The sequence below is a fragment of the Paenibacillus sp. LBL genome (genome assembly GCF_029893715.1).
GTDB classification, from domain to species: Bacteria; Bacillota; Bacilli; order Paenibacillales; family Paenibacillaceae; genus Paenibacillus_AQ; species Paenibacillus_AQ glucanolyticus.
This window is the reverse complement of sequence record NZ_JARXYU010000018.1, coordinates 57,672-115,342: the sequence shown is the minus strand read 5'-3', so window position 1 is coordinate 115,342 and position 57,671 is coordinate 57,672. Positions and strand designations below refer to the sequence as shown.

Genomic DNA, 57,671 nt, shown 5'->3' with positions numbered 1-57,671 from the left:
ACCAAACATCCAAGCGCTTCAATCTCTCCCATTGCTGCGACCAACAGAACGGAATCGGTAGAAGCCATGACATCGATATAAAAATAGTAATTACCAAGCTTTTTCTTCGTAGGGCGGGACTCGATGCGGGACAAATTCAAACGCCGCCATGCAAAAGCAGAAAGCACCTGATGCAGCGCACCCGGAACGTCTTCCGGCAGCGTAACCAGGATACTGGTTTTGATATGCTCCGGCGAACGGTTAATTGAAATCGGATCACGACCGATCAATACGAATCGGGTGTAATTGTTATCATGATCGGTAATACGCTCGGCAAGCACGTTTAATCCGTGTGTTGCCGCACCCAGTGATGTTCCGATCGCGGCCCACCCCTGGCCTGGATTATCCTTTACGATTTTAACCCCTTCCGAGGTGCTGCCTACCTGCTCCAGCTCCGCTTGAGGTGCTGCTTTTGCAAGAAACTGACGGCACTGCGCAGTCGCAACTTGATGGGACCAGATCTTTTTGATTTGACTGTAATCCATCGTTCCGTCACTCGTAAGGAATTCCGAAGCATTTCCGATTAAATTTTGGATGGAAGGATATACCCACTCAACCTGCATCGGCAGGTCCACCTCATTCACCAGCCAATCCATGTGAAGGCTTACCGATCCTTCAATGGTGTTCTCAATCGGGATAACGCTATAATCGCTCTTGCCTTCTACTGTAGACATAAATACATCAGAGATCAGTTTATAGTGCACAAACTCCACCGGCTCACCATTAAGGAGATAGCGTATCGCTTCATGAGATACCGATCCTGAGGGCAACAAGGCTATTTTTTTCATGAAGTAACTTCCCCTCTAATCATATCCAAAAAGGATTTGTTGTTTATATCATCCATCAGCTGAACACCTTCGGCAACTGGATTCAGCTGGTAACAAGCAGCCGAAATTCCTTCCGACTTCATCGTCTCCATCAGATACGTGCTCAGTTGTCCTTCTACTCGCGGATCTTTGCGGTCCACGAAAGCAATCATAGTCGGACCCGCCCCGCTAAGCGCGATACCGAGTGCTCCCTGGTCAGGTGCTTCCGTCAAAATCCTGGACATCCCCGGTACGAGCGGTGCCCGGTAGGGCTGGTGGATACGGTCTTGCATTGCAGCACGAATCAAATCCAGTCTGCCTGCGCAAAGAGCTGCTGTCATTAAGGAGGACCGACTAATATTATATACAGCGTCGGCTAAACTGACCTGGGCAGGCAATGCTTCCCTTGCCTTGGATGTCGCCAACTCAAAATCGGGAATGACTACGAGCGTTCCGAGGTCCGCCGGAGGTTCAATGCGCATATAATCCGCATGAGCTCCATCCCATACCGCCGTAATAATTCCTCCAAATAAAGAAGCCCCCACATTATCTGGATGCTTCTCAAGATTCGTCGCCATATCAAAAAGCTTGGAATCCGGCAATGGTGAGCCGATCAGAGCGTTGGCAGCTGCTAATGCACCTACAATGGCTGAAGCGCTGCTGCCAAGACCCCGGGTGAGCGGTATTTCAGAGTACATGGAAATTTCGAGTTCCGGGACAGATTGTCCCGCTTCCTCAAAAACCATCTGAGCCACCTTATAAATCAGGTTGCTCTTATCTGTCGGCAGACCGCCCATCTGATCACCATGAAGATGGAATCCGGTATGCTCCGACGCTTTGATCTCGATCCATGAATAAAGAGACAATGCCATGCCGAGTGTATCGAATCCGGGTCCCAAATTCGCCGTACTGGCCGGAACCTTCACCAGGACTCCTTGGGACAAACTCATACCTGCGCAGCTCCTTCAAGCTGAGCAATAGCATCCATTACGGCAGATTCTGTATCCGACACAACGAGCGGTTCGGATTTCACTGTGGAGATCGCGATGTTGGGATCCTTCAGACCATGTCCTGTCAGAACACAGACAACGGACTCCCCGCCTTTAAAATATCCTTCACGCTTCATTTTATAGACACCTGCAATGGAAGCAGCAGATCCAGGCTCGGCAAAAATCCCTTCCCGCGATGCGATTTTACGATAAGCTTCCAAAATCTCCTCGTCCGTAACATAGTTAATCTGTCCGCCGGACTCCTCTGCAGCAGCAACCGCCGTTTTCCAGCTGGCTGGATTCCCGATGCGGATGGCAGTGGCCACTGTCTCCGGATTCGCGATAGGCTCCCCTTTGACGATAGCCATCGCGCCTTCCGCTTCAAACCCAAGCATTTTTGGAAGTGAGGACGATTTGCCTGCGGTGTGATACTCTTTAAATCCTTTCCAGTATGCGGAGATGTTCCCCGCATTGCCGACTGGAATCGCCAGTACATCCGGCGCTTTGCCCAGTTGGTCTACGACCTCGAATGCCGCAGTCTTCTGGCCTTCGATACGATACGGATTCACCGAGTTCACAAGCGTGATCGGATGCTTCGCAGTAATCTCGCGAACGATTTCCAGCGCACGGTCAAAGTTGCCATCAATGGCAATGACCTTCGCTCCGTAAATCATCGCCTGAGCAAGCTTACCCAAAGCAATATTATTGTTAGGAATAATGACGATGCAATTCAACCCTCCGCGGGCAGCATAAGCAGCCGCTGCTGCGGAAGTATTACCGGTAGAAGCGCACATAATTGTACGGCTTCCCTCTTCCATCGCTTTTGCTACGGCCATCACCATTCCACGGTCTTTAAAAGATCCCGTAGGATTAAGTCCTTCAAATTTGAAATGCAAATCAATCCCGAGCTCTTCCGATAAGTTAACGGCTTTGATCAGTGGCGTATTCCCTTCCTTGAGTGTAAGAAGCGGAGTACGCTCATTCACCGGCAAATATTCTCTGTAGGTTTGAAGCAATCCTTCATACGGCATCTCTCTTGTTCTCCTTTTCTTGTGAAAAAATTATATAGGGTTCATGCTTTGAATCGCTTATCCTTCAACACGATAAACACTTTTAATTCGGCGGATGACATCCAAGCCTTCGAAATGATTCAGTACCTTATCCATGTTGGCTTTGCTTGCGTTATGGGTGACGATGATAATCTCAGCATCCGGGTTATGCTCATTCGGCTGCTGGACAACGGACTCCAAGCTGACATCATGCTGGGCAAACACCTGCGTAATTTGGGCAAGCACGCCCGCTTTATCATCCACATGAAGCAGAATGAAATTTTTGTACACGATCTGCTCATCGGTTTTGAGTTTCTTCAGTTTATAAGGGACGATGGCTTTCAAGCCGTTAACGCCCAGCTTCAGATTCTTAATGATGGCTACCAGGTCTGCCACTACGGATGTTGCCGTTGGCATCTCGCCGGCACCGGCTCCATAAAACATCGTTTCACCGACAGCTTCCCCGTATACGTAAACGGCGTTAAATACGCCGTTTACTGCTGCGATGGGATGTCCTTTGCGAACCATCGTCGGCTGAACGCTGATGCTGAACTCATCGTCCTGCCGCTCTGCAATTCCCAGAAGTTTCATCTCGTAACCCAAGCGCTTGGCATACGCAATATCGTCCTTTGTCACTTGCGAGATTCCCTTGACAGATACATCCTGCAGCTCCACATTCGTACGGAAGCCGAGGGTACCGAGTATCGCCATCTTGCGTGCCGCGTCCAAGCCTTCCACATCGGAAGTCGGATCAGCCTCTGCATATCCAAGCTGCTGGGCCTCCACCAAAACATCCTCGTAAGAGGCGCCCTCCTGGCTCATTTTGGTCAGAATAAAGTTGGTTGTGCCGTTCACAATCCCCATAATTTTCATGATACGGTCGGATGAGAATCCTTCAATCAGCGTCCGGATAATCGGAATGCCGCCAGCTACACTGGCTTCGTAGAACACATCACACTGCTTCTCTTGAGCTTTTGCCAAAATTTCGGCACCGTGCAAGGCCATCAGATCCTTGTTAGCTGTTACGATATGTTTACCCCGATCAAGCGCTTCGAGGATATAAGACTTCGTCTGCTCGATTCCGCCCATCACTTCCACAATGACATCGATCTCGGGATCGCGGATGACTTCCCATGGATCTTCGGTTAGCTTAGTCTGATCCACGCTGACGCTGCGGTATTTCTCCAGATGTTTTACTGCAATACGCTCTATCGTAATCGGCGAACCGACCTGACTGCTCAAATCCTCCTGATGCCCCTCTACGATGCGGACTACCCCTGTCCCTACGGTTCCTAATCCCAAAAGCCCTACTCTGACCGGTTTCATTAATACACTACCTCCTGTATCCCATCACATAGATATCTATTTATTTGTCATATCTTACCCTTGCCCAATCATCTGGACCCTTCTTACCCCGGCTATTCGCCTCAAACCGTCGAGCAGATCATCCAGCTCCTCATTAAGCCGGGAAACCTCAACGGAAATCACAACATTTGCGATCCCTTGCAGCGGAATGCTCTGATGAATGGTAAGCACATTCCCGCCTTCACCCGCAACCAGCCCAAGCACCTCGGACAGCATCCCGGAGCGATGTTCCATATCGATAGAAATCGTTACGATTTCATCACGTTCCAGTTGATTGATTGGATGAATGCCATCTTTGTACTTATAAAAAGCACTCCGGCTAAGCCCAACCTGCTCAACGGCTTCATGAACCGTCCTAACGTCTCCCGACGCCAGCAATTTTTTCACTTGCATTGTTTTAACTACAGCTTCGGGAAGGATGTCTTCCCGGACCAGATAGTAGCGTTCCTTCACAAACGTCCTCTCCTCAAAGACTACTGTATTCGTATAGTGGACATTATACTGGATATACCAAGTAAGGGCAATACATAAGTGGCCATTTTTTAGAGATTACGATATTATTATGTCAACTCTATAGCCTATACTATATCGCAATTCCTATTGGAACTCATCGTAATTAACGTCAAAATTGTAAATGTAGCGTAAGAAAAAGCAGCCTCCGATACTCGAAGACTGCCGATTTCTCTACCAGCTATGTATAGGTCAGGGGCAAACCACAATATTCACATGGAAGAGATTCCAGTGGATTTAACATAACTTTATTTCCGCAGCCGATGCACTCATGACTTTTTGGACCCGGTGGGACCGTTGTTTCAAGTGGTGTTTCATCTGTATTATGGACCAGATTATGAGTACTTTCCATGCCGGGTTTATCCGAATGCTGGTTATAGGCGTTCAACCGCACCCTCCCCTCTTTGATAATGCCGTTAGGAAAGAGTTTGTGATTGAGTAAATACTGCAAATCTTTCAGTACTGCGGACAGAGGTTGATGAACATGCAATGCAATGTCTTCAATACTGTGGAGGCCGTTTGATACCAAAGATTCATACTCTTTCGCGAGTGTATAAAATCTCTTGTTTGCTCTTAATCTTAGTCCATATAGGACAGCAACGATTAATATACCAATAATACCTACCGCTAAAGCCAATCCCATAGCTTTATTAGCCCGTTGTGAAGGCTCGAACTCACTGTATGGAACAAAAAAGTAATACATTACAGTAAAGATGTAACCACCGATAAGACAATTGGTTAATTGATAGTAGCTATAACCCTTCCTATAGTTAAGATGAGTTGAGCTGATAAATTTCCATAGTACCGGCAATAAAATGACCGGAAACAATATAAAACTCCCTAATAAGATTAAAGCATCCCAACCGGTTGGTTGGGGTTCGTACTGTTGATTTTCACTCACTTTCAATCCTCACTCCTCCAAAGTGTTTGAGGTAGCATCCTTAATGAAGTACGATTCCGCAGTAATCGCATTCCTTGGTATCCATCTTGTTAAGTATGACTTTGGATCCACAGCCAGAACATTCCACGGTTTTAGGCTGCGGAGGATTTGCTTGCATGTCAACAAGTGTGTTTGTGGTGCGAATACTCCGTTGGGGACTCACTGAATCCTTAATCGAAGTGAACTGACCCTGTTTATCCAAGAAATTCCCAACCTCATCATTCCTTTTAAAAATCAACTCTCCATCCACAATAGCACCTCGTGGAAAATGGCCTTTATCCATTAAATATTCTAAATCCTTCTCTACACTGATTGGCTTCTGCCTCATCTGTTCTGCAATCTCTTCTATATGATTAATTTTATGAATAAATATAACCTGTTTATATTGCTCAACCATATTAGAGTACCGCTCATTTCGGTTTAGCTGAAACCCGGCAACTACAACCAGCAAAACAAAATTAATGAAAAATACTCCTACAATATAAGCAAAAATAGAGTTAAAGAAAAAACCATAAATAAGATACGAAACAAAACTGAACAGTAATTGAAATGAAATTAATTTATAGGTGAATCCTTTTCGATAATTGAGATGTTGATTAGAGACAGCTCTCCAGATGGTTAGCGGAATCAATATATAAGGCAAAAGCAAACTGCCAGTTATCAAAACATGATCCAATGCCTCTGGTCGTGGCTCATACTTGTCATGTTTTTGATCCTTTGTTTGTATAGCCAATGCTAAACCTCCCTCCGTGGATTACACGTAATTCAACCAACTGCCACAATACTCACACTCTTTAGACTCCTCTGGTTGCAAAATCACTTTTGAACCACACCCCACACATTGTGTTGACTTAGGCAGTTTGCTAGGAATGCTTCGAATTAATGAGCTTTCTGCAGCAGCCTCTTGCTCTGCCTTTTGAGAGGAATCTGTCTCAACTTCTAACGTATCATCATTGTTACTTTCATCATCTTCTTGTTCTTGTTCTTGTTCTTCCTCTTCCTCTTCGTCTTCTCCATCCCAGTAGATAATCCCATCTTCAATAGTCCCCGAAGGAAGTGTGTTCTCTTGCATTAAAAACATGATGTCCTGAGTCGCTTGCTCAGGTTTACGATTAACCCGCCTCGCAATCTCCGCAATTTCATCGTGATCCTGATTTAGGAGCAATTCTTTGTAGCTTGTTTCAAGTCCCTTAAAATACGTGTTAGCTCGCATACTCATCACTTGAAAAGCAACAATAAGAGGCAGACAAAACATGGCGACTATTAGCATAAGGGATTGGGTTTCCTTTGTCCTTATGGATGATTCCAATCCAGCGAACGACACAAAATAAGCGTAGATGAATATCCATAAAAAAGTCATGACTAATAGAGTGGATAAAAGACTGTAATTAGAACCCTTCCGATATGAAAATCGATGAGAAGCAACCACTTGAAGTAAACCCACAGCTAAAAACACTGGTGGAAACACAGCGGTCCCAAATATTATAAAAAAATCAACTTTAGTGAATGTAGGTCGGTAAACACTTGTTTGATTATTCATTCCTTGTTCTCCTTGACTATCATGTGGCTATTATTCTTATTAGATTAACTCCTTAAGCAACAATCATCGTACCGCAATACTCGCATTCTTTTTTCTCAAGCTGCGTCACGACCGTCCTTGCCCCGCAGCCAGGACATTCCACCGACTTTGGTACGCTACCCACCTGAGTTACGGTTCGTTCGGAATTTACAGATTCCGCTGCATCATTGCCCAGTGTATACTGCACTCTCTGCCCGCTGCGTGAAACAAACTCCCCCTGGGTAGGGGATTCGGACTTGTTGAGCAATGAAGGAATGCTCACCATCCCATTATCAATCTTCCCATAGGGAAGCATACGCTCTTCAAACATAAACGTTATATCCCGGGCAGCATGTGCTGGCGTCACCCTGGCGTCCTGAGCGATCTGCCCAATATGAACCAGCCTTTTCCGTATGATGGCATTCGAATAAACTTGCAGGAGGCTGCTGAATTTCTTATCTTCTCGGTTAGCGATCACAAACATGATAATGGCTGGAATTAGTATGACAATGCCAAGCACGATCGTGGAAGAGATGAGCCCGTCAACATCGTTATCATCCATCGTGCCTATCATTATAAGGAATTCCATGACTCCAAATGTGAGAACCAGCACCCACCCAAAGAGTCTGTTGTTCCTTCCTTTACAGCTGTTATGACGCTGGGTGACGAGCACCCGAATGGCCGCGAGCACAATAGCTAACGGAAAAAATATAGCCGCCAGCACGATAATGAAATAATCTATTTTCGTGAGTCTGGATTTAAAAAGCTTCTGCTTCAATGAACCCCCCATACGCTCTCCCCTCAGTCATCTGCTTTATGTTGATCCCGCTTTTGCTTTCAGAAGTGCCGTGTTCCGGTCCTGTACTGTTCTGAGAATATCCCGGATGATATGAACGGCCTGCTCTGTCAGTTCATGATGTTGTTCCTTCTGGGATCCACCGATCAGCGCAACTTGATCCTCCAGCATCGCAATTTTCTGCTGGATTAGATGCTCCACTTCAACTAAAGAGGAGTGTGTGATGGGATCGCTGTAGCGAAGCGTTTCCTCGAGCTCGGCTACCTGGCGGTCTAATGCTTGAATATTCTCAACTGGCATCTGGCTAAGCTTCCTGCGAATAGAGCCAATCCAATCCACAATCTCTCGCTTCCCCGTGAGATGATCGGTTTCCCTCTGTTCATGAGTACCTGCATATTTCCCAACCAGGGCTACCAGCCCCAGAACAACAAAGAACACCAATAAAGTGATGAGATGAATCATCATGTACGAAGATACAGGCAGCTTAAATAAATATCCCAGCAAAATAACCTCCAACAAAACGGAGACGGCATAAATGCCAATAATAGCTCCTGAAGCAATAAAAAAAGGAACTGCTGCGGAAGCCGCGTTACGTCGATGGATAAGGAATCCAATAAATATGAAAATGGCCGCTTCGGCGCATCCAAGGGCTATACCCGATATCCAGGAATTCAACTGAACCATCCCACCGGTAAATCCGAACAGGAGGATGGTTACAATCGGAAGCACAACGGCAGCCAGCCATAACTGGTTTCGACTCGTGGTTCTTGTACTCACTCTCTTCCCTCGCTTTCATTCCACGTCAATTTATGGCCGCACTCCATGCAGAACTTTTGTTCCGGTTTAATCTCATGATTACAGCCTGGGCATGCAAGCACTTGGCTTGACCCGCAGCTAGGACAAAATTTTGCTTCCGCATCCACTAATTCACCGCATTCTCTGCAAGGCATAGGGAGGGGTGCACCGCAATCCGGACATTTTACAGCACCTGCCGGGTGGTCATGACCGCACTTAGGGCAAGCGTGATACGGATCTCCACAGTGAAGACAGAACTTGGCATTCGGAGGCAGAGGCTGACCGCAGTCACTGCACGGGATGGTTTTTACCGTTTGTTCCTCCGGCTTCGTGAGAATGGAGTGACCGCATCCCGAACAGAATCGAGATTCTTCCCCATTCAATGTTCCACACTTGGCACATGCCTTCTGTATCACTTGTATATCTTTTTTCTCCCGAACTCTTGAACTTTCAAACATTTGGCCCACGGTCTCATACATCGGGCCAACCATGCCAAGCCCCATACCCAGTCCAGTCCCCATAACAGCTGCCGGGCTGCCGGGATTCTTTGCCGCACCCTCCAGCGTATTAAAAGTCCTTTCCTGATGGTAGGTATATCCGATGATGTCCATTTCCGCTTTTTTTGCCAACGCTTCCTTGATTCGAATCGCAGCGGGGTCATTCTCGGGGATATTGATGGAATCCACATAGAAATTAAGCAGGGTGATTCCCATTTCTTCAAATGAAACAGCAATTGCTTCCATGATGTGCTTCGATATTTCCGCTATGTAAGCATTGATTTCTACGACGCTAATTTTTTTATGAACAATATATGAGGATATGATCTCTGTAATATTGGACATCAGTACGCCACGATAGTATTTGACAAGTGTGCTCTGATCAAAGGTTGGAAGGGTGCCGACCATCGTTGCCAGAAACTTTCGCGGATCGCTGATCTGAACACCGAATTGGCCAAAAGCTCGAAGCGATACAATAATGTTATACTTCGGATCCTGCAGCTGGATTGGCGAACTGGTCCCCCATTTCACATCCAGTGAGCGAAGTTTATTAACAAACCAGACTTCCGCCGTAAACGGAGACTTTCCGCCGAATGGAAGGTTGATAATATTAGATAGTATCGGTATATTCGCTGTACTCAGCGTATGTCGTCCAGCAGAAAAGGAGTCCAATGCCTGACCGCCCTTATACAGAATAGCCTCCTGCGTCTCATGAACGATAAGCTGGGTCCACGTGCCTAACTCCTGGTTCGGATAACGCCAAGCAAACACATCGGGGGGTCCTTCGTATTTTACAACTTCAATGATTGCCATAGTTCTACTCTCCTTTTTGCACGGTTCGTTCCATCTGATGATCTATGGAAATAGGTACTAATGTACTACTATTGTATACGATTTATCCGATAAATGGATGCAAAATTTGGAAAGTCGAAAAAAAGACAAGCTATGAGCCTCTAACAATACGATGAACAGCGTTTGGCATACTTTGGAGATAACGATGTAGACGGATGTGATTCCATTCATGAAAAAACGGCCAAGTCTGCTGTTCAACAGACTTGGCCGCTTCCTTGAATATATGTTTATGGGGTGCTGATCAATAGTAGCTGCTTCCTTCAACAAATTCGAATTCGAAATCGCCGATTCTTACAATGGTCCCTTCAGTCGCACCACGCTTACGAAGCTCTTCATCGATACCCATATGACGCATCGTCCTGGCGAGTTTCAGGATCGCATCATGCGAATTCATCTGCATCCGCTTCAGCATCCGTTCAATGCGCTCACTATGGACCACATACATTTCATTATCCCTGGTAACCGTAAAGGAATTGTCGTTTTGCGCTTTGAATTTATAAACCTTACGTTCGGAAACCTCGGTTACCTCTTCGACCGTCGGCTCATCCGGAATGCTCTCAAGCACATCGATCGTGCGATACAGAAGTTCCTGGATGCCCTGACGCGTTAGGGAGGAGATCGGCATAATCTCGATGTCAGGACGGATTTCCTTAATCTTCTCCTTAAAGGCAGCTAGATACTCCTCTGCCTCAGGCATGTCCATTTTATTGGCAGCCACGATTTGCGGGCGCTCAATCAGGAGCGGATTGTACAGTCTGATCTCATCATTGATTTTTTCCCAATCTTCAAACGGATCTCTACCCTCTGTGCCTGCCATATCCACAACATGGATAATGACACGAGTTCTCTCCACATGACGAAGGAATTCATGCCCCAATCCTACGCCTTCATGTGCACCCTCAATCAGACCAGGCAGATCAGCCATGACAAAATTGCGCCCGTCTCCAACGTCAACCATACCCAAATTCGGAGTTATCGTCGTAAAATGGTAAGCGCCAATCTTCGGCTGTGCCGCAGACACAACGGATAACAGGGTTGATTTGCCTACGCTTGGAAATCCAACGAGACCTACATCTGCCATAACCTTAAGTTCCATGGTTACAAAGCGTTCTTCGCCTTCCTCACCGTTCTCTGCAAGTTCAGGGGCCGGATTGTTCGGTGTGGCAAAACGAATGTTCCCGCGGCCACCACGGCCTCCTCTGGCAACAACCACCTGCTGACCATGCCTGGTCAGATCGCCAATCACTTCGCCGGTATCGTCATCTGTTAAGATGGTACCTGGCGGAATACGAACAATCGTGCTGTCCGCGTTGGCACCATGCTGACTTTTATTCCGACCCTTTTCTCCGCGCTTGGCCTTGAAATGCTTCTGGTAACGGAAATCCATCAGCGTGCGAAGTCCTTCATCCACCCGGAAAATCACGTCGCCGCCCTTGCCGCCGTCGCCGCCGGCAGGTCCGCCTTCAGGAACGTATTTCTCACGACGGAATGCGATGAGCCCATCGCCGCCGTCTCCACCTTTTACATATACTTTTGCCTTATCTACAAACATGAAATCACCTTCCTCAAGTCACAAACGGCAGATACAAGCGATACGAGGTTTCCCCCGGCTCCATCTGTTCCACCCGAATGCCTTCGCCTTTTACGGATTGTTCAATCTGAAGCTTCAAGCTGTCCGGTTCTCCGAAGAATCCCTCTCCCTGAGCCCACACAATCAGCTCTTGCTCCTGCTGCATAAATGTTAATGTTAACTGCCGGGCTTCTCCCCATGACGCTTTGCCGCTCAATTGGAAGGCTCTCACCGTTTGAATGATCGCGTGGGTAAAAGACTCTGCCGTTTGTGGCGATACTTTGTCTTCCAGCTGCACCTGGTCCACAACTTCAACGTCCAATTGCAGATTGTTGCTGTACGTACGGTATGAATGTAAGTAAAAAACCAGTGAAGGAATGCCCAGCTTAGAGATTCGACTCTCTGTAGCCATCCGTTCCTTTATTCTTTCCACAGAACGCACTGATTTATCATGCTTCCCCAGTTGAATGTAGCCGTACAAAATTTGAAGCTCATTCATCCAATCATGACGATGGTGATTCAGCATCTGAATCGCCGTTTGCTCTACATTCTGAATGATGGCCTGCTGTCTGCGTTCCTCTGATTTACGAACAAGCCATGCCCCGCAGACTGCAGCAGCCACAGCCCAAGCCGTCAATACTGCTCCTGCCGCCCATGTGGGTTTCCATACCATCCATGCTACCGGTATTACTGAGGTTAACCCCGCCCCAGCCGCTATCCATTTCCAGGATTTCATCGCTTCTCCTCGTCTTTCAACAGCAATTGGTTACATTCACCAAATCCCAGTATATCATAGTCTTTCAGGGCGGTTCATCCCCGGATTATCATTCTTATAGAATTTACAAAAAAAGAAGCCCCGGCAACGATGCCGAAAGGCTTCTTCTGTATGCATAAGAAACAATTAAGCTTCTACTGCAGCCGCTACTGGAGCGACATCAACCGGGTAGACGCTCACTTTCTTGCGATCACGACCCCAACGTTCAAATTTCACAACGCCATCGACTTTCGCAAACAAAGTGTCATCTTTACCGATACCCACATTCGTGCCTGGATGAATTTTGGTTCCGCGTTGGCGAACCAAGATGCTTCCGCCAGATACTGCCTGACCGTCTGCACGTTTCACGCCAAGACGTTTCGATTGGCTATCACGACCGTTCTTTGTGGAACCTACACCTTTTTTCGATGCGAATAACTGAAGATCCAATTTCAACATGTTGTCTACCTCCTTCTTCAAGTAGTCAGTTCTTGTATTCTTATATATTTGCCGTATGAATCGGCAATTCCCTGTAACATAACAACCATGGATTCGAGAAGCAATTGAACTTGACCAGAGACAGCATCGTCTTCCGCTGACGGAAGATTTGCGCTAAGAAAGCCGCCCTTCATCTTGGTCTCCATAACCGTTCCGGTTAACGCTTCAATCGAATTGACCGTTCCCACTGTAATGCTGGAAACTCCAGCACATACAATATCTTCTCCAGGATCGGAATATCCGGCATGCCCCGTTACCTTGAAGCTATGGATGCGTTCATCTTCCCCGCGTATTACTTGTACAGTAATCAATTACCGCACCTTCTTACGCCTGGATTTTCTCGATGGTTACTTTAGTGTAAGGTTGACGATGACCTTGCTTCTTGTGGTAGTTTTTCTTCGGCTTGTATTTGTATACAACGACCTTGCGGCCTTTACCGTGCTTCTCCACTTTCGCAGTTACAGTCGCACCGGAAACAACCGGCGTACCTGCTACCAAACCGTCCTCTTTGGAAACGGCCAGTACACGGTCGAAAGTCACGCTCTCTCCGTCACCTGCAGTCAGCTTCTCAATGAACAATACGTCGCCCTCTTGAACTTTGTATTGTTTTCCACCTGTTTCGATAATAGCGTACATTTGCTTGCACCTCCCTATGTCTCAGACTCGCCTAGTAAAGGTGTCCGTTCCACAATGAAACGTCCTTGCTAACCCAACCGGAGCGGTTACAGCATGTGCAGCAATTCATCACTAAACACATACCCAATGATAATATCATATTCCCCATTCACCGTCAACATCATTACTCGACAACAATGCCTTTGCCTCCGCAATTAACGCAAGGCTTGGCAAATGGGAGCGAAGAGTTTTCCCTGGCTTTTTTACGGGTCATTTCCAGCAGACCCAGCTTGGTCCACCCTACCACAAAACTCTTCGTGCGGTCTTTGCGCATTACGGCCTCCATGACGGATACCACCTGCTGCCGATGCTCCTCGCGATCCATATCAATGAAATCAACGATAATGATGCCCCCGATATCCCACAAACGCAAAGTTCTTGCAATTTGCTGTGCGGCCATAAGATTTGTCTTAAGCACCGTTTCCTCGAAATTATCGCCACCGATATATTTGGCTGTATTTACATCCATTATGGTCATGGCTTCCGTCTGGTCTACAACGATTGTCACACCTTCCGGAAGCGTGATTTTTCTTGCGAAGCCGGCTTTCATCTGCTCGTCCAACCCATAAGCCTGAAAAATCGGCCCCCCTCCCGTGTGGTATGTAACCTTAGGCTCCATACCGGGAACCGTCTCTTTCAGATAGCTTTTGGTTTCCTCGCCTTTCAGCAAACTATCGATCACAAGTTCGTCATGAAGCGGATCGAAGGAATCCCGAATAAAGCGCTGCAGCAAACCCAAATCCCGATGTAGCAGTGCCGGAGCTGACGATGATTCTGCCTTCTCCAGAATCCGAGTCCATTCTTTTCTCAGGTATTCCAGATCGCCGCTAAGAAATTCCAAGGGCTCGTCCTCGGATACAGTTCGGATAATAATTCCCTCTTCATCTGTGCGAAGCTGCTCACCAATGCTCTTCAGACGGGCACGCTCGGCTTCACGCCCAATTTTTTTGGAGACGGCCACATAATCCGCTGTAGGCATATAAACCATACACCTGCCGGGAAGCGAGAAATGGGTCGTTACTCTTGCTCCCTTGCCCCCTCTTGGTTCCTTCATAACCTGTACCGTCAGTTCTTGTCCGACCGTCAGCAGCTGCGAGATCGATGGCTTCTGCTTCGGCTGCTTCTCTAAATGAGGATGGAGCACATCATCAATATATAAAAATGCATTCTTTTTCAGCCCGATATCTACAAAAGCCGCCTGCATCCCCGGCAATACGTTAACAACCCTGCCCTTGTAAAAACTTCCGACTACACTCTCCTCACGACTTCGCTCAACTGCGAACTCGGCTAACCTCCCATCTTCGATGAGGGCCATCTGTATGGTCTCATGTTCACAATGAACTATCATTTGCCTCATGGCATCACCCCTCAAAAAATGGAAGACAATATTCTATTTTTATCCTAACACAATCTCTCGTGATATAAATGGATAAAGAATGATGGTCCACCCTGCGTCTTCCTCATGATGTTTACGATTTACGCATACCAGGGCGGACCATTTGATGCAAAATAGGAAGAAATCACATGCTGTTCCGGCACGACGGCAAGCAAGCTGCCCGGTCCGCTCATGACATAGATCAAATGATACTTCTCTCGTTTAAATAGACGCATAATATCGTCCAAAGGTTTCGAAGAATCTGCAACGATTGGCTGGGCAGGACCAAGTCCCTCCAGATTTCGTTCGTAAATCTCGCTCCGATTCACGAGAAATCTCAAGAAACGGTAATGCACGTTCCGGTAGTCTTCAAAATTGGAATATGCCAGAAACAAGCCGATCATCAGAACGTTTAAACGGATGCCGCCACCCGAGAATAAAGGCTGCAGACCATATCCGATCATCATCAGACTGCACAATATACCGGCTCGGGAAGCCCATAACAAGGTTGCATGATAGGGTGCGAGCAGACTGATGACGGCCTGCAGCACTTTACCACCGTCCAGCGGGAGAATCGGAAGGAGGTTAAACAGGGCGATGACCAGATTCCCCTGAATGATATACGACAACAACTGCTCATCTCCCCACCCGGCCCATCTGCAGGTCAGGGTAATCCCGATCATGATCACATTTTGCAGCGGTCCAGCCAGAGCGATCACGATTTCCTTCATAGCCGTCATCCTGCCGTCATCTTCAATGACAGCAACGCCGCCGAACGGCAGCATTTGAATGGCTCGTACCTTGAACCCCATCGCTGCCGCTGCGGCGGCATGTCCTAATTCATGAATAAATACAATAATAAAAAGGGTCAGCAATTCCAAAAAGCGACCGGTGAACACTGACGCCAGCATGACAATAACAAAGAGAGGATGCAGCGACAATACAGTTCCCTTAAACTTAATCAAACGGAATCACTTCCGCCGGATCGACATCACGATCCCCCTCTTTGAGTTCGAAATAAAGGGAGGGCGCGCTCCCTGTGCCCGAAGTTCCCAGCGTACCGATAATATCTCCGCCCTGAACCCAATCATTCACCTTGAGCCCCGTTTCTGCCAGCCTGCTGTACAGTGCCGTTCTCGCACCCGTATGCTGTATGAGAACGGTAATCCCGTTCTGCGGGTGTTCATTTACCTCAAGCACACGTCCGGTCTCTATACTCTTAACCGCTCGGTCCGCTACAGAACCCCCTTCAGCTTCCAAAACGATACCTTTCAGATCGACAGCGAAGGATTGGACCAGGCGTCCCGCAAGAGGAGGAACCAAGGAAGTTCGGGCATTAACCTTCGTAGAGTTTTCATCGGTTTGTCCAAAAATAGGGATGAAGGAGGGCGCGCTGCCAAAGTGCTCCTCATACCATACCTGGGCTGCCTGAAAATCCATTTCATGGCTCAAGCCTTCGATAATAACAGCCTGGGTTCGAAGCGCCCATGGCTGCTGAAACGAAAACACACCCCAGACTAACCCAAACACTAATACACTTACGGTAATACGGCGAACCAGTCCGGGGACAAACGAAGCCTTTCTCGGTGGCTCTCCAGGATCTCCAGGGTTCGGGGTATCATACCAGCCCCGATGCCCTTGCTTCCAAAGCCGCTCAGGGTCCGGTTCATTCTCCACATAACGATCGGAAGGTTTCGCAGGATCGTCCTGTACGAAGCCAGTCTTTTTGACATTGGAATTTACAGATGTTCTCTCAGGAATGGCAGGCCACGGCTTATCGGCTTGCATAGGTGTCTGCTGACTTTCCAACAGCTCGCGAATGCGGGCTTCCCGTCGGTTCTTGACTGAAGTTTTAATGTCCATAGTTCTTTCCCCCTTGGGGCTTGTTTTTTTACTCTATCCTATGAGGATATGAAAGATATTTAGAACAAGCCCCGTTGAAGAGGTGGACAGAACAGCTGAACCTTAACAAGGGTCCTTGCGAAAGAAACCAAAAAACCGATGCCTTGCGGCACCGGTCCCTTCTAAACGCTTTAACCCATTCCAAAAAACTTTTTGAATTTTGTGAACATCCCTTTTTTCTGATGAATTTGCATCAGGGGAACCGTATCGCCAAGGATACGCCGGGCGATGTTTCTATAGGCAATGGCAGCTTGGGAATCCGGGTTCATAACGGTCGGCTCCCCCATGTTTGCCGCTTTAATGACCATCTCATCGTCAGGCACAATACCGATCAGATCAATATTCAATACCTGAAGCACATCTTCTATCTCCAGCATATCGCCCGATTTCACCATGTTCGGACGAATCCGGTTGACTACAAGTTTTGGTGACTCGACGTGAGAGCTCTCAAGCAGTCCGATAATCCGATCCGCATCCCGGACTGCCGCGTTCTCAGGCGTTGTCACTACAATCGCTTTATCTGCACCGGCAATGGCATTCTTGAAACCCTGCTCGATTCCAGCCGGACAATCAATAATGACGTATTCGAATTCCTTTTTCAATTCAAGCACAATATCTTTCACTTGATCCGGAGAAACGGCATTCTTGTCTTTCGTCTGGGCTGCAGGAAGCATATACAACTCATCGAAGCGCTTGTCCTTGATCAACGCTTGATTAAGCCGGCATCGCCCTTCTGCAACGTCGCACAAATCGTATATAATCCGGTTTTCCAGGCCCATCACGACATCCAAATTACGAAGACCGATATCTGTATCAACCAGGCACACTTTTTTTCCCAATAGTGCCAAAGCCGTGCCGATGTTCGCTGATGTCGTCGTTTTACCGACTCCGCCTTTACCTGAAGTTACGACGATTGCCTCTCCCATGTTCTACACCCCTTTAAACACATTAAAATCCCGACCCAAACGTGAGATGTTGCTGATCTTGTCGATCTCCATGCTTCCATCCTTCAAATACGCAAACTCCATGACCGTCTCCCGCGTCTCCCATTCATCCGGCGGTCTGCTGATCATCTGGGAAATACGGAGCTGGGTAGGGGCAAAATACGATGCTGCTATAATGGCTTCTTCGTTGCCGTCAACACCGGCGTGCGCAGTGCCACGCAGGGCGCCCAATATGTAAATATCACCGGTACACGAAATCGTTCCGCCGGGATTCACATCACCAAGGAACAAGAGATCGCCTTCATGATGCAGTACCTGCCCGGAGCGAACCATCCCCGTCTTAAGCGTAAGCTTCTCCACTAGCGACAGCTCAGACTCAAGTGGCGGCGACTCTACATTACGTATCAGCAGGTTGCCCTTTTGCTTCAATATGTCAAGAATCGTCTGTTTCTCTTCTTCGGAAATTTGCCTGGAACCGAGTTTCACATCCACATGAATAATCGGTCCGGTCAAAATATTCTGATGACTGTGCTCCAGCTTGTAGCGCAGCTCACCAAGCAATTCTTCCAGCTCGCACTGGTCGTCAAGCAGGAATACCAGGCCATCTTTGATGCCCTTAATCGTTACATGATTGGATTTTACAGCCATAAGCCTGTCCCTCCCATCCCTATACATTTCGCGCTCAAACCTTCAAGTTCCTGCTAGTCTAGTAAAATGTCATAATGGAGGGTTCAGGATGCCTTCCTTCTCTGATTCTTTGTAATCAGCTCAATCTGCTTGCGAAGGGGAACGTAAATCGCCAGAGCAAAGGCAAAGTGAACAAGGAGATTGGGAAGCATATGATGGAGCAGCGACCAATTATAAGAGGTCGGATTGAGTCGAAATATCTTATATATGCCAAAGAGCGTGCTGTCAAACAGCAAACTTCCCAGAATGACCACCGTCATCATCATAGGCAAAGGCGCCCGGGGGGATTTAAACACCAGTCCCACCAGATACGCGGATATGCCCATTGCAAACGAATACGTGCCAATCATCTCACCGTAATACACGATATCGTGTAGAATGCCAAACACCAGGCCGAGCACGAGCCCGGTATGGCGATGGTAATAGATTGATACAAAAAATAAACAAACCAATACGAAATTCGGATAAATCTGAAGCTGCAGCGAGCTTGGCGTTAACCAGAAAACCACCGTTCCCTGCAGAATGAACAACACGAACAGCAACAGGAGTAAAATCTGCTTGCGCGCCATCTTATTCAGGCTCCTCAGGCGTAAACACAACGGTCAGGTATTTCCAGTCGTCAAACTTGGCCGCCGGTTCGATGGTAGCCGTTCTGCTCTGACCGTATTGGCTAACCTGAACACTCTTTACCTTACCAATAATCAATCCTTGCGGAATCACGCCTCCGGCACCGGATGAAATGATTTTATCTTCAGGCTTAATCGGATCATCTTCTGTAATACGCGTCATGAGAAGCGTGTTGGTCTTCTCGTCGTAGCTCTCAACCATGCCAAACGTTTTGTCTTCTTTACCCAATGCGGTTACCGAAATTGGCTGCGGATTCGGATCCTGTGCATCCATCGTTGTCAACAGCTTCACCGTGGAGGTGAAGTTGCTTACGCTGCTGATGATGCCAACCATGCCATCCACTGTGGTGACCGACATGTTTACTCTAACTCCGTCGCGTTCACCGAGATCGATGACAAGCGTTCTGTTGTTAGGGTCCGAATTCACGCTAAGCACTTGAGCGGTTCGATATTCGTATTTATCTCTATTTTTCTGGTTTTGGGTAAAACGAAGTTCTTCCTTCAGCGCCTCGTTATTCGCTTTTATGCTGTTATAACTCGCACTCTCACGTGAATACTGAGCAACCGCCCGGCGCAGCTCTTCATTCTCTTCATAAATTTCCTTCATGTTCCGCACGTCTTCAAAGAAACCCGCTATATAGGCAGCGGGCTTATAAAACACACTTTGCACAAAACCTACCGTATCTTTGACGAATTTTTCGGGCCAAGATAAAGAAGCTCTCGGGCCGAGCGTAAATCCCATAATCGCGATAAACGCTACCAGCCCGATGAGCATAATAAACAAACGCTTATTGCCCAGCAGCTTAAACAGTTGCAACACCCTCTAACTTACTGTTTTTCTCTCCCAACATTAGGGGTTTACACTTATCTTCAGATGTCTACCTTCTAGAACGGACGGCAGAGCTGCTCCGGGATTTAAACAGATGAATGTTCTCGAGCGCTTTGCCTGTACCGATTGCTACACAATCCAGCGGATTCTCGGCAACAATCACCGGCATGCCCGTCTCTTCGGCAAGCAGTTTGTCCAGGTTACGAAGCAACGCGCCTCCTCCTGTAAGTACAATTCCACGATCCATAATGTCCGCAGCAAGCTCGGGAGGACATTTCTCCAGGGTTACCTTAACCGCTTCAACGATAGCATTAATGGTATCTGCCAGTGCTTCACTAATCTCATCTGAAGTAATCGTAATGGTCTTCGGCAGGCCCGTAACCAAATCGCGGCCGCGGATTTCCATCGTTTCCACCGTCTCCAGCGGCATAGCAGAACCTACTTCCATCTTGAGCTGTTCGGAAGTACGTTCACCAATCATCAAGTTATATTGACGTTTGATATACGAAATAATAGACTCATCCATCTCATCGCCCGCAACACGTACGGAACGGCTGGTTACAATACCACCGAGCGAGATGACAGCCACTTCGGTTGTGCCTCCGCCGATATCAACAACCATGCTGCCTGTCGGCTCCCATACAGGCAAGTCCGCACCGATTGCAGCCGCGAATGGCTCTTCAATGGTGTAAGCTTCGCGTGCGCCCGCTTGCTTGGTAGCATCTTCAACCGCACGCTGCTCAACCGCTGTAATACCGGAAGGAACACATACCATCACATTCGGATGACGCGGGAATATGGAACGCTGCTTCTGCGCCTGACGAATAAAGTATTTAATCATTGTAGCCGTAGTATCAAAATCGGCGATGACGCCGTCTTTCATCGGGCGGATCGCACGAATGTTGCCCGGTGTGCGTCCAATCATCTTCTTAGCCGATTCTCCTACTGCTTCAATGCTCTTTGTATCTGTACGCAGAGCAACCACGGAAGGCTCTCTAACGACAATTCCTTTCCCACGAACATAAACCAGCGTATTTGCCGTCCCCAAATCGATTCCCAAATCTTTCGTAAAACCACCTAACATGATGTATCTCCCTTTCTTCGTCAATCTGAACTATTATATTACATCAGGCCCCGTTCCTTCAAACTTACAAACGATCCATCCCCTATGATCAGATGATCCAGCACTTCGATCCCGACAATTTGTCCTGCCTCCACTAAGCGTGTAGTCAGCGATATGTCTTCCGGGCTGGGCGTCGGATCTCCGCTAGGATGGTTATGCGCACACACCAGGGATGCACTGCTGCATTTGATGGCTGCTCTGAACACCTCGCGGGGATGAACGATGGAAGCGTTAAGGCTCCCCATCGATAACGTTTCCTGGGCAATGACATGATTTTTCGTATTTAAAAATACACAGACAAAATGCTCTTTCTGTAAATAGCGCATCTGTTCACTGAGCAGTTCTGCCGCGTCATGCGGACTGCGAATAATAACTGGCTCTACATGTCTCGATGCGGCCAAGCGCCGTCCAAGCTCAATGCCAGCCTTCAGCTGAACAGCCTTAGCGGTTCCAATTCCTTTAATTTGCGTAATTTCCTCAATGCTAAGATCCACGAGCTGCCGAATACCGCCTGCTTCCCCCAGCAGCCGCTGGGCTATATGTACGGCAGATTCCTGGCGGGTCCCGGTCCGAAGCAATATCGCCAGCAATTCTGCGTGGCTTAAAGCGCTCGCCCCATACTGCATCATGCGCTCTCTTGGTCGTTCATCATGGGGGATGTCGCGCAGCAATAGCGTTGGCGACTCCATATATTCCCCTCTTTTCTAAGATTTAAATCAGCAGGCCAGCCAAACCTAAGGATATCCCTATAGTCCGGATGCCGTTGTTCTATATCTATGAATCGGTTAGTACATCCATCCCCATATCAGACAGCATGTCCGAGAGCAAAGAAAGCGGCAGACCGACTACGTTAAAATAGTCGCCTTCGATTCCTTCCACGATGGTTGCACCCAGGCCTTGAATCGCATACGAGCCTGCTTTATCAGCAGGTTCCCCGCTCTTTACATAAGCCGCGATCGCGTCATTGCTTAACGATTTCATCTTTACGGTTGTCACACGGTGAGAAACCTGATTACGACCTGATCTCAGATCAACACAAGCCACACCCGTGTATACGAAGTGAGCCCGTCCTTGAAGCATGGACAACATCCTTGCCGCGTCAGCCTGATCCGCCGGTTTCCCAAGAACATGATCATCTACAACTACAATCGTGTCGCTTCCCACAATGATACCATCTTCCGGATCATCCGTCAGCTTGCGCAGTACCGCTTCCGCTTTACGCAGTGCCAGTGATTCCACAATTCGCTCTGGCGACCACCCTTGCGGGGTGTCCTCATCTGCTTCACTGGGCATAATCTCAAAAGGGATACGAAGGGAGGCAATCAATTCCTGACGCCGAGGAGAGGTGGAAGCCAAAATAATACGGCGGTTTCTCTTCTCATTCAAGGGGGATAATCTCCTTTGTCATGTCTTAGAGTCTGCGGTACAGCCAAACGGCAGCAATAATGCCAAGCAGGCTGAGCAGGCAAACTTTAAGTTCAAGGTTAATGTCATAACGAATAATGTCAAAATCAGCTTGAGGCGACCACTTGATTGATGTGGAAGACGTTAGAAAGGACAGGGCTTTAACAGGCAGAAGCGCCTTGGCAAGCCATGATCCGGTCAGCCACCCGAGCAGCAAAAACAAGATGAGCATTCCTTTGTTTTTCTTCATGCATCCTCTTCCCTCGCCATATTTTGACACCCTAATTATTATACGGTGAATCGATAAGCAATACAAACAGAAATCCGGCATGGGGAACTATTTCCAATTCCACGCCGGATTTTACGTTAATTTGAATTTATAGGCCATCCAGGAGTTTCTTTTGACCCATGACATAGTTCATCATGCCTGTTTGAATCTCCCACAAATGCCCCTTGGATTGATTTTTGTTATATTCAGAGAGCGCTGTGATCGAGCTGTTCATCGACTGCTGCATGGCCGGCAGCACAGCCCCGGTCTCAGGACCCAATCCTGCCGAAAGCTGCTGCACCGATTGGATCCACTGCTGATGCAGATTCGTGATGGTGTTCATATGGTCTGCCGCAACGGCTCCCGCCTCCTGCATCCCCAACAGGGATGCCGAAAGTTTGCTAAGCTCCGATACCAGCTTGCCGCTTATCGTAAAATAGTCCGTCAACGTCTGCTCTTCACCGCTAAAAGAGGCAGACTCTAATTGAGGCAGCGATATCTCTCTTACATATAATTCAACGCCTTCAGCCTTCAACTGATTGCTGAGCAGCTTGGCCTGCTCGCGGTCCGGTGAGATGCCTGCATAAACGCGGTTCTCCTCATCCAGGTCCCCTCCCGCTGCAATGCCCGATTGCAGCAATTCCCCCTTCGCTTGCTCCGCCCGCTCCGGCGTGCTGAATACGCCGTATTGGAGCATATAGAAGGCTTGCCCCGGGAATTGAAGCGCCGTTTGGGGCAGATCAGACGACAAGGGCGTCACCGTTCCTTCGGATGGATCAGTCGGTGTTTGATTGACTACGTCATTACCTTCAATCTGCTCGGAAACCGTGTCCTCTCCCGCGCTCCCGCCGTTAAACATGGACAAGACCATGTATCCGAACAACAAACCCGTAATAACAGCTGCGGACACAGAAACAGCCATCTTCCAGAAGGACGTTGGTTTGCGCGAACGATAATAACCGTAATCATCGGCAGGAGAATCATATAGACCGGATTCCGGTCCAAGATCCCAGTTGGAATTATTCGTCCCGCCGTCCCGCCCCCCGGAATAATCGTGCTCGTGGGGATGGTGGAGATCCTCATCCAGTTCCGGATATGTATCTGTATACTCAGGGGTATCACTCTGATACCAGCTGTTTGAATGATCGAGCCGTCGTCTCTCCTCAGCCAGTCGCCCCTTGGTCCGGTTATTACGCGATTGCCGCCAGTCTTGATCGTTTACGTCGAAGGCATGCCCGTCCTCCTCTTCCTGCAGTGGCGGTACAATGCGGAGGTGATCCTGTTTGGAAAGATTGGGATCATAGACTTGATCCTTGTGTCCTAATGAAACCCTTTGACTCAAATCGCGTTCCTCATGCAAAGGTTCTTTGCTCCGATCCTTGGGCGGATCGTGATCGAAACGAATCGTCATCCGTGCTTTGTTCATATCCACACACCTCACTTGTCCTTCTACACCTAGCTATATGATCAAGCTTGGCAACTTATGAGTGTGCAGATAAAACAAACGGGCTAATCAGGAGATAATCCCGATTAGCCCGCTTCAAAGTACGACATACAGCCGTGCCTTCACTCAGACAACTGAGCAATCCCCTGATGCGGTGAAGCAGCAAGAGATTGTGCGCAACAAAGATAAATCACTTCTTGCCTTTAATGGAATCTGCCAAGGCAGCTCCAACCTTCCATATATCGCCTGCGCCCATCGTGAGCACAAGATCGCCTTCCTTCACACGGTCTTTGAGATCGTTCAAGACGTCTTCCTTGGTAGGCAAATAACGAGCACCCGCATTGCTGTTCTGGACAATCAGCTCCACCAATTTTCCAGAGCTGATACCCTCGATCTGCTTCTCGCCGGCAGGTGAATAAATGTCGGTAATGATCACTTCATCCGCTTCACTAAACGCGCGGCTAAACGCATCCAGAAGGAAAAAGGTCCGCGAGTACCGCTGCGGCTGGAATACGGCGATAATCCGTTTACCCGTAGCTTTTGCAGCACTGATCGTTGCCTCTATCTCCGTCGGGTGATGCGCGTAATCGTCAATTACCAGAATGCCATCTGCTTCGCCAAGCACCTGGAAGCGGCGTTTGGCTCCATTGAATTTGACGATAGCCTCTACAATCGCTTCAAACGAGATTCCGCCCTTCAAGCAGCAAATCACCGTCGCCATTGCATTGTAGACATTATGTTTACCTGGTACGGACAGCTCCACAGTCCCAAGCTCCATTCCGTTATGAAGCATCATGAAGCTAACTTGCCGGTCTCCCAGCACCAGGTTGGTTGCCGTATACTCCGCATCCGAATGAATGCCGTATGTCGTTACGTTACACTTGAGATCAGGCAAGATGGCCTGAATGTTATGGTCATCCGCGCAGACCACGGCCGTGCCGTCTGGCTTGATCTGGCTGAGGAACTGCACATAAGCAGCCTTAAGGCGATTGAAATCCCCCTCATAGTTCTCCAGATGATCAGCCTCTATATTCAGTACAACGCCCAGCCACGGATGATATTGAAGGAATGAACCGTCGCTCTCATCCGCTTCGGCCACCACATGCTCGCCCTCACCGGCTTTGGCATTCGTGCCAACGTTCATAATTTCCCCGCCGATGATAAACGTCGGATCAACACCGCATTCCTCCATCACAAGCGCAATCATGGACGAGGTAGTTGTCTTGCCGTGTGCGCCTGCTACCGCAACCCCTTTTCGTTCGTTCAAAAGACGTGCCAGCATCTGCGCACGGTGCAGAACAGGAATGTTCAGCTTCTCGGCTTCCACCCGCTCCACATTGTCTTTGGACAAAGCCGTTGAGTAAACCACAAGGTCTGCACCCTGGACTTGCTCTGCGGTATGTCCAATGTATATTTTGGCGCCCTTGGCCGCCAGCTTTTCTGTCAATTCTTGCGATGCCACGTCAGAACCCGTGACTTTGTAACCCATCTCCAGCATGACTCGTGCAATGGCGCTCATCCCGTAGCCGCCAATTCCGATAAAATGAACATGTTCTGATGTATTCAACAGATATCACCAACCTTTTTCAGAATCGGAAAGGCCCAGGAGGTTGGAACGCACGTCGGCAATCAGGTACAACGTGCCCGACACCACCCCAAGATCCTCCGCTTCCGTCCGTGACTTCAACTCTTCAAGTGCGTTTTTCCAATTTGGTTCTATGATGATTTGCAGTGTGTGTTTGGCATATTTCTCCCTTACCTGCTCTACGATGTCACCAAGCGCCTTGGCGTCCAGTTTCTTCCGGAAATCCGGTTCAGTCAGGATAAGCGTATCCACTATTGGCAGTATATGCTGCAAATACGATTCATGATGCTTATTTGCCAGTATTCCCATCATTAAGTTCAGTTTCCGGTACTTATAGATCTGCGGCAGGCTTTTAGCCAAGGATTCAGCCCCTTCGGGGTTATGCGCGCCATCGAGAACAATTCTTGGAGAAGACAACACCTGTTCCAGTCTTCCCGCCCAGAAAGTCTCTTTAAACCCGGTACGCAATTCTTCCTCATCCACGATAAAGGCCATATACTGACGAAGCACTTCCAGTGTCATCATGGCAAGCGCGGCATTGGCACATTGGTGCTCACCCAGCATCGAGATGGCAAGATCCATATCCCGAAACGGTCCGTGGAAATGGAAGACCTGACTTTCCTCATCCCCATGCAATCGTGCATAAGAGAATTGATCATTGACGAGATACAGGCTTGTGCGGTTTTTCTCCGCCGTTTCCTTCAAAATTTCGACGGCTTCCGGCTGAGTTACCGTACTCACCACAGGGACTCCAGGCTTGATAATGCCCGCCTTCTCCCTGGTGATCTCCTGAATGGTATCGCCCAATACGTCGGTATGATCCATTCCGATGTTCGTGATCACCGAGATGATAGGGTGAACAATATTGGTCACATCAAGCCGACCGCCAAGCCCCGTCTCCCATACCACGACGTCCGGATAAACAACCTCGCCATAATACAGTATCGCTAGTGCCGTGGACACCTCAAACATCGTAGGCGACCCCAGCCCCGTCTCTGTTACTTCAGCCACAAGCGGCTGCAGTCGATTAGCGAGCTCAAGCAGCGTCTGTTCCGGTATGTCCTCGCCGTTAAACTGAAACCGATTGGTAAACTTCGTAATATAGGGAGAGGTATAGGTACCTACCGTGAATCCCCCTTGAAGCAGCACTTTTGTTAAAAAAGCGCACGTCGAGCCTTTACCGTTCGTTCCAGCCACGTGAATAAATTTTAAACGACGCTCCGGATGGCCAAGCAGCTCCATCAATCGCAGAATTCTATCCATGCCAGGGCGGATTCCAAACGGAATCAGCCCATTAATCCAAGCCACCGCTTCCTCATAGGTTTGGAACGGAGCCGCCACTGCAGCTGCCGATTGATCACCCATCGCTCTCACCTTCTGGTCCAGATTCATCTTGCTTCAGCCTCTCAATTCTTCGATGCGTGCAATAACTTTACTGCGTTTGTCTGAGTAATCCGCAAGCTTCGCGCGTTCTTCTTCAATCACCTTCTCGGGTGCTTTCGACACGAAGCCAGGATTGTTCAGCTTCTTCTCCACACGCTCGACTTCACTGTTCAAGTGCTGAATTTCTTTCTCCAGACGCGTGATTTCTTGAGCGATATCAATCAAACCAGAGAGTGGCAAATACATGTCAACCCCTGTAACCACGGCGGTCATGGCTTTATCTGGCGCCGTCAGCTCAAGTGAGGATTGATACTCCGACGTGTTGCAGAAGCGGCGGATATAATCCGCATTGCGATCGATGATGCTGGCGATTTGCCCGCTCACCGGTTTTAGTTGCAATTCAACTTTTTTGCTCATCGGTACGTTCACTTCCGCCCGGATGTTACGTACAGCGCGGATAACATCCATGAGCAGGTTCATTTCGGTAACGGCTTCCGTGTTCTCGAATGCCGGATCATAGGTCGGCCATGAAGCCAGCATAACCGTCTCTCCCTCATGCGGCAGATGCTGCCAGATCTCCTCGGAGATGAACGGCATGAACGGATGGATTAGACGCATCGTGCGGTCCAGAACATAAGCAAGCACCGATTGCGTCTTTTTCTTGGCCGCTTGATCTTCCCCGTACAGGGACAGCTTCGCAAACTCAATATACCAGTCGCAGAGATCATCCCAGATGAAATTGTAGAGCAGTCGACCGGTTTCGCCAAATTCGTAGGCATCAATTAGACGCGTAATGTCGCGGGAAGTTTCGTTCAGGCGGTGCAAAATCCACCGATCCGCCGTTCCCAGCTCACCGGAAATGTCGATATCTGCGGCGGTGAAGCCTTCCAAATTCATGAGCGCAAAACGCGATGCATTCCATATTTTGTTCGCAAAGTTACGAGCCTGCTCCACGCGTTCCCAGCGGAAACGAAGATCCTGACCCGGCGTGCTGCCCGTTGAGATCATATAACGCATGGCGTCTGCGCCGTACTGCTCTATAACTTCAAGCGGGTCGATGCCGTTGCCAAGCGACTTGGACATCTTGCGGCCTTCGCTATCCCGAACCAGGCCATGAATCAGGGTATCCTTGAACGGCATTTGATCCGTAAATTCGAGCCCCTGGAAGATCATCCGTGATACCCAGAACGGAATAATGTCGTAACCTGTTACGAGAACGTTGGTCGGATAATAACGTTTGAAATCCTCGCTGTCCAGATCCGGCCAGCCCATGGTCGAGAACGGCCAGAGCGCCGAGCTGAACCAGGTATCCAGCACATCCTCATCCTGTCTCAGATCATCCTTGCCAAGCTTCGCACGCGCTTCCTCTTCATTCATGGCAACAACCACTTCACCGGTGGACTCGGAATACCATGCCGGAATCCGGTGGCCCCACCATAATTGACGAGAGATACACCAGTCGCGTACATTCTCCATCCAGTGCAGGTAGGTTCGCTCAAACCGGTCAGGCACAAAGTTAACGCCCTTGCCGGATTTCTGCGCCTCTACGGCTGCCTGTGCCAGCGGCTGCATGTTAACAAACCATTGCGTGGACAGGTAAGGCTCAACCACCGCGCCGGTTCTTTCACTGTGACCAACCTGATGCACGTGATCTTCAACTCGAAGCAATACACCCGATTCCTTCATGTCATTCACGATTTGCTTGCGGCATTCGCTGCGGTCAAGACCTTGGTACTTGCCGGCAAACTCGTTCATCGTACCGGACTCATCCATCACCGTAATTTGCGGCAGGTTATGTCGCTGTCCCATCTCAAAATCGTTCGGATCATGCGAAGGCGTAATTTTAACGGCTCCGCTGCCAAAATCCTTCTCCACATACTCATCGGCAATAACCGGGATTTCCCGGCCGACAATCGGCAGTACCAGCGTTTTGCCAATCATGTCTTTATACCGCTCGTCTTCCGGATGAACAGCTACCGCTGTATCACCGAGCATCGTCTCTGGACGAGTCGTAGCTACGGTAATGAAGCCGCTGCCGTCTTTTAGCGGATATTGCAAATGGTACAAATTTCCATTGACCTCTTTGTACTCCACCTCAATATCGGACAATGCCGTACGCGCGGCCGGATCCCAGTTAATGATACGTTTGCCGCGGTAGATAAGGCCTTTGTCATAGAGCTTAACAAACACCTCGCGAACCGCTTCCGACAAACCTTCGTCCAGCGTGAAACGCTCTCTGGAATAATCCAGCGACAGGCCGATCTTGGACCATTGATCCCGGATCGTATTCGCGTACAGATCCTTCCATTCCCATACCTTCTCCAGGAACTTCTCACGTCCCAGATCGTAACGGGTAACACCTTCCTCGCGAAGCTTCTGCTCCACCTTCGTTTGAGTTGCAATGCCCGCATGGTCAGAACCAGGCAGCCAGAGCGCATCATATCCCTGCATCCGCTTCACGCGAATGAGAATATCCTGCAGCGTGAAGTCAAGAGCATGGCCGATATGAAGCATTCCCGTAACGTTAGGAGGAGGAATCACAATCGTGTAAGGCTCCGCGTCCGGACGTTTGCCAGCTTCAAAGAAGCCGCCTTCCTTCCAGTACGGATACCATTTTTGCTCGGCTGCCTTCGGATCATACGTCGTTGGCATTTCTAACTGGGATTGGTTTTGTTTTTGATCCATATTTTCGTACCTCCGTCACTGTTAATCAGTTTTGCCAACCAGAAATGTTTTAGCCTTGAGAAGCGGCCCATGATAGCATTTTTGGCATGAAACAAAAAAAGCCCCTCGTCCTCAAAGGACGAAAGACTGTTCTCTCGCGGTACCACCTTTGTTTCGTGCTTACGATTGTTTATCAACCGTTGTCCTCCCGTGAAGAACATGAAGGAGCGTCAAGCACGACACTTTACGCAGATAACGGCTGCGGCCGGCGAACCCTAACCAGGGTAGTAAACGATCCCTACTCTAACTCAAGTCCGCAACTCCGGGGCGACTTCGGCAAGCTGGTTCCTGCGGAATCTCACAGCGCTGGGTAGCAATTCCGCTCTCTGAAGGCCATACCTTCCTACTCTTCCCGTTCAACGTTGTTCTAGCTTTTGGAATACCTGTACATATACTATTCAAATATACCGTGGTTGTTGCATATAGTCAATATTTCGAGTGTTTCCGAAGAATTTAAACATCATACCTGTCCAATCCAAATAATATGACTTACCTGAAAATACTTCCGTGTTAGCTCCCTCATTTGCTTCCATCCTGTTTCTGTACAACAAAAAAGCAGACCAAGGATTTCCCACCTTGACCCGCTTTCTTCTTGCTCGATGAACCCCCTCGATTACTGGGGAATGTATAAGACCTGGCCTTCTTCGACATTCTGTTCAGACATGCGGTTGTATAACAAAAGTTCCCGCGGCGTCAGTTGATAGCGCTCCGCAATCAGATCAAGTGTCTCCTCACGCTGAACAATGCACATCCGTACCTTGCGGAATGGAGTTTCCTCATGTCGGTTGCCAAGGAAGAGACTTTTCCACTCCACATCCTCGGACGCAGCGGACTCCACCAGCTCTTCGGCTTCTTCTTCCTCGTCCCGAGCGGCTTGGTCCTGATCCTGCACCGTTCTGCTCGATTGAAGCAATGAAGAGAAACCTACGCCCGAAGTACTTGTGGTGCTGTTCTTTGTACTGAAGGCAACTTTCAGCTCCGGCTTCGTCGTGACCTCCTCGGGTTTAGCGGAGATTTCCTCGGCTATATCCTCTGAAGCCTCTGCCCCCTCGGCAAAAACAGGCTGAGCTTCTTCCGTTTCCGATGATTCCAGCACCGGTACGGCTTCCACTTCTTCGCCTTTGCGTTCAACAATGCCTGGGAAATCTGCTGCCGGTTCTTCCTGAACCGTCTCCGGCTGAGGCGTTACCCGCTCGAATTGCCATACACTTGGAATAGACGGCTCAGGCTCAGCTGCCTGAGGGATCGTTTCCGTCTCATTATGTAAGGCATATTCGACGGTGTCCCGGGCTTCCTGATCACTGGAGAAGCCTTCAGCGCCAGCTGGCTCTTCCGCATCCTGAATTTGATTCTCATACTCCGCCCAGGATGCTAAATACTGCTGTGTGCGCGCATCCGTCCCCGACACGTTGGCCCTAGGCTGAGTTTCGTTAAAATAGGGAGGTGAAGCCGAATTTGTATCTTCACCAGCTCCTCCGCCTTGCAGCTGCTCATACGGATTGGCAGCAAACTGCTGCTCGCCGTTCGAATAGAAATTAGGCGTTTCAGGAGCATGTACCACTGTGAATTCCTCATTGGCCCATACCTGATCCCGGGAACCCGGTGCCGCCGCCTGAATTCCTTTGAGAGAAAGAACCCCTGTAATATTCAAGCTGCGCTTGGATAGCAAATCTACATCAAAATTCTCAATCTCAACTGCGATGTCATCCAAAGAAGATACCCGGTTCAGCGGAACCGTGATCTCGACCGGAATCCAGTGCTCGAGCGGCTCGGTTTCTCCTGCTTCAGTGTCACCTTTATACAGGCCTGCGAGAAGCAGATGCCCCCGAAGTGTGGCCTGATCCTGCTGGCTGATCACCTGAATGTGCGGGATCAACTCCGCCTCTTCCAATTCTTCGATTCCCGGCAAATCTTCCGTTAAATTAATACGCTCGTAAATATCAAACCGCAATCCGTAGGACTGGTCAAACACGGGAATGTCCTCCTTTTTGGCATATACTATCCGTGATCTGTTATCACGGCATGAGCCTAAGTTTCGCCACTCAATTTATCTATATGCCGAAAACAGGAGAGCATGACTTTTTTGCGAATTGTTGCGTGAAAGTTACAGATTTATTCAGGATTTTGCAAAATCCTCTACCGTCAGAATCCCTCTATGATTAACTCTCTTAATTCCATCATGTCCTGAGGCCATGGGGCCTGTACCTCGACCCTCTCACCTGTTAGAGGATGATGAAACAGCAAGCGTTCACCATGCAGCGCCTGGCGCGAAAACAGTGCCGGTCCCCCATACAAGGAATCTCCCAGGAGCGGATGTCCCATATGACTAAGGTGAACCCGGATTTGATGCGTACGACCGGTTTCAAGACTGATATTCAACAAGCTGGCCCTCGGGTATACTTCAGAGGAGAGAATATGCGTTATGGCAGCCTGGCCGGTTAATGACACTCTACGGCGGCTTGAGTGATAACGGTCCTTGCCGATCGGCAGGTCGATCACTTTAAGCTCCTGTCCTACCCTGCCCTGTACGATAGCAGCATAAATCCGCACAATTTTCTTCTCTCGCATCGCTTCATCAAGCTTCAGCTGCGCGTATTCATTCTTGGCATACAGCACAGGACCGGTTGTATCCTTATCCAGACGATGAATATGCCGGACCGCCGTATGAATCCCCTCTGCTTCGTAATAAGCGGCTACAACATGATTCAGCGTTGTTTCCTCGCTCTCCTGATCGGGGTGGACGGCCATACCGGCCGGTTTGTTCACGACGAGACAGAACTCATCCTCATGCAATACGTGCAGTTCCTGCCATCTCGGTTCGATGCCGTAATCGCGATAAGGAAAAAGGACCAGCCGAAGCCGGTCCCCTCTCCATTGTATCCCTTGCTCATGGCGCAGCTTGCGATACAGCTTCTCGGGCATTCCGAACGTCTCGAGAAGCCACTTGGCAGCGGCCTGTTCCCGATCCGGCTGGCTCAACAGCACCTTGCCAGGTGTCAGCTCCAGCCATTCGCCCCTTTTACTCCAGTTCCCCTTGTAACTCATAGGCTCTTGAAGGCGCTGCGGTTCGCTTCAATGGTGGCATCGATATCCTCCACCGTATGGGCTGCCGAAATGAACATGCCCTCGAACTGGGAAGGAGGAACGCTGACTCCCTCTTGAACCATGGCCGCAAAATATCGGCGGAACATATCCAGATCACTCGTCTTGGCCGTATCGAAATTCACCACTGGCGTATTCGTAAAGAAAGGACATACCATGGAGCCTATCCGATTAACGGACAACGGGATACCGAACTCCTTTGCATTGGACTCGAGTCCGGCCTGAAGCCGGGCGCCCCGTTCCTCCAGCTGCTCATAGACTGCCGGCGTCAACAGCTTCAAGGTAGTGTAACCGGCAGCCATGGCCAGCGGATTTCCGCTCAGCGTTCCCGCCTGATAGATTGGTCCTGCCGGAGCAATCTGGTCCATCAGTTCACGCTTGCCCCCGTAAGCACCGACGGGCAAGCCGCCGCCGATCACTTTGCCCAGGCATGTCATATCCGGTGTGACACCATACCGTCCCTGAGCACAATTCAAATCGACCCGGAATCCCGTCATCACCTCATCAAAAATAAGCACACTGCCGTAATCGGAGGTCACCTTGCGCAAGCCTTCCAGAAATCCTGGAAGAGGAGGAACTACGCCCATATTGCCTGCTACCGGCTCAACGATTACAGCTGCGATCTCTTCGCCAAACCGTTCAAAAGCAAGCTGGACCGATTCAAGGTCGTTATACGGAACCGCAATCGTGCTAACAGCCACGCTTTCCGGTACGCCTGGACTATCAGGCAGGCCGAGGGTTGCAATTCCAGATCCGGCTTTGATGAGGAGGCTATCGGCGTGACCGTGATAGGAGCCCTCGAATTTGATGATTTTGCTGCGTCCAGTGTAACCACGCGCCAGACGGATAGCGCTCATCGTCGCTTCCGTACCGGAGTTCACCATCCGTACAACCTCGATCGACGGAACTCGCTCACAGACAAGTTTAGCCATCTCGGTTTCCAACAGTGTCGGAGCACCGAAGCTTGTACCCTTTGCCGCCGTCTCCTGCAGGGCATCAACGACCTCAGGATGGGCATGACCCATAATAAGCGGCCCCCAGGAACCCACGTAATCGATAAAGCTGTTACCGTCAATGTCATATACCCGGCAGCCCTCTCCACGCTCGATATAAATCGGTGTTAAACCCACAGACTTAAACGCACGTACCGGACTGTTCACGCCACCGGGAATATATTGCTTGGCTTCCTCAAAAGCAGAACGCGACAAATCTTCTTTCCGAAAATCTTGGCTCATATTATGCACTCCTTACTCTTTAATCGTTAATGGTTACAGGCTGCGCATCCAGCGTGCCGCATCCTTCGAGAAATACGTAATGATAATATCCGCACCGGCGCGCTTCATTCCTGTAAGCAGCTCCATCACAATCGCCTGCTCACTGATCCATCCCTGCTGGGCAGCCGCCTTGATCATGGAATACTCGCCGCTAACGTTGTAGGCTACAATCGGCAGGTCGAACTGGTCTCTGAGCAATCTGACCACGTCCAGATAAGCCATCGCAGGCTTCACCATCAGCATATCCGCACCTTCCAGCACGTCCGTTTCTGCCTCGCGAAGGGCTTCCCTCACATTGGCCGGATCCATCTGATAGGTCTTCCGGTCACCAAACTGCGGAGCAGAATCGGCCGCTTCGCGGAACGGCCCGTAAAAGGCCGAGGCGTATTTAACCGAATAGGACATGATCGGCACGTTATAGAATCCGGCATCATCAAGCCCCGCACGGATCGCCTGCACAAAACCGTCCATCATATTGGATGGCGCAATGATGTCGGCGCCAGCTTTGGCCTGGGATACCGCCGTTCGTACGAGCAGCTCCAGCGATTCATCATTCAACACATCGCCGCAGGTGTGCCCGTCACGTTCGAAGGTATGCACCATGCCGCAGTGGCCGTGGTCGGTAAATTCGCATAAGCAGGTGTCCGCTATGACCAAAAGATCCGGGTACCACGCCTTTATGAGACGAGTAGCCTCTTGAACAATACCGTCTTCCGCAAAACCGGATGTGCCTACGCTGTCCTTGGTTTCAGGTATACCGAACAGAAGCACGGCAGGTATGCCTAACCCTGCGATTTCATCCACTTCCTCTTTCAAGGTGTCCAGAGAAAAATGATAGACTCCCGGCATCGACGAAATTTCGTTTTTAATGCCGCTTCCGTAGGTTACGAAGATCGGCTGAACCAGATCCTCTGCATGAAGCACGGTCTCGCGAACCATGCTGCGAATGCCGGCATTTTGACGCAGCCGGCGATGGCGTACGATTGGAAAACTCATGGCGTAATACCTCCAAGTGATGTACTTTTGTTCATGTATATAAAAAGAATATTATGGCGAAGCACGCCGTGGATCGTCCTCGTTCCAGGCACATAGGGCACTTACCAGACTATCCACAGTCGCTTCTTCGGCAAGAAGCGATACGGACAGTCCCGCTTCCTCAGCCGTCTGAGCAGTCAATGGACCAATGCAAGCAATTGCCGATTGTTTCAGCAAGTCGGCAGGATGCGCTACGCCCATTCGCTTCAACAACTGGAACAGATTTGTGACCGTAGAAGAACTGGTGAACGTAACCGCATGGATGCCGCCCTCCTGAAGCAGCTTCAGCAGTTCCTCATCGTCTTCCCCGCACAGCACGTTCTCATAGGTCACGGCTTCGGTCACGTGCAGTCCCATATCCGCCAGCTTCTCCGGCAGCCACCTGCGTCCTAAATCCCCGCGAGGCAGCAGCACATGCTGACCTGGCTGGAGCTCAGAGCCGTAAGCATCAATAAGGCCTTCCGCCTGAAAACGCTCCTTGAGCACCTCGGCTGTAATGCCGTAATTGCCGAGGGCATCAGCTGTAGCCGGACCAACCGCAACGATGCGGGCAGCGGCCAAGGAACGAATATCCCGCCCATTCTCCTTCAAGTGACGGAAGAAAAACTCCACCCCGTTGACGCTGGTGAAGAACACCCAATCATACATAGGCAGCTTGTCCAGCGCTTGTTGAATTCCGGCAAGTATTTCATCTGAGGAAGGCATTACCGTTTCGATAACAGGGAACTCATAGGGTTCTCCGCCCAAATCCTCAATTTGCGACACCAATGAGCTGGCCTGGCTTCGAGCCCTTGTGACCAGAATCCGCTTCCCGAACAGAGGCAGTCGTTCCGCCCACTTCAGTCGCTCCCGCTGAAGCACAACCTCCCCAACCACAATAACGGCAGGCGGCTGAAAATTCACTGCCTTGACCTTATCCTCAATGTCTGCCAGCGTTCCCGTCAGCGTATCTTGCTCTGCACGGGTTCCCCATCTAATAAGAGCCACTGGCGTTTCCGGCGATCTGCCGTGCTTGATCAGCTGACGGCTGATATAACCGATCTTGGCCACGCCCATCATAAAAATCAAAGTTCCTGTTGCATGGGTAACCTTATCCCACTGAATCATACGATCCAGCTTCTCCGGACTCTCATGTCCTGTAATGATGGATAAGGAGGAGGCATGATCGCGATGTGTCACAGGAATGCCTGCATAAGCCGGCACACTGATTGCCGAAGTAATTCCCGGCACGATCTCATAGGAAATGCCATGACGGTACAACAGCTCCGCTTCTTCGCCCACTCTTCCGAAGATGGTCGGATCACCGCCCTTTAAGCGGACAACCGTCTTGCCTTCCAGAGCAAAATCAACCAGCAGCTGATTGATTTGCTCCTGTTTCATCGTATGCCGATCCGGAAGCTTGCCCACATAAACCTTCTGCGCCCCGGGCTTCGTCCACCGCAGCAACCGAGGGCTGGCTAATCGGTCATACACCACGACATCCGCCTTTTCAATACATTCCTTGCCTTTAATCGTAATCAGGCGCGCATCGCCCGGACCTGCTCCCACCAGATAAACCTTACCTGCCATCCCCTCAGCCCCTAACTTGTGCCAGAATCTTCTCCGCTCCTTTGGCTTTCAGCTTTGCAGCTACTTCCACTCCGAGCGATTCAGGGTCGGTTCCTTCCGCGCTTTCCTTCAATATGATCTCGCCGTCAGGAGAACCTACCATTCCTGTTAATTGTATAACGTTTTGTTCTCCGCGGGAATCTCCTGTGTCCACATTCTTCAGGATGGCATAAGCCCCAATAGGCACTTGGCATCCACCGTTCAGCTCGCTTAGAAACTTGCGTTCAGCCGCAACGGTTCTTGCGGTGACCTCATCGTTATAAAGTGACAACAGATGCAGGAGCTCCGAGTCATTTTCACGGCATTCAATGCCAAGTGCGCCTTGGCCTACGGCAGGCAGACTGATTTCAACCGGCAAATGCGAAGTGATCCGGTCCTCCCAGCCCATGCGCTGGAGGCCTGCGGTCGCCAGAATGATGGCCTGAAATTCGCCTTCCTCCATTTTGCGAATACGGGAATCGATATTTCCCCTAATCCAATCGATCTGCAGGTCCGGGCGGTATGCCTTAAGCTGACTGGAACGACGCAGACTGCTCGTCCCCACCTTGGCACCTTGAGGCAGGTCATCCAGCGTCGCTCCTTCCTTGGAGATCAAGCAGTCACGAGGGTCCTTTCTTGCCGGCACCGCGCCGGATACCAGACCCTCGGGCAGAACAGAAGGCATATCCTTCATGCTGTGAACAGCCATATCAATTTCCCCGTCCAGCATTGCTTGCTCGATTTCTTTAACAAACAACCCCTTGCCGCCTACTTTGGAGAGGGTGACATCCAGAATGCGGTCGCCTTTGGTGACGATTTTCTTGACGGTAAAGTCATAATCCAAACCGTGCTCCTTCGCTAAACGCTTCAAATCATCGATAACCTGTCCCGTCTGTGTCAGTGCGAGGGCACTTTGTCTACTCCCAACCACAATTGTGCGCATCTTCATTCCTCCTGATTGTTCTCGATCCATAGCTTGATTTTGTCCGAATTCCAGGGTACGTAACCTCCGCGGCGAATCTCGCTCAGGACATCCATGCGATATACCTTGTCGAGCAGCCGCCTGCGTACTTCTGCAGACTCTACCTCTTCCCTAATCATCGAACGCATCCTGTATAACAAATCCAAATAGTCCTCATACTCAGGCCCGAACTGTTCTTCCAGCCGCTCACGAATATCGTGTGAAACCTTCGGCCCCGCTCCCGATGTGGATATAGCCAGCGTAAGCCGTCCCCGACGCATCACGGTCGGATAAATAAACGTTCCGGCCTCGCCGTTACTGGCTACATTGGCTAATATTCCAAGACTGTCGGCATCCTCTGCAATCTTCATGTTGAGCTGGGAATCATCCGTTGCAGCGTGAACCAGAAAAGCCCCGTCCAAATCACTGGGCCTGTACTTTCTGTCCGTCCATTGAAGAACCTTGCTCTTGGCTAAGCGTTGAAGCGCCTCGCTTCTTAATACAGGGCTTACAATATGTACGCTTGCCCCGGCATTAAGCAAGGTGAGTGCTTTGCGCTCCGCCACCTTGCCACCGCCGATAATCAAGCATGAACGTCCTCTGCAATTCAACAGCACGGGTACGTATTCATCATACGCCATTCTGCCATCACACTCCTGACCAACTGTGGAAAGCGGACCACGCATTCAAAAAAAAGTTCAGGATGATAAATCCATACCCGATTAATGCCCATATGGCCGCTTCCCTGCCCGATCTTCTCCATAAACGGCGTTTAACAAAATAAACGATATACATCGCAAGTGCCGTCAGTGTAGACAGTACCTTGATATCCAGAAACAAGGTCCAGCGTCCTGCCATTGCCACCGACATCGCCGCTAAAATGAGCGACGCCACCAAAATAATTGTCCCGGCCATCAGCGCTTTATACGAGTAAATATCCAGTTTCTCCAGGCTTGGCAGCCGGCGCATCGTATCGTTCCACTGCTTGTGCTTCAGCTTCCGATGCAAAAACATATAAATCGCTGCAAACACAGCCCCAACGGTTAATGCAGCAAAGCTGACACTCGCCAGGGCGATATGGACCAGCAGCAGACGATGCTCCGTCTCCCAGCTGTACATGGCGTTGTCTCCTGTCGTGAACCATAACCGATTGATCAGCATGACACTGAACCCTACAAGGTTCATCAGCAGGACGGCGAATTCCGAACGCTTCATGTAGGCCAGCGCAATCGAAGTAATGGATATGCAGAATGCCAGCAGGAAGAGAAAATCAAACAGCGTAAATACCGGAAAGTGAAGATGTCCGCCTTCCATGGCTCGGATGCCGATTCCGGCAGATTGAAAGAGTGCTGTAATGACAAGAAGCCCTGTGCCTATCCGCTTCGCCACCGAATTGCGTGAAATGCAATCCGAGATATAAAACAGAAGGCTCAGGGCATAGATACAAATGCCGGTGATATAAATTATATTTAACAGCATGGGATGAACTCACCCTCCTCAAAGGGTGGCTGGGGCCAGAGAGACCTTAAGCGGTTTCTCTTCTGCCTGCTGATCTACAGCATTCGGTATCCGTTCAGCTTTAACGGGTGCAGCTGCTTTCTTGATGTTGCTGCGGGCTTCCTGCTCCTTCTCTTCGATCAGGCTTTCCAGCGCAAAGATTTGTGAAAAATACTCCAGTGCTTCTCCGCCCTGCTTGCCGCCCGTCATTTCTTTGATCCGGTTAATCGGATCATGCATCATCTGGTTGACAATGCTCTTGGTCAACCGACGAATGACTTTCCGCTGGCGTTCATCCAGTTCCGGAAGCTTGTTGAACAAACTTTCCATCGTTTCTTCATGAATAACATTGGATTTTTCCTGCAAGGCCCGAATCGCCGGTCTGACACCGAGCGTCTTCAGCCATGTGTGGAATGCCTCCATCTCTTCTTGAATCATCACTTCAATCTTCGCTGCTTCCACACGGCGCATTTCCATGTTGGTCTCTACGATGCCTTCCAGATCATCAATGTCATACAAGAATACGTTGGACAGATCGCCAACCGTCGGATCGATATCCCGGGGAACCGCAATATCAATCATGAACAACGGACGGGACTGACGTTTCTTCATGCTCTCTTTAACCCGCTCCGCATTCAGAACATATTCATTAGCTCCCGTTGAGCTAATCACAATGTCGACGTCATTCAGTGAATTTACAGCCTCGACAATTGTGCACGGCGTGCCTTTGAACTTGCGGGCTAACTCCTCCGCACGGCCGAGCGTGCGGTTGGCAACAATCACTTCTGCAGCTCCGTTGGCGTATAGATGTTTGACCGTGAGCTCGCTCATTTTGCCTGCGCCGAGAATCATCACTTTTTTATCGTTAAATGTACCAAAAATCCGTTTGCCCAGCTCAACCGCAGCATAACTGACAGATACCGCACTCTCCCCAATCGATGTTTCGGAATGAGCACGTTTGCCAAGCGTAACGGCCTGCTTGAATAACATATTAAACCACGTACCGGTCGCCTGATTCTTCTGCGACGTCAAAAAAGCATTACGCACCTGTCCCAGGATTTGCGTCTCTCCAATGACCATGGAATCCAGACCGCAAGTGACCTTAAACAGATGGGAAATTGCCTGTTCGTCTTCATATATATAGAGGTGCTGTGTAAATTCTTCACGATTAATGCCGAACCACTGTTCCATGAAGCTGCGGATAAAGTAGCCGCACATATGAAGGCGGTCTACCACAACATAAATCTCAGTACGGTTGCAGGTAGCGACAATGACGCCCTCCAATACGCTCTTGGTCGAATTAAGCTGCTGTAACGCCTCAGGCATGTCTTCATCCGAGAATGTAAAGCGTTCTCTGACCTCCACAGGCGCCGTGCGATAGTTCAACCCAACAACGACGATGTGCATTGCATGTTCACCTGCCTATTTCTCCGAGTAGTTTTGCCGTTCACAACGGACTGTCTTGACCCTGTTCATTATATCACAGTATGCTGAGCACTCTTGTCTATTTTATGAAATGTTTATGAAATCCCCATACTTCATCATTCCATTCATAAACATTCTTAACTGTTCCGTAATACCTTACTATTGTGGATAGAGAACACTTGATATATACGTGTAATTTCTTCGAAAGCGGCTTTCAGAGGAATACGTTTCGTTTGTTGTCACGCTTACTCGTCTCTTCAAAATAAATAACCATGGAAACATCCATGGTTATCAGTATACACATTTTTTAAGAGGCTAATTAAACGAGCTCAGCCTGTTTCATCTCTGGCGTTTCGACAGTCATTTCGCCGAGTCCGCGCACGAGTTTCTTAGCATAGCATTTTTCAGGTTTCAAAGCGGATACCAGATAGTCAATAGCTAACTGCGGATCTACTGTCTCCCCGCAGGTATAACAGTCAATCGCAGCAAAACCTCTCTCAGGGTAAGTGTGAATCGAGAGATGGCTTTCCGACAGCAACACCAGCACAGTAGCACCTTGTGGTTCAAACTGCTTGGATTGGACGGACAATACCGTTGCTCCACATGCTTCAGCGGCTTCCACCATCTGAGCTTGTAAAAATTCTGCACTGTTCAATAGTTCAAAATCGACTCCCCAAGTATCAACAGCAACGTGTCTTCCGAAAGTTGAGTATTCCATCTTCCGGTTTCCCCCTTCCTAGGAATAAAATGTTTGAAAAATTTCATCCGCTAGGACCTACGTCATTCACTTCCCGAGGGAATAATCTCTCGCAACATTACATGTCCTGAGTGAATCCTGGTTCCTATATTCTTTTCAACGAGATTAAAAATAACATCTATGACGTTTAATTGCAACACCTTTTTTAAAATTAACCCATAAATATTTTACAGCTCAATATATGTGTGTCTGCACAACTTGGTGCCAGAGAACGACCAAATGGATCTTATCATCATTTATATTCATAAACATACAAGAAACAAATGTATACATTTAAAAAAGCGCATAAAAAAAGCCGCCCCTTACGGGCAGCCTTCCCTAGGCTTCTAGCACAAATAACCGTTGATTAAACCGTCGCAGCCGTTCATCTATAGTCTGAGTAATATGTTTATCATTCCCTGCTGCAATCCGCTGGTCCAAAAGCACGTTGATATGGTACTGGATGGATTCAATCTCTTTCTCTGCTTCATTGCTGTTGAAGAGACGCTGCAACTCGCCTGCCGTATTCTTGTACTCATAAATAACAATGCTGTCGCTTCCGGCAATCTGCGTAATTCTGTGCACCGTTCCAGCGTGGTAGTCGTAGCTCATCGTAAAACCGCGATAAATCCGATTCACTCTGCCTGATCCTTTAAAAGCCGCAAACAGTTTGCGTACGGCATTTGTCAGGTGAGGAGTGACCAATCGGCACGACAGCTCACAGACGTACAAGCCATTCTTGCGTTCAAAGGGCAAATGAACTTCTTCCCCGCTTTCATCTTCGAGCACAAACTCCTGCTCTCCGCTATCCATGACTTTTACCCGGTTCGTAACCCGGAAAGCTTGGGTATACTGCAGAAATTGATCCATTTGAACATCCGTCATTTGCATTGTGGCATTAACATATTCTGTGGCTAACCGCTGAGCCATAAAAATCTCCCTCAATTCTTTTAACTTACTACCATTATACAGCAGACCCAGGCGGTCTTTCCTGCCGTCCGAATGAGAATATCCATCATATTTCATAAAAAAACGGAATTAGCCGGAATCAGACTGACATTTCCCACAAGATGCTCACTTTCCTGTAAAGAATGCACCGATTCCCTATATCACCCTTGAAAAAAACATCATCAAACAAACGGGATCAGGCTTGTTCATTGCCTTCAGTTCCCGAATCAAGGGATAACTCTTCCTCTTCGTGCTGAGTCCCCATATGAGACTCCATAATAGCCCATAACTCATCTTTACCCAGTCCGAGCTCAGATGAAAACATCACGAATGAATGATAGGGCTTAAAGCCCAGTGTATCCTTAACGATTTTCACATGCTTCTGACGGCGTGTTTTCGGGATTTTATCCGCTTTGGTTGCAACCACACATACCGGACGGTTGTAATGCTGCAGCCATTCATACATGCTGATATCATCTTTTGACGGCGGGTGACGCATGTCCACAATCAACAGGACAAGCTTCAGCTCTTCCCGGTTAAGCAAATACCGCTCAATCATTTCGCCAAAGGCGGCACGCTGCGTTTTGGACACCTTCGCATACCCATAGCCGGGAAAATCGACCAGATACAGGTCATCATTCACCCGATAATAGTTGAGCTGCTGCGTTTTGCCGGGCGTAGAGCTGGTACGCGCCAGATTTTTACGAGCTATCATACGGTTAATCAGTGATGACTTGCCCACGTTGGAACGCCCTGCCAGAGCAATTTCCGGCAAGGCGTCTTCAGGATATTGGGCAGGTACGACAGCACTGATGACAAAATCGGCTTTCGTAACTTTCATAATTTAGACTTTCCTCTCTAGTGCACTCCCGCTTGTTCAACGAGCGCATGCTCCAGAACCTGATCCATATGGGATACCGGAACGAACTCAACGTCGTTCTTCACGCTGTCAGGTATATCACGCAAGTCACGTTCGTTATCCTTAGGGAGTAATATTTTTTTGTAGCCGGCACGGTGGGCTGCCAGAGATTTCTCTTTCAAGCCACCAATCGGAAGAACGCGTCCCCGAAGTGTAATTTCCCCCGTCATGGCCACATCGCGGGCTACATGCCGTTTGGTTAAAGATGAAATAAGAGCCGTGGCAATCGTAATTCCGGCTGATGGACCATCCTTCGGAATGGCTCCTTCCGGGATATGGATATGAACATCGAGTTTCTCGTGGAAATCCGGATCAATACCCAGCTCCACCGCCTTCGAGCGAGTAAAACTGAAGGCAGCCTGAGCCGATTCCTTCATCACATCACCAAGTTTACCCGTCAGGGTCAGCTTGCCGGTTCCAGGCACCACCGTAACTTCAATGGTCAGCGTCTCGCCGCCCACTTCCGTCCACGCAAGCCCCGTGACCGTGCCCACTTGATCCTCAAGCTCGGCCATGCCATAGCGAAACTTCGGAATTCCGAGATATTCCTTGATATCTTCAGCCTTAATCTCAATGGATTCCGATGCATGGGTCACAATCTGTTTGGCTGCCTTACGGCACAGCGCTGCCACTTGCTGCTCCAAATTGCGGACTCCGGATTCACGGGTATATTCCCGAATCACCTTCATCAGAGCTTCCTCGTCCAGTATCAGCTGTTCTGCTTCAAGCCCATGCTCGCTCTTTTGTTTAGGCAGCAAATAACGGTTCGCAATCTGCAGCTTCTCCAGCTCCGTATATCCTGGAATGTACAGCACTTCCATACGGTCAAGGAGCGGTCTGGGAATGTTATGAAGCACGTTCGCCGTCGTAACAAACATGACGTTGGACAGATCAAACGGAATTTCCACGAAATGATCGCTGAATGTGTTGTTCTGCTCCGGATCGAGCACCTCAAGCAGTGCTGAAGATGGATCGCCCCGGAAATCGGAAGCCATCTTATCAATTTCATCAAGCAGGAACACCGGATTCATCGAACCCGCTGTTTTCATTCCTTGAATGATACGTCCTGGCATAGCCCCTACATAGGTGCGCCGGTGTCCGCGGATTTCGGCCTCGTCTCTCACGCCACCTAAGGAGACACGTACAAACTTGCGCTCCAGTGAGCGGGCGATGGACCGGGCTAGCGATGTTTTACCGACGCCTGGAGGGCCAACCAAACATAGAATCGGCCCCTTCATCTTCTTCACCAGCTTCTGAACCGCCAAGTATTCCAGCACGCGTTCCTTCGGCTTCTCGAGACCGTAATGATCCTCATCCAGCACTTGTTCTGCTTTGACGATATCCAGATCGTCTTCGGTCTTACTGCTCCAAGGCAGCGCCAGCAGCCAATCGACGTAGTTTCGGATAACGCCGCCTTCGGCAGAGCTTGCCGGCATTTTCTCGAGACGGTCGATTTCCTTCTCTACCTTCTCATGCACACGTTCCGGAAGCTCAAGCTCCTGAAGCTGACTTCGGAGCTCCTCTACCTCCCCGGTACGGCCTTCCTTGTCGCCAAGCTCTTTCTGAATGGCCTTCATCTGTTCGCGCAAGTAGTATTCCTTCTGGGTCTTCTCCATTTGCTTCTTGACCCGCTGGTTGATCTTGCGTTCCAATTCCAGCACTTCACGCTCATTGTTCAATATGTCTAGAAGCTTCTCGAGCCGTTTGCGAACATCAATGGTTTCGAGAATTTCTTGCTTATCCTTGATCTTCAGCGACAAATGACTCGTAATCACGTCTGCCAGACGACCTGGCTCGTCAATATCGGAAACGGCCGCCAATGTCTCTGGTGTCACCTTCTTGGACAGATTGATATAATTCTCAAACTGAGACAGTACGGTTCGCATTAATGCGGAAACTTCAGGGTCATGGTTCTCCTCTTCAGGCAGCTCGCGAGCCATGACCTCATAGTATTCCTCTTGATCCGTATATTCAATAACCTCCGCCCGTTCCATACCTTCCACAAGCACACGTATGGTACCGTTAGGAAGCTTAAGCATCTGGCGTACATTCGCAACTGTGCCTATCCGATAAATATCCTCTTGCGTCGGTTCTTCAATGTTCACTTCCGATTGAGAACATAGGAGAATCAAATTGTCTTCAACCATCGCCTTTTCTAAAGCCTTTACCGATTTCTCCCGTCCTACATCCAAGTGAAGCACCATGCTCGGATAGACAAGAAGACCTCTTAAAGGCAGTAAAGGAAAACGACGACCTTTGGATTTACTGGGTCCCATCGCTTTCGCACCTCCAACGGCTCTCAATGTTGACACTATTCCTATTTTATCAAATCTGCGTATAAAAAACCAACAAAGTGAAACTTAACATCCTCCAGCGTCCGTGACTTTCCCGTTGCGCGGAGGCGTTGCCTGCAGCAATGAAGCTGAAGAGGCTGGAAACACTTCGTTTCCGGGGAGCTGTACAACCTCCGGAGCGAACGATCCGCCAAAAATGTGGGCGAATACTTCGTCCACCGATTCTACAGGAATTACCCGTAAACCGCCACTTAAATCTTGGAACAACGTTTGCCAATTGTCTTTGGGAATGATTACACGGGTAGCACCTGCCTGGAATGCCGCCTCCACTTTGGCGATGACCCCGCCAATTGGCTTCACCTTTCCATGAATGCTCATCTCGCCGGTCATTGCGACCTTATTATCAACCTCAATTCCTTTGATAGCCGATACAATCGCCGCAGCCATCGCAATACCCGCGGAAGGTCCGTCAATCGGCGTTCCCCCAGGAAAGTTGATATGCAGATCATAGTTCTTAGGTGTAAAACCCATAGAGCCCAGGACTGTTAACACATTCTCGATCGATCCCTTGGCCATGCTCTTACGACGCAGCTTCCGCGAGCCTCCGCCAAATTCCTCTTCATCCACAACCCCGGTGATATTGTAGGTACCCCGTCCCTTCTCAACAGGAACCGCAGATACTTCAATTTCAAGCAGCGCCCCCATATTAGGGCCGTATACAGCTAATCCGTTAACAACGCCAACCTGCGGCTTCTCCGGTATTTTTCGATCCGGACGAGGCTGAAGCTGACTGCTGCTGGCGACCCATTCCACGTCCGCTGCACGAAGCGAATCTCTTTTTTCGGTCAGCGCCAGGCCAGCAGCCAATTGAATCATATTGACCGCTTCCCGGCCGTTGGAACAGTACTGCTTCACCACTTCTACCGCTTCTGGTGCCGAATTCAGCCCAATCTTCTGAATAGCATCCTCTGCAATCCTTCCAATCTCTTCAGGCAAAAGCGGTCGAAAAAAAATCTCCATGCAGCGCGAGCGAAGTGCAGGAGCAATCTCTTCCGGTGAACGTGTCGTTGCACCCACCAGACGGAAGTCGGCCGGCAGGCCGTTTTGAAAAATGTCGTGAATATAAGCAGGTGTGTTGGCATCCTCAGAATTATAATATGCACTTTCCAGCAGCACCTTGCGGTCCTCCAGCACTTTTAAAAGCTTATTCATCTGGATCGGATGCAATTCCCCAATTTCATCAATAAAGAGGATTCCTCCGTGTGCCTTGGTCACCGCTCCCGGCTTCGGCTGAGGAATGCCTGCAACCCCCATGGCTCCCGCACCTTGGTAAATCGGATCATGAACAGACCCGATGAGCGGGTCAGCTATGCCGCGTTCATCGAACCGGGCCGTTGTTGCATCAATTTCCGTGAACTTGGCGTCATATTTAAACGGAGATTGCGGATTCTTCTTCGCTTCCTCCATCACTACACGAGCAGCGGCTGTTTTGCCTACCCCTGGCGGGCCGTATACAATAACATGCTGCGGATTGGCGCTGCAGAGAGCAGCCTTTAGGGCTCGCAAGCCGTCCTTTTGCCCCACGATGTCATCCATGGTTTGCGGTCTTGTTTTCTCAGCCAGCGGTTTTGTTAACGATATGGACCGCAGTTTGCGGAGTTTATCAAGTTCCTTACGCGATTCCCGATCCACCGCCGACTTGCTTGTTTTCTGTCCGCGCAATAAATTCCAAAAATAAATGCCGATGATGACTGCAAAAAACAGCTGCACCAGCATTATCACAATACTTAAGTTCACAAGTCATTCCTCCTGTACTCCATTATGTCTTCATCGAATCGTTAATACATGGTAGTATTGCCGATTCCTCGAATGGTAAAACGCGGATAGCGAAAAAGTCATGACATTGTTGGGAAGGCGCCCCGCTGCTGCGGTGTATGACATCCTGCTAAACAGAAAAGCGGCAGTCTCTTGAATTCAAGAGACTGCCGCTTTTAAAAAGTGCAATTATAACGTTATAAAAACCAAGTTATTAAGCTTAAACCGTGGATTTGTGCTTGCGGCCCGGGATTTCGCCGGTTTCCTCGTACACCTTCACGATATTGTCGATTTCCTTCTTAAGCTCCTCCACCATGGTGGCTTCTGGAACTTTACGTATCATCTCCCCATAACGGAAGAGCAGGCCCTCGCCACGCGCGCCGGCAATACCGATGTCGGCTTCTCTAGCCTCACCAGGTCCATTGACTGCGCATCCCAGAACGGAAACTTTAATCGGCACTTTGATCTTCGAGATGTATTCCTCTACCTCATTGGCAATGGAGAACAAGTCGATATCCAGCCGTCCGCAAGTCGGGCAAGATACCAAGGTTGCCGCATCCGAGATGAGGCCGAATGATTTTAGAAGCTCCCGGCCCACTTTGATCTCTTCCACGGGATCAGCACTCAAGGAAATACGCATCGTGCTGCCGATTCCCAGGGACAACAGCGCTCCGAGACCGGCAGCGCTCTTCACCGTACCGGAGAACAGCGTCCCGGCTTCGGTAATTCCCAGATGAAGCGGATATGGAATAACTTCGGCAGCCTTCGTATACGCCGCGATAGCCATCGGTACGTCAGATGCTTTAAGCGAAACGATGATATCGTGGAAATCCAGTTCTTCCAGTATCCCGATATGATACAAGGCGCTTTCCACCATAGCTTCCGGCGTAGGATACCCGTATTTTTCGATAAGATGATTCTCCAAGGAACCGGCGTTAACCCCGATCCGAATCGGAATCCCCTTCTCCTTACAAGCCTTCACGACAGCTTCGACTTTCTCACGCTTGCCGATGTTGCCCGGATTGATCCGAACCTTATCAATACCATTCTCGATAGCCATCAAGGCAAGTTTGTAGTTAAAATGAATATCCGCCACAAGCGGAATATGAATGCGTTTCTTGATTTCTTTTATAGCAGCGGCAGCTTCTTCATTGTTTACCGTTACCCGAACGACCTGACAACCTGCTTCTTCCAGACGCAAAATCTCGGCAACGGTTGCCTCCACATCTGCGGTCTTGGTGGTGCACATGCTTTGAATAATGACTTCGTTCTTTCCCCCAATGGTGAGGTTCCCCACCCTGACGGGCCGTGTGTCTTGTCTCAAAAACATGGTACGATCTCTCCCATATAACGCCAAAGCTCCACTCCAGCAAAGCCCGACTGGACATAACTGGAAGTGGAGAATCAGCGTAGATTTATTCCACGCCTAATACGCTATGGCGTATTAAGCACTTTCTTCTTGTTTCTTGTCATCTTCGCTTCCCTTGCTCTGCAGCTCAGGAATCACTTTATCGCGAACAACCTGCTCCGTGATGACGCAATCCTTGATGTCATCTCTGGACGGCACTTCGTACATAACATCCAGCATAATGCCTTCAATGATCGAACGCAATCCGCGTGCACCGGTATTCCGCTTAATTGCCTCGCGGGCAATCGCTTCTAGAGCACCTGGCTCAAACTTGAGGTTGACATTGTCAAATTCAAGCAGCTTTTGGTACTGTTTCGTGAGCGCGTTTTTCGGCTCGGACAGAATGCGTACCAGCGTTGCCTCATCCAGCGGCTCCAAAGTGGAGACTACAGGCAGACGGCCAACAAATTCCGGAATCAAACCGAATTTGAGCAAGTCTTCCGGCAGAACCATGGTCAGGTATTCACCTGGCTTAAGATCCTTTTGGCTCTCTCCGGAGGCATTGAAACCGATGACCTTCTTGCCGATCCGGCGTTTGATATACTGCTCCAGACCGTCAAATGCACCGCCACAGATGAACAAAATGTTCGTTGTATCGATCTGAATGAATTCCTGATGCGGATGCTTGCGTCCTCCTTGCGGTGGAACAGAAGCAACGGTACCTTCAAGAATTTTCAGCAAGGCTTGTTGAACACCTTCACCGGATACGTCACGCGTAATGGACGGGTTCTCCGATTTGCGGGCTACTTTATCGATTTCATCAATATAGATAATGCCGCGTTCTGCTTTTTCCACATCATAGTCTGCTGCCTGGATCAGCTTCAGCAGAATGTTCTCTACATCTTCACCTACATAACCGGCTTCTGTCAGTGAAGTTGCGTCCGCAATAGCAAACGGAACATTGAGAATTTTAGCCATCGTTTGTGCAAGCAATGTTTTACCGGAACCTGTAGGTCCAAGCAGCAAAATGTTACTCTTTTGCAATTCAACATCCTCAATCTTGTTCTGGGTGTTGATGCGCTTATAGTGGTTGTAGACAGCAACCGAAAGGGATTTCTTCGCTTGATCCTGTCCGATTACGTATTGATCCAGAATGTCACGAATATCACGTGGCTTCGGAATATCCTTCAGATCCACTTCTTCCTCATGTCCGAGTTCTTCCTCTACAATCTCGGAGCACAAGTCAATACACTCGTCACATATATAAACACCGGGCCCCGCAACCAGTTTGCGGACCTGCTCCTGGGATTTACCGCAGAAGGAGCATTTTAGCTGCCCTTTGTCATCGTTAAATTTAAACATGCTATTACCACCCCTTAAGATTTGGTCGGTGAAGACAGAACATCGTCAATAATACCGTACGCCTTCGCTTCCTCCGCGCTCATGAAAAAGTCGCGGTCTGTATCGCGTTCGATTTTTTCAAGGGGCTGACCCGTGCGCTCCACATAGATTTGATTCAGCTTATGTCTGGTCTTGATGATCCAATCTGCATGGATTTGGATATCGGATGCCTGACCCTGAATACCCCCGAGCGGTTGATGTATCATGACTTCACTGTTCTCGAGAGCATAGCGTTTGCCTGGTGCTCCGGCAGTAAGCAGCAGCGATCCCATACTGGCGGCCATACCTACGCAAATGGTTGACACATCAGGCTTAATCAACTGCATCGTATCATATATACCCATCCCGGCTGTAACCGAACCGCCAGGAGAATTGATGTACAAAGAGATGTCCTTTTCCGGATCTTCCGCAGCCAAAAACAGCAGCTGGGCAATAACAAGATTGGCAACATCGTCATCTATCGCACTGCTGAGGAATATAATGCGATCCTTCAGTAATCTTGAGTAGATATCGTAAGATCTTTCGCCTCGACTAGTTTGCTCAACAACCATAGGTACAAGACTCATGCGACCAACCTCTTTTCCTTGAAAAATATACGGCAGTGTTACAAAAGTTATTCTAACATGTTCGCAGCACGATGTCATTTTTTAACCCTGTTTACATTCTATGAACTTCCCAAGAATTATATCCTGCCAACTTGTCTCATTATGTATGTCGAAATTAATAACCAATTCATGTCATAATTAGTATTAAATTGGCTATTGTTAGGTAAAAATAAGGCACGCATGAAATGTACGTGCCTTATCGAATGTGAGGGCAGCTTTTCGCAGCTGCCTTTTTATTATTCTTCAGTTGCAGTTTCTTCTTTTTTCTCCACAGGAGCGCCTTCTACACTGTTTTCCAGCAAGAAGTCGATCGTTTTGCGAAGAAGCAATTCTTCACGAAGGCTGTCAAGGGAACCGTTAGCACCAAGGATGCTGCGGATTTCTTCAGCGGAACGTTTGTACGTATCAGCCATATTTTCCAGCTCTTTGTTGATTTCCTCTTCCGTTACTTCGAGCTTCTCTTCTTTTGCGATTTGCTCCAGCACGAGGTTGTTGCGAACGCGTTTTTCAGCGTCTTCTTTCATTTGTCCTTCCAGATCGTCACTGCTTTGGCCGGAGAAGCTAAGGAACATTTCCAGGTTCATGCCTTGTTGACGAAGACGGTTGTCGAAATCGCGCATCATGTTTTGAACTTCGGATTGGATCATAGCGTCTGGAATTTCAATTTCAGCATTAGCCGCTGCTTTTTCAACAGCTTCGTTCTCGCGAACGCCTTGTGCTTCTTGCTCTTTGCGAGTCAGCAATTGTTTCTTCAGATCTTCCTTGTACTCATCAAGGGTATCAAATTCACTAACGTCTTTAGCGAATTCATCATCCAGCTCAGGAAGCTGTTTGCGCTTGATTTCGTGTACTTTCACTTTGAAGACAGCTTGCTTGTTAGCTAACTCAGCTGCATGGTAGTTCTCTGGGAACGTAACTTCCACGTCTTTGAAATCTCCAGTAGCCATACCAATGACTTGATCTTCAAAGCCTGGAATGAAGGAGTTGCTTCCGAGTTCAAGGGAATAACGCTCAGCTTGTCCACCTTCAAAAGGCACACCGTCAACGGAACCGTCGAAATCGATCACTACGATATCACCGGATACAGACGCGCCTTCATCGATTACAGCAAGCTCAGCATGACGTTGTTGCAGACGCTCGAGCTCTTCGTTCAGTTCCTCTTCAGAAACTTCAGCGGCTACAGCAGCTACTTCAACACCTTTGTAATCACCCAGTTTAACTTCAGGTTTCACTGTTACTCTAGCTTTGAACTTGAAAGTTTCACCTTTAGCGAATTGCTCGATGTCCACTTCCGGACGATCTACAGGGAAAATATCCGCTTGATCTACAGCTTCGCTGTATGCTTCTGGAAGCAAGATGTCGATTGCATCCTGGTACAAGCTCTCTACGCCATAACGAGCTTCAAAAATCGGGCGAGGCACTTTACCTTTACGGAATCCAGGTACATTTGCTTTTTTAGCTACTTTATTAAAAGCTTTGTCGAGGGCGGATGCAACGCGATCCGCATCAACCTCAACGTCAAGAACGCCAAGGTTCTTCTCTATTTTTTCCCAAGTTGCTTTCATTTATGCTTTCCCCTCCAAAATAATTCACGTGGTCGGCGCAATAATGTATCACGTACCGAATAACCACTATAGTATAAACAACATTAAATCCTTTTTCAAGGGCGAACCCTTATGCTACGATACCGTAAACGTTTTCCAGGCTATGGCTATTCTTCCACACCCGCTGCCACAAATTGCTTGAGAGATCGGTAGGCTCCCTCATAGCGGAACCGCATGGTGTCCGTTATACCGTAGAGCGGGCGGATTTCCTCCTCATTCCGAAACCCCTTCAAACTCTCCGATACAATGTCATGGAGTGCGGCCGCCCATATGTCAAGCGTAGATTCTTCTTCATCCAGCATGGAATGGTAATCTTCGGTACCGTAAATGGCCATTATGAACTGGGACCATAGTTCTTGTGCAAAATAAAACAAAGTCGGTTCATGAATTTCCGTCTGATCTGCAACTCGCTCCAATATTCTCGTTATGGCAAGCGGAAAACTCCCCGGGTCCAGCGGCACCGTGTCGATCTCAATCTCTACGGCTTCCTGTCCCCGATGAAGGCTTACATTTCCCTCCATGCCCCTTCTTCGGAGTGTTTGCAGCACTCGAAATTGCAGCAGGGGATGAAGCGGCGTATCCTGCAGCCACTCAACCAAAACAGCATCAATCTCCGGACGATCCAGATAGGCGAGCTGTTCCAGTGCCAGAATGGTCTGTTCGGTCAACGGTCCGTTCATAACGGAAGCGAGCAGCTTGTCGGCATATCCGGCATCCTGAGCAACTTTTTCCTTAACCATCTGCCTCGCCATTTCCGCTTCGTCTGGATCATCCTCTTCGATATCTGCATCGGAATCAACCGAACGAGGTACAGCCTGTTCTGGAAACGCAGCTTCAAGCCATTCGAGGAGCGAATGCCACTCTTCATAATGCCGTTCATTCTGTCCGCCGCATCTCAGCAGAAAACGCAAAACTTCCATCGCTTCACCGTAACGTTCGTTCTCGAGCATAACCGTAAGCTGAATCTGGTAATAATCCAGCGTCTTCGGAAACAGGATGATGTTCTTATCCTCATGTTCTTGGGAGTAAGAGTCCTTGATAAGGACACCTCCTTTCTATTCCTGTTTTTCATATTCGTTGATTATAGCATATGTACTGCCAAGTTAAAAAAAGAGCGCGGTCTAAGCACTTTCCTGCCGTTCTGAAACATTCCGCCGACGCCTTTATTGAAATCCATCTTATGTCTTATCAATATAACCCGGAATGACACACTAATAATCTGGCAGATTCAAAAATGTTCGCAACTTAAAATAATTGTTGAATTTCCCCAATGCATGTGATAATATATTTTTTGCTTGAAAAATTTCTGTGTCCCAGTAGCTCAGCTGGATAGAGCAACGGCCTTCTAAGCCGTCGGTCAGGGGTTCGAATCCCTTCTGGGACGTAAAATGAAGAAGCAGCCACTTATCATCGTGGCTGCTTCTTTGCGTATTCCAGAAGGGACGATGAACCCGGAATCGGGTTCGCCTTAGCTTACGCTTCAGGAGGGGTTACTTCGCAGCCGGGCTTCAAGACCGCATCCCTTCTGGGACACAGTCCGCATATGAACTCCATAGGCCACAATCACAACTTGAACGGACACCAGGAGCGTTATTTCAGAAAAAACGTCCCGTTTTAAAATTTAGCGGACACCACAGCCGTTATTTAGCAATTTAACAGGCAAATCACCCTCTTTTGGCGTTTATAACGGCCCTCAGGTCCGTTAGCATATCTGTTAGAGCTTTTTCACCATATTAGCGGCTTCTGAGTCCGTTATGGCGACCCAGCTCCATATGAATCAGTGGATACGGCTTGCCTGCACCATCCAGTTCCGAGCGGCCCGTCTGCACAAAACCGTATTTTTTGTAAAAAGCGTGGGCTCCGGCGTTCTGTTCATTTACATCGACAGTAAGTTTATCCCCCTTCAACGATTCGGCATGCCGAATCAATTGGCTCCCCGCTCCTCGCCCATGATGCTGTGGATCCACAAACAACATTTCGATTTTCGAGCCGTCCAGGCCCATAAATCCAACGGGCTTGAAATCCTTGTTCAAGCACACCCATAACTCCACAGCTCGAAGTGCTCCATTTTTCACCATTTTATAATAAAAACGGAGATCCTCCTCTGTCAGGAAATCATGCGTGCTGCACACAGCGCGATGCCACAGCTCCACTAATTGATCATGATATTCTTCTTTATAAGCAACAATATGACCCGTCATCCGAAATTCAACCCCTTCTCAGGAAAATCACTAGGTAAATGTAATGATATTGTACAAATCACTCCATACTATTATATAGAAATCCTTAATAGTATTCAGGTCTTTATCGTTCAGGAGGGATATAGGATGCCATTATGGCTTATGTACGCACTGCTGTCGGCGGCCACCGCTGCACTTGTCGCTATTTTCGGCAAAATCGGGCTGCAAAATATCGATGCCAATTCAGCCACTGCCATTCGATCTGTCATCATGGCACTGTTCCTGCTGGGCGTGGTGGCCGTTCAGGGCAAATTTTCCGAGCTCGGGGAAATCCTCGTGCAGAAGAAAGCCTTAAGCTTCATTGTGCTAAGCGGAATTGCAGGAGCCATGTCCTGGCTGTTTTATTTTTTGGCACTGAAATACGGTAAGGTATCGCAGGTCGGGCCCATCGATAAATTAAGCGTGGTCATCGCCGTGATTCTTGCCTTTTTGTTTCTTGGAGAGAAAATATCCTGGATTAACGTGATCGGCGTCGCACTCATTGCTGTTGGTGCCCTGCTCGTTGCCGTAAAATAAAGCCGCTGATCAGCGGTTTATCTCATGATCCACTCATAGTTACAACCTATTGAATCTATCGCATTTATATATTTCTAATTATAAACAAAACCTGTCACAATGAGGTTATTCATAAAAAAGGGGGAGTCTTACGATGTCGGAGCAAATATGGAAGCCTCGGGATTACGATCGGCAGTTGTCGTTTGTTTCAGCTTATGGAAAAGGTTTGGCAGAGCTTCTGGCGCCTCGAGCCGGCGAGCGGATTCTCGACCTTGGGTGCGGGACCGGTGATTTGGCTTATGAAATATCTACGGCCGGTGCATACGTGACCGGTATGGACTCAGCCGTGGAGATGATTGAGCAGGCCCAAACTAAGTATAAAAGCCTTGCATTCCGCGTTGGAAATGGCGAAAACTTCACGGTCGAAGCACCTTATGATGCTGTCTTCTCCAATGCGGCGCTGCACTGGATGAAGAATGCTGCAGGTGCAGTCCGCTCTGTGCATGGCGCACTAAGGAGCGGCGGCCGATTCGTCGCCGAATTTGGAGGACAAGGCAATATTGAAACGATCTATGAAGCCCTAAGAACTGTATTCGCCGACCATTATGGAATCGATGCGGACACACGAAATCCGTGGTATTTTCCTAGTGTGGCAGAATATGCGACTCTGCTGGAAGCCCAAGGGTTCCGGGTCCGTATGGCACATCATTATGACCGTCCTACCAAGCTGTCTGAGGGCAAGGAGGGCGTTCGGTATTGGCTCCTGCATTTTGGCGATCATTTCTTTACCGGATTTACAGCTGAAGAAAGGGACCATGCAATTGCCCGCATCAGCCAAATAAGCTACGACACGCTCTGGCATGAGGATGCCTACTACGCAGATTATAAGCGCTTGCGTATCATTGCGGAGAAGCTTTAACAATTTTATGGTTGATTTTCTAAATAGATTGGTTATAATATGAAAAGCTTGAAAATGTGATTTTCGTTGATTGGGAGAGTAACTGCTTCAGACTTTAGTCCAAGCGAGCCGGGAGGGTGGAAACCGGTACAAAGTCGGCCGTGAAACGGACCCAGGAGATGGTCTTCCGAATTGAAGGATTGTAGGAAGCCCCGGCTTACACCGTTATTGTATGAAGGTGGTTGAACCCTTGCCGGTTTAACAACAAGAGTGGTACCGCGAGCACAAGTCCTCGTCTCTTTATTGAGATGAGGGCTTTTTTTATTTTTCCGAGGTGTTCTTATTTTTCAAAGGGGGATTTACCGTGTTAAGTCAATTAATGATTACCAGTGTTCAACAAGCAGCAATCCAGGTGTGTGACTCTTTCGGCATCAAGCTGCCGGAATCCATCCCAGTCCGGGTCGAGCAGCCCTCCAGCATGGAGCACGGGGATTATGCAACCAACATCGCAATGCAGCTTGCCAAGCTGCTTCGTAAGGCTCCCCTGCACATTGCCGAGTTAATTAAAACGGAGCTTGAGCAGGATGTTCCCTTCAAACAACTGGTTTCGGCCACGGAGGTCGTGGCTCCAGGTTTTATCAATCTGCACATCGACTGGGAAGCGTGGGCCAACCACCCATTTGAACTGCCGCCGGCGACCCATGAAAAGATTGTTATCGAGCACACCTCCATCAATCCGAACAAATCTGCGCATATCGGTCATTTACGGAATTCCTGTATCGGGGATACGCTGGTCCGGCTGATGAGAAAGCTTGGCTATGAGGTGGAGGCGCATAATTATATCGACGATCTTGGCAATCAGCTGGCGGATACGGTTGTTGGAATGCTCCATACCCCGCTGTCCAAGGAACATGCCAGATTCGGTGATTACTGCTGGGATGTGTATTCGAGCACGAATAAAGCATACGAAAGAGAACCTGCACTGGTTCAACATCGGACGGAAGTTCTCCACGCATTGGAGGAGGGACATCAGAATCTTTCCTGGATCGGATTGCTCGTAGCTGAAAGAATCGTTAAAGAGCATCTTGAAGAAATGAAGCAGTTTGGCATTGGATACGACCTTCTGGTATGGGAGAGCAGCATTGTCAGAGAGGGATTTTGGGATTCCGCTTTCGAATTGTTGAAGAACACCTCACTGTTCCATCAGGAAACCGAGGGTAAGCTGGCAGGCTGCTGGGTGCTCAAACAATTAGGGGGAGATAAGGCAGACGATCCCGATTCCGAGCACAGCATGGACAAAGTGCTGGTACGCTCTAATGGCATTTTGACTTACACCGCCAAAGATATTGCTTATCATTTGTGGAAATACGGACTGCTCTCCAATGATTTTGTATATACAAGATTCACCGAAGATGTTTGGACCACGAGCACTCAGGGTGAACAGCAGGCATATGGCAAAGCCGATATGGTTATCAATGTCATTGATTACAGGCAGCAGTA

At 48.9% G+C, this 57,671-nt stretch carries 54 protein-coding genes, 1 tRNA gene and 2 other annotated features (2 of these 57 cut by a window edge); of the genes, 4 read left to right on the top strand and 51 right to left on the bottom strand.

What is annotated here, in order from left to right:
* The 50 genes from pheA to M2277_RS26485 all read right to left on the bottom strand — a co-directional run.
* Positions 1–827: the 5' portion of a prephenate dehydratase gene (gene pheA / locus M2277_RS26730; protein ID WP_006208827.1), read on the bottom strand. It extends 61 nt beyond the left edge of the window; 827 of the gene's 888 nt are visible here — the first part of the coding sequence; its start codon is at positions 825–827; its stop codon lies beyond the left edge, outside the window.
* Complete coding sequence (gene thrB / locus M2277_RS26725) at positions 824–1,795, bottom strand: homoserine kinase (RefSeq protein WP_280756047.1); 972 nt, start codon at positions 1,793–1,795, stop codon at positions 824–826. The genes pheA and thrB overlap by 4 nt, the downstream gene beginning before the upstream one ends.
* Positions 1,792–2,865 (bottom strand): threonine synthase, encoded by a 1,074-nt coding sequence (thrC, locus tag M2277_RS26720; RefSeq protein WP_006208825.1) that lies wholly within the window; start codon positions 2,863–2,865, stop codon positions 1,792–1,794. Before thrC ends, thrB begins: the two co-directional genes overlap by 4 nt.
* A gap of 57 nt (positions 2,866–2,922) precedes the next feature.
* Positions 2,923–4,209, bottom strand: coding sequence for a homoserine dehydrogenase (locus M2277_RS26715; protein WP_280756046.1), 1,287 nt, complete (start codon positions 4,207–4,209; stop codon positions 2,923–2,925).
* A gap of 54 nt (positions 4,210–4,263) precedes the next feature.
* Positions 4,264–4,701, bottom strand: coding sequence for an ACT domain-containing protein (locus tag M2277_RS26710; protein ID WP_009594028.1), 438 nt, complete (start codon positions 4,699–4,701; stop codon positions 4,264–4,266).
* 238 nt (positions 4,702–4,939) lie between these two features.
* A complete protein-coding gene (locus tag M2277_RS26705; protein ID WP_280756045.1) occupies positions 4,940–5,665 on the bottom strand; it encodes a hypothetical protein in 726 nt (241 codons plus the stop codon).
* Between the two features lie 34 nt (positions 5,666–5,699).
* Positions 5,700–6,431: a hypothetical protein gene (locus M2277_RS26700; protein WP_280756044.1), complete on the bottom strand. Its 732-nt coding sequence runs from the start codon at positions 6,429–6,431 to the stop codon at positions 5,700–5,702.
* Between the two features lie 21 nt (positions 6,432–6,452).
* Positions 6,453–7,238: a hypothetical protein gene (locus M2277_RS26695; RefSeq protein ID WP_280756043.1), complete on the bottom strand. Its 786-nt coding sequence runs from the start codon at positions 7,236–7,238 to the stop codon at positions 6,453–6,455.
* 52 nt (positions 7,239–7,290) lie between these two features.
* Positions 7,291–8,046 (bottom strand): NnrS family protein, encoded by a 756-nt coding sequence (locus tag M2277_RS26690; RefSeq protein WP_148247964.1) that lies wholly within the window; start codon positions 8,044–8,046, stop codon positions 7,291–7,293.
* A gap of 24 nt (positions 8,047–8,070) precedes the next feature.
* Positions 8,071–8,829 carry a hypothetical protein gene (locus tag M2277_RS26685; protein WP_280756042.1) on the bottom strand — a complete coding sequence of 253 codons (759 nt, stop codon included), beginning with the start codon at positions 8,827–8,829 and terminating at the stop codon, positions 8,071–8,073.
* Positions 8,826–10,157, bottom strand: a complete 1,332-nt coding sequence (locus M2277_RS26680; RefSeq protein ID WP_280756041.1) for an SPFH domain-containing protein — start codon at positions 10,155–10,157, stop codon at positions 8,826–8,828. The genes M2277_RS26685 and M2277_RS26680 overlap by 4 nt, the downstream gene beginning before the upstream one ends.
* 280 nt (positions 10,158–10,437) lie before the next feature.
* On the bottom strand, positions 10,438–11,748 hold the full coding sequence (obgE, locus tag M2277_RS26675) for a GTPase ObgE (protein WP_006208815.1): 1,311 nt from the start codon (positions 11,746–11,748) through the stop codon (positions 10,438–10,440).
* A gap of 13 nt (positions 11,749–11,761) precedes the next feature.
* Positions 11,762–12,502, bottom strand: a complete 741-nt coding sequence (locus M2277_RS26670) for a Spo0B domain-containing protein (RefSeq protein WP_076152500.1) — start codon at positions 12,500–12,502, stop codon at positions 11,762–11,764.
* A gap of 165 nt (positions 12,503–12,667) precedes the next feature.
* The gene (gene rpmA, locus M2277_RS26665; RefSeq protein WP_006208812.1) at positions 12,668–12,979 is read right to left on the bottom strand and encodes a 50S ribosomal protein L27; all 312 of its coding nucleotides are present in this window, start codon (positions 12,977–12,979) and stop codon (positions 12,668–12,670) included.
* Positions 12,980–12,996: 17 nt separating this feature from the next.
* Positions 12,997–13,329: a ribosomal-processing cysteine protease Prp gene (locus tag M2277_RS26660; protein WP_006208811.1), complete on the bottom strand. Its 333-nt coding sequence runs from the start codon at positions 13,327–13,329 to the stop codon at positions 12,997–12,999.
* Positions 13,330–13,342: 13 nt separating this feature from the next.
* Positions 13,343–13,654 carry a 50S ribosomal protein L21 gene (rplU, locus tag M2277_RS26655; protein WP_006208810.1) on the bottom strand — a complete coding sequence of 104 codons (312 nt, stop codon included), beginning with the start codon at positions 13,652–13,654 and terminating at the stop codon, positions 13,343–13,345.
* A gap of 163 nt (positions 13,655–13,817) precedes the next feature.
* Positions 13,818–15,050 carry an Rne/Rng family ribonuclease gene (locus M2277_RS26650; protein ID WP_076152499.1) on the bottom strand — a complete coding sequence of 411 codons (1,233 nt, stop codon included), beginning with the start codon at positions 15,048–15,050 and terminating at the stop codon, positions 13,818–13,820.
* 119 nt (positions 15,051–15,169) lie between these two features.
* Positions 15,170–16,033, bottom strand: a complete 864-nt coding sequence (locus M2277_RS26645) for a M50 family metallopeptidase (RefSeq protein ID WP_036641404.1) — start codon at positions 16,031–16,033, stop codon at positions 15,170–15,172.
* Complete coding sequence (locus tag M2277_RS26640) at positions 16,026–16,931, bottom strand: peptidoglycan DD-metalloendopeptidase family protein (RefSeq protein ID WP_280756040.1); 906 nt, start codon at positions 16,929–16,931, stop codon at positions 16,026–16,028. The genes M2277_RS26645 and M2277_RS26640 overlap by 8 nt, the downstream gene beginning before the upstream one ends.
* 170 nt (positions 16,932–17,101) lie before the next feature.
* The gene (minD, locus tag M2277_RS26635; protein ID WP_006208806.1) at positions 17,102–17,896 is read right to left on the bottom strand and encodes a septum site-determining protein MinD; all 795 of its coding nucleotides are present in this window, start codon (positions 17,894–17,896) and stop codon (positions 17,102–17,104) included.
* A 3-nt stretch (positions 17,897–17,899) separates the two neighbouring features.
* Positions 17,900–18,562 carry a septum site-determining protein MinC gene (locus tag M2277_RS26630; RefSeq protein ID WP_006208805.1) on the bottom strand — a complete coding sequence of 221 codons (663 nt, stop codon included), beginning with the start codon at positions 18,560–18,562 and terminating at the stop codon, positions 17,900–17,902.
* Positions 18,563–18,645: 83 nt separating this feature from the next.
* On the bottom strand, positions 18,646–19,170 hold the full coding sequence (gene mreD, locus M2277_RS26625) for a rod shape-determining protein MreD (RefSeq protein WP_006208804.1): 525 nt from the start codon (positions 19,168–19,170) through the stop codon (positions 18,646–18,648).
* Position 19,171: 1 nt separating this feature from the next.
* Complete coding sequence (gene mreC, locus M2277_RS26620) at positions 19,172–20,047, bottom strand: rod shape-determining protein MreC (protein WP_006208803.1); 876 nt, start codon at positions 20,045–20,047, stop codon at positions 19,172–19,174.
* Positions 20,048–20,105: 58 nt separating this feature from the next.
* Positions 20,106–21,140 (bottom strand): rod shape-determining protein, encoded by a 1,035-nt coding sequence (locus M2277_RS26615; protein ID WP_036641401.1) that lies wholly within the window; start codon positions 21,138–21,140, stop codon positions 20,106–20,108.
* Between the two features lie 38 nt (positions 21,141–21,178).
* Entirely contained in the window at positions 21,179–21,868 is a 690-nt protein-coding gene (radC, locus tag M2277_RS26610) for a RadC family protein (protein ID WP_006208802.1), read from the bottom strand.
* Positions 21,869–21,953: 85 nt separating this feature from the next.
* A complete protein-coding gene (locus M2277_RS26605) occupies positions 21,954–22,565 on the bottom strand; it encodes a Maf family protein (protein WP_006208801.1) in 612 nt (203 codons plus the stop codon).
* A 25-nt stretch (positions 22,566–22,590) separates the two neighbouring features.
* Positions 22,591–22,833 (bottom strand): DUF4321 domain-containing protein, encoded by a 243-nt coding sequence (locus tag M2277_RS26600; RefSeq protein ID WP_006208800.1) that lies wholly within the window; start codon positions 22,831–22,833, stop codon positions 22,591–22,593.
* Between the two features lie 127 nt (positions 22,834–22,960).
* Positions 22,961–24,277, bottom strand: a complete 1,317-nt coding sequence (locus M2277_RS26595) for an SPOR domain-containing protein (protein WP_280756039.1) — start codon at positions 24,275–24,277, stop codon at positions 22,961–22,963.
* Positions 24,278–24,485: 208 nt separating this feature from the next.
* Positions 24,486–25,862, bottom strand: coding sequence for a UDP-N-acetylmuramate--L-alanine ligase (gene murC, locus M2277_RS26590; protein WP_006208798.1), 1,377 nt, complete (start codon positions 25,860–25,862; stop codon positions 24,486–24,488).
* A 6-nt stretch (positions 25,863–25,868) separates the two neighbouring features.
* Positions 25,869–27,245 carry a bifunctional folylpolyglutamate synthase/dihydrofolate synthase gene (locus M2277_RS26585; RefSeq protein WP_172964070.1) on the bottom strand — a complete coding sequence of 459 codons (1,377 nt, stop codon included), beginning with the start codon at positions 27,243–27,245 and terminating at the stop codon, positions 25,869–25,871.
* 33 nt (positions 27,246–27,278) lie between these two features.
* A complete protein-coding gene (locus tag M2277_RS26580) occupies positions 27,279–29,948 on the bottom strand; it encodes a valine--tRNA ligase (RefSeq protein ID WP_280756038.1) in 2,670 nt (889 codons plus the stop codon).
* A gap of 111 nt (positions 29,949–30,059) precedes the next feature.
* Positions 30,060–30,356: a binding site (T-box leader), on the bottom strand.
* Positions 30,357–30,600: 244 nt separating this feature from the next.
* Positions 30,601–31,959, bottom strand: coding sequence for a LysM peptidoglycan-binding domain-containing protein (locus M2277_RS26575; RefSeq protein ID WP_280756037.1), 1,359 nt, complete (start codon positions 31,957–31,959; stop codon positions 30,601–30,603).
* A gap of 170 nt (positions 31,960–32,129) precedes the next feature.
* Positions 32,130–33,032: an RluA family pseudouridine synthase gene (locus tag M2277_RS26570; protein WP_280756036.1), complete on the bottom strand. Its 903-nt coding sequence runs from the start codon at positions 33,030–33,032 to the stop codon at positions 32,130–32,132.
* A complete protein-coding gene (gene hemL, locus M2277_RS26565; protein ID WP_280756035.1) occupies positions 33,029–34,324 on the bottom strand; it encodes a glutamate-1-semialdehyde 2,1-aminomutase in 1,296 nt (431 codons plus the stop codon). Before hemL ends, M2277_RS26570 begins: the two co-directional genes overlap by 4 nt.
* Positions 34,325–34,357: 33 nt before the next feature.
* Positions 34,358–35,359 (bottom strand): porphobilinogen synthase, encoded by a 1,002-nt coding sequence (gene hemB / locus M2277_RS26560; RefSeq protein WP_006208792.1) that lies wholly within the window; start codon positions 35,357–35,359, stop codon positions 34,358–34,360.
* Positions 35,360–35,410: 51 nt separating this feature from the next.
* Positions 35,411–36,967 carry a uroporphyrinogen-III C-methyltransferase gene (gene cobA / locus M2277_RS26555; protein WP_280756034.1) on the bottom strand — a complete coding sequence of 519 codons (1,557 nt, stop codon included), beginning with the start codon at positions 36,965–36,967 and terminating at the stop codon, positions 35,411–35,413.
* A 4-nt stretch (positions 36,968–36,971) separates the two neighbouring features.
* Complete coding sequence (gene hemC / locus M2277_RS26550; protein WP_036641390.1) at positions 36,972–37,928, bottom strand: hydroxymethylbilane synthase; 957 nt, start codon at positions 37,926–37,928, stop codon at positions 36,972–36,974.
* A gap of 2 nt (positions 37,929–37,930) precedes the next feature.
* Complete coding sequence (locus tag M2277_RS26545) at positions 37,931–38,587, bottom strand: precorrin-2 dehydrogenase/sirohydrochlorin ferrochelatase family protein (protein WP_063478860.1); 657 nt, start codon at positions 38,585–38,587, stop codon at positions 37,931–37,933.
* Between the two features lie 7 nt (positions 38,588–38,594).
* Positions 38,595–39,425, bottom strand: coding sequence for a cytochrome c biogenesis protein CcsA (ccsA, locus tag M2277_RS26540; RefSeq protein WP_036641385.1), 831 nt, complete (start codon positions 39,423–39,425; stop codon positions 38,595–38,597).
* Positions 39,426–39,443: 18 nt separating this feature from the next.
* Positions 39,444–40,850 carry a glutamyl-tRNA reductase gene (gene hemA, locus M2277_RS26535; protein ID WP_036641382.1) on the bottom strand — a complete coding sequence of 469 codons (1,407 nt, stop codon included), beginning with the start codon at positions 40,848–40,850 and terminating at the stop codon, positions 39,444–39,446.
* 337 nt (positions 40,851–41,187) lie between these two features.
* The gene (gene speD / locus M2277_RS26530; RefSeq protein WP_006208786.1) at positions 41,188–41,586 is read right to left on the bottom strand and encodes an adenosylmethionine decarboxylase; all 399 of its coding nucleotides are present in this window, start codon (positions 41,584–41,586) and stop codon (positions 41,188–41,190) included.
* Positions 41,587–41,943: 357 nt separating this feature from the next.
* The gene (locus M2277_RS26525; protein WP_006208785.1) at positions 41,944–42,534 is read right to left on the bottom strand and encodes a hypothetical protein; all 591 of its coding nucleotides are present in this window, start codon (positions 42,532–42,534) and stop codon (positions 41,944–41,946) included.
* Between the two features lie 214 nt (positions 42,535–42,748).
* Positions 42,749–43,393 carry a ribosome biogenesis GTP-binding protein YihA/YsxC gene (gene yihA / locus M2277_RS26520; RefSeq protein WP_063478859.1) on the bottom strand — a complete coding sequence of 215 codons (645 nt, stop codon included), beginning with the start codon at positions 43,391–43,393 and terminating at the stop codon, positions 42,749–42,751.
* A gap of 17 nt (positions 43,394–43,410) precedes the next feature.
* Entirely contained in the window at positions 43,411–45,747 is a 2,337-nt protein-coding gene (lon, locus tag M2277_RS26515; protein ID WP_280756033.1) for an endopeptidase La, read from the bottom strand.
* A gap of 84 nt (positions 45,748–45,831) precedes the next feature.
* Positions 45,832–47,541, bottom strand: coding sequence for an ATP-dependent protease LonB (lonB, locus tag M2277_RS26510; protein ID WP_481857790.1), 1,710 nt, complete (start codon positions 47,539–47,541; stop codon positions 45,832–45,834).
* 259 nt (positions 47,542–47,800) lie between these two features.
* On the bottom strand, positions 47,801–48,910 hold the full coding sequence (gene ispG, locus M2277_RS26505; RefSeq protein ID WP_006208781.1) for a flavodoxin-dependent (E)-4-hydroxy-3-methylbut-2-enyl-diphosphate synthase: 1,110 nt from the start codon (positions 48,908–48,910) through the stop codon (positions 47,801–47,803).
* A 114-nt stretch (positions 48,911–49,024) separates the two neighbouring features.
* The gene (gene clpX / locus M2277_RS26500) at positions 49,025–50,290 is read right to left on the bottom strand and encodes an ATP-dependent protease ATP-binding subunit ClpX (RefSeq protein ID WP_006208780.1); all 1,266 of its coding nucleotides are present in this window, start codon (positions 50,288–50,290) and stop codon (positions 49,025–49,027) included.
* Between the two features lie 14 nt (positions 50,291–50,304).
* Positions 50,305–50,895: an ATP-dependent Clp endopeptidase proteolytic subunit ClpP gene (clpP, locus tag M2277_RS26495; RefSeq protein WP_006208779.1), complete on the bottom strand. Its 591-nt coding sequence runs from the start codon at positions 50,893–50,895 to the stop codon at positions 50,305–50,307.
* Between the two features lie 275 nt (positions 50,896–51,170).
* Positions 51,171–52,499 carry a trigger factor gene (tig, locus tag M2277_RS26490; protein ID WP_006208778.1) on the bottom strand — a complete coding sequence of 443 codons (1,329 nt, stop codon included), beginning with the start codon at positions 52,497–52,499 and terminating at the stop codon, positions 51,171–51,173.
* 146 nt (positions 52,500–52,645) lie between these two features.
* Positions 52,646–53,488 carry a hypothetical protein gene (locus tag M2277_RS26485; RefSeq protein WP_006208777.1) on the bottom strand — a complete coding sequence of 281 codons (843 nt, stop codon included), beginning with the start codon at positions 53,486–53,488 and terminating at the stop codon, positions 52,646–52,648.
* A 360-nt stretch (positions 53,489–53,848) separates the two neighbouring features.
* Between M2277_RS26485 and M2277_RS26480 the strand changes: the two genes are divergently transcribed.
* Positions 53,849–53,922: transfer RNA gene (locus M2277_RS26480), tRNA-Arg, on the top strand.
* 349 nt (positions 53,923–54,271) lie between these two features.
* Here M2277_RS26480 and M2277_RS26475 read toward each other — a convergent pair.
* On the bottom strand, positions 54,272–54,739 hold the full coding sequence (locus tag M2277_RS26475) for an acetyltransferase (RefSeq protein WP_006208776.1): 468 nt from the start codon (positions 54,737–54,739) through the stop codon (positions 54,272–54,274).
* Positions 54,740–54,865: 126 nt separating this feature from the next.
* Here M2277_RS26475 and M2277_RS26470 point away from each other — a divergent pair, with 126 nt between their 5' ends.
* The 3 genes from M2277_RS26470 to M2277_RS26460 all read left to right on the top strand — a co-directional run.
* Positions 54,866–55,294, top strand: coding sequence for an EamA family transporter (locus tag M2277_RS26470; RefSeq protein ID WP_006208775.1), 429 nt, complete (start codon positions 54,866–54,868; stop codon positions 55,292–55,294).
* Between the two features lie 133 nt (positions 55,295–55,427).
* Positions 55,428–56,192: a class I SAM-dependent methyltransferase gene (locus M2277_RS26465; RefSeq protein ID WP_148247980.1), complete on the top strand. Its 765-nt coding sequence runs from the start codon at positions 55,428–55,430 to the stop codon at positions 56,190–56,192.
* Between the two features lie 57 nt (positions 56,193–56,249).
* Positions 56,250–56,474 (top strand) — a binding site (T-box leader).
* Between the two features lie 61 nt (positions 56,475–56,535).
* A protein-coding gene (locus M2277_RS26460; protein ID WP_280756031.1) for an arginine--tRNA ligase crosses the window boundary here: on the top strand, positions 56,536–57,671 show its 5' portion. 727 nt of this gene lie beyond the right edge of the window; 1,136 of the gene's 1,863 nt are visible here — the first part of the coding sequence; it begins with the start codon at positions 56,536–56,538; the stop codon falls past the right edge of the window.

Excerpts from the sequence above, each read along its gene's own strand:
- thrB (WP_280756047.1), bottom strand. The coding sequence starts at position 1,795 with ATGAGTTTGTCCCAAGGAGTCCTGGTGAAGGTTCCGGCCAGTACGGCG.
- thrC (WP_006208825.1), bottom strand. The coding sequence starts at position 2,865 with ATGCCGTATGAAGGATTGCTTCAAACCTACAGAGAATATTTGCCGGTG.
- M2277_RS26715 (WP_280756046.1), bottom strand. The coding sequence starts at position 4,209 with ATGAAACCGGTCAGAGTAGGGCTTTTGGGATTAGGAACCGTAGGGACA.
- M2277_RS26695 (WP_280756043.1), bottom strand. The coding sequence starts at position 7,238 with ATGAATAATCAAACAAGTGTTTACCGACCTACATTCACTAAAGTTGAT.
- M2277_RS26690 (WP_148247964.1), bottom strand. The coding sequence starts at position 8,046 with ATGGGGGGTTCATTGAAGCAGAAGCTTTTTAAATCCAGACTCACGAAA.
- M2277_RS26680 (WP_280756041.1), bottom strand. The coding sequence starts at position 10,157 with ATGGCAATCATTGAAGTTGTAAAATACGAAGGACCCCCCGATGTGTTT.
- obgE (WP_006208815.1), bottom strand. The coding sequence starts at position 11,748 with ATGTTTGTAGATAAGGCAAAAGTATATGTAAAAGGTGGAGACGGCGGC.
- M2277_RS26670 (WP_076152500.1), bottom strand. The coding sequence starts at position 12,502 with ATGAAATCCTGGAAATGGATAGCGGCTGGGGCGGGGTTAACCTCAGTA.
- rpmA (WP_006208812.1), bottom strand. The coding sequence starts at position 12,979 with ATGTTGAAATTGGATCTTCAGTTATTCGCATCGAAAAAAGGTGTAGGT.
- rplU (WP_006208810.1), bottom strand. The coding sequence starts at position 13,654 with ATGTACGCTATTATCGAAACAGGTGGAAAACAATACAAAGTTCAAGAG.
- M2277_RS26650 (WP_076152499.1), bottom strand. The coding sequence starts at position 15,050 with ATGAGGCAAATGATAGTTCATTGTGAACATGAGACCATACAGATGGCC.
- M2277_RS26640 (WP_280756040.1), bottom strand. The coding sequence starts at position 16,931 with ATGGACATTAAAACTTCAGTCAAGAACCGACGGGAAGCCCGCATTCGC.
- minD (WP_006208806.1), bottom strand. The coding sequence starts at position 17,896 with ATGGGAGAGGCAATCGTCGTAACTTCAGGTAAAGGCGGAGTCGGTAAA.
- M2277_RS26630 (WP_006208805.1), bottom strand. The coding sequence starts at position 18,562 with ATGGCTGTAAAATCCAATCATGTAACGATTAAGGGCATCAAAGATGGC.
- mreD (WP_006208804.1), bottom strand. The coding sequence starts at position 19,170 with ATGGCGCGCAAGCAGATTTTACTCCTGTTGCTGTTCGTGTTGTTCATT.
- M2277_RS26615 (WP_036641401.1), bottom strand. The coding sequence starts at position 21,140 with ATGTTAGGTGGTTTTACGAAAGATTTGGGAATCGATTTGGGGACGGCA.
- radC (WP_006208802.1), bottom strand. The coding sequence starts at position 21,868 with ATGGAGTCGCCAACGCTATTGCTGCGCGACATCCCCCATGATGAACGA.
- M2277_RS26600 (WP_006208800.1), bottom strand. The coding sequence starts at position 22,833 with ATGAAGAAAAACAAAGGAATGCTCATCTTGTTTTTGCTGCTCGGGTGG.
- M2277_RS26595 (WP_280756039.1), bottom strand. The coding sequence starts at position 24,277 with ATGAACAAAGCACGGATGACGATTCGTTTCGATCACGATCCGCCCAAG.
- M2277_RS26585 (WP_172964070.1), bottom strand. The coding sequence starts at position 27,245 with ATGGGTGATCAATCGGCAGCTGCAGTGGCGGCTCCGTTCCAAACCTAT.
- M2277_RS26580 (WP_280756038.1), bottom strand. The coding sequence starts at position 29,948 with ATGGATCAAAAACAAAACCAATCCCAGTTAGAAATGCCAACGACGTAT.
- M2277_RS26570 (WP_280756036.1), bottom strand. The coding sequence starts at position 33,032 with ATGAGTTACAAGGGGAACTGGAGTAAAAGGGGCGAATGGCTGGAGCTG.
- hemL (WP_280756035.1), bottom strand. The coding sequence starts at position 34,324 with ATGAGCCAAGATTTTCGGAAAGAAGATTTGTCGCGTTCTGCTTTTGAG.
- hemB (WP_006208792.1), bottom strand. The coding sequence starts at position 35,359 with ATGAGTTTTCCAATCGTACGCCATCGCCGGCTGCGTCAAAATGCCGGC.
- cobA (WP_280756034.1), bottom strand. The coding sequence starts at position 36,967 with ATGGCAGGTAAGGTTTATCTGGTGGGAGCAGGTCCGGGCGATGCGCGC.
- hemC (WP_036641390.1), bottom strand. The coding sequence starts at position 37,928 with ATGCGCACAATTGTGGTTGGGAGTAGACAAAGTGCCCTCGCACTGACA.
- M2277_RS26545 (WP_063478860.1), bottom strand. The coding sequence starts at position 38,587 with ATGGCGTATGATGAATACGTACCCGTGCTGTTGAATTGCAGAGGACGT.
- ccsA (WP_036641385.1), bottom strand. The coding sequence starts at position 39,425 with ATGCTGTTAAATATAATTTATATCACCGGCATTTGTATCTATGCCCTG.
- hemA (WP_036641382.1), bottom strand. The coding sequence starts at position 40,850 with ATGCACATCGTCGTTGTTGGGTTGAACTATCGCACGGCGCCTGTGGAG.
- speD (WP_006208786.1), bottom strand. The coding sequence starts at position 41,586 with ATGGAATACTCAACTTTCGGAAGACACGTTGCTGTTGATACTTGGGGA.
- M2277_RS26525 (WP_006208785.1), bottom strand. The coding sequence starts at position 42,534 with ATGGCTCAGCGGTTAGCCACAGAATATGTTAATGCCACAATGCAAATG.
- yihA (WP_063478859.1), bottom strand. The coding sequence starts at position 43,393 with ATGAAAGTTACGAAAGCCGATTTTGTCATCAGTGCTGTCGTACCTGCC.
- lon (WP_280756033.1), bottom strand. The coding sequence starts at position 45,747 with ATGGGACCCAGTAAATCCAAAGGTCGTCGTTTTCCTTTACTGCCTTTA.
- lonB (WP_481857790.1), bottom strand. The coding sequence starts at position 47,541 with ATGCTGGTGCAGCTGTTTTTTGCAGTCATCATCGGCATTTATTTTTGG.
- ispG (WP_006208781.1), bottom strand. The coding sequence starts at position 48,910 with ATGTTTTTGAGACAAGACACACGGCCCGTCAGGGTGGGGAACCTCACC.
- clpX (WP_006208780.1), bottom strand. The coding sequence starts at position 50,290 with ATGTTTAAATTTAACGATGACAAAGGGCAGCTAAAATGCTCCTTCTGC.
- clpP (WP_006208779.1), bottom strand. The coding sequence starts at position 50,895 with ATGAGTCTTGTACCTATGGTTGTTGAGCAAACTAGTCGAGGCGAAAGA.
- tig (WP_006208778.1), bottom strand. The coding sequence starts at position 52,499 with ATGAAAGCAACTTGGGAAAAAATAGAGAAGAACCTTGGCGTTCTTGAC.
- M2277_RS26485 (WP_006208777.1), bottom strand. The coding sequence starts at position 53,488 with ATGCTCGAGAACGAACGTTACGGTGAAGCGATGGAAGTTTTGCGTTTT.
- M2277_RS26475 (WP_006208776.1), bottom strand. The coding sequence starts at position 54,739 with ATGACGGGTCATATTGTTGCTTATAAAGAAGAATATCATGATCAATTA.
- M2277_RS26470 (WP_006208775.1), top strand. The coding sequence starts at position 54,866 with ATGCCATTATGGCTTATGTACGCACTGCTGTCGGCGGCCACCGCTGCA.
- M2277_RS26465 (WP_148247980.1), top strand. The coding sequence starts at position 55,428 with ATGTCGGAGCAAATATGGAAGCCTCGGGATTACGATCGGCAGTTGTCG.